This window comes from Kitasatospora sp. NPDC030952 (assembly GCF_055571335.1).
In genome coordinates this window covers 149,761-207,431 of record NZ_JBVIFM010000004.1, presented here as the reverse complement: position 1 = coordinate 207,431, position 57,671 = coordinate 149,761, and the positions used below count along the sequence as shown (strand labels likewise).

General features: G+C 74.9%; 40 protein-coding genes and 3 pseudogenes (1 of these 43 running past the window's edge). 23 read left to right on the top strand and 20 right to left on the bottom strand.

The window, feature by feature from the left end:
- On the bottom strand, positions 1-930 hold the 5' portion of the coding sequence (locus tag ACZ47G_RS10690; protein ID WP_465741065.1) for an alpha/beta hydrolase. 69 nt of this gene lie to the left of the window's left edge; 930 of the gene's 999 nt are visible here — the first part of the coding sequence; the start codon lies at positions 928-930; its stop codon lies off the left edge, out of view.
- A gap of 166 nt (positions 931-1,096) precedes the next feature.
- Between ACZ47G_RS10690 and ACZ47G_RS10685 the strand changes: the two genes are divergently transcribed.
- A complete protein-coding gene (locus tag ACZ47G_RS10685; RefSeq protein ID WP_465741064.1) occupies positions 1,097-1,750 on the top strand; it encodes a TetR/AcrR family transcriptional regulator in 654 nt (217 codons plus the stop codon).
- Between the two features lie 203 nt (positions 1,751-1,953).
- Here the strand turns inward: ACZ47G_RS10685 and ACZ47G_RS10680 are convergent, their stop codons facing one another.
- Together ACZ47G_RS10680 and ACZ47G_RS10675 are read right to left on the bottom strand one after the other, a co-directional pair.
- Entirely contained in the window at positions 1,954-2,712 is a 759-nt protein-coding gene (locus ACZ47G_RS10680; RefSeq protein ID WP_465741063.1) for a hypothetical protein, read from the bottom strand.
- Between the two features lie 185 nt (positions 2,713-2,897).
- The gene (locus ACZ47G_RS10675; protein WP_465741062.1) at positions 2,898-3,863 is read right to left on the bottom strand and encodes an Lrp/AsnC family transcriptional regulator; all 966 of its coding nucleotides are present in this window, start codon (positions 3,861-3,863) and stop codon (positions 2,898-2,900) included.
- Positions 3,864-3,989: 126 nt separating this feature from the next.
- Between ACZ47G_RS10675 and ACZ47G_RS10670 the strand changes: the two genes are divergently transcribed.
- The gene (locus ACZ47G_RS10670) at positions 3,990-5,489 is read left to right on the top strand and encodes an FAD-dependent monooxygenase (protein ID WP_465741061.1); all 1,500 of its coding nucleotides are present in this window, start codon (positions 3,990-3,992) and stop codon (positions 5,487-5,489) included.
- Between the two features lie 87 nt (positions 5,490-5,576).
- On the opposite strand, the gene cynR is transcribed toward ACZ47G_RS10670, so the two are convergent.
- A complete protein-coding gene (gene cynR, locus ACZ47G_RS10665; protein ID WP_465741060.1) occupies positions 5,577-6,488 on the bottom strand; it encodes a transcriptional regulator CynR in 912 nt (303 codons plus the stop codon).
- Positions 6,489-6,614: 126 nt separating this feature from the next.
- Between cynR and ACZ47G_RS10660 the strand changes: the two genes are divergently transcribed.
- From ACZ47G_RS10660 to ACZ47G_RS10645, 4 genes are all read left to right on the top strand, one after another.
- The gene (locus ACZ47G_RS10660) at positions 6,615-7,247 is read left to right on the top strand and encodes a carbonic anhydrase (protein WP_465741059.1); all 633 of its coding nucleotides are present in this window, start codon (positions 6,615-6,617) and stop codon (positions 7,245-7,247) included.
- Positions 7,248-7,363: 116 nt separating this feature from the next.
- On the top strand, positions 7,364-7,834 hold the full coding sequence (cynS, locus tag ACZ47G_RS10655; protein ID WP_465741058.1) for a cyanase: 471 nt from the start codon (positions 7,364-7,366) through the stop codon (positions 7,832-7,834).
- 79 nt (positions 7,835-7,913) lie between these two features.
- Complete coding sequence (locus tag ACZ47G_RS10650) at positions 7,914-8,459, top strand: nucleoside deaminase (protein ID WP_465741057.1); 546 nt, start codon at positions 7,914-7,916, stop codon at positions 8,457-8,459.
- Positions 8,460-8,466: 7 nt separating this feature from the next.
- A complete protein-coding gene (locus tag ACZ47G_RS10645; protein ID WP_465741056.1) occupies positions 8,467-8,874 on the top strand; it encodes an NUDIX hydrolase in 408 nt (135 codons plus the stop codon).
- 28 nt (positions 8,875-8,902) lie between these two features.
- Here the strand turns inward: ACZ47G_RS10645 and ACZ47G_RS10640 are convergent, their stop codons facing one another.
- A complete protein-coding gene (locus tag ACZ47G_RS10640) occupies positions 8,903-9,286 on the bottom strand; it encodes a hypothetical protein (protein ID WP_465741055.1) in 384 nt (127 codons plus the stop codon).
- Between the two features lie 125 nt (positions 9,287-9,411).
- Between ACZ47G_RS10640 and ACZ47G_RS10635 the strand changes: the two are divergent.
- Positions 9,412-9,594: pseudogene (locus tag ACZ47G_RS10635) on the top strand (alpha/beta hydrolase); the annotation flags it as partial.
- Positions 9,595-9,805: 211 nt separating this feature from the next.
- Positions 9,806-10,792 (top strand): alpha/beta hydrolase, encoded by a 987-nt coding sequence (locus tag ACZ47G_RS10630; RefSeq protein ID WP_465741054.1) that lies wholly within the window; start codon positions 9,806-9,808, stop codon positions 10,790-10,792.
- Positions 10,793-10,830: 38 nt separating this feature from the next.
- Here ACZ47G_RS10630 and gndA read toward each other — a convergent pair whose 3' ends face one another.
- Positions 10,831-12,282 (bottom strand): NADP-dependent phosphogluconate dehydrogenase, encoded by a 1,452-nt coding sequence (gene gndA, locus ACZ47G_RS10625; RefSeq protein ID WP_465741053.1) that lies wholly within the window; start codon positions 12,280-12,282, stop codon positions 10,831-10,833.
- A gap of 425 nt (positions 12,283-12,707) precedes the next feature.
- On the opposite strand from gndA, the gene ACZ47G_RS10620 reads away from it, so the two are divergent.
- Positions 12,708-14,345 carry an alkaline phosphatase family protein gene (locus tag ACZ47G_RS10620; RefSeq protein WP_465741052.1) on the top strand — a complete coding sequence of 546 codons (1,638 nt, stop codon included), beginning with the start codon at positions 12,708-12,710 and terminating at the stop codon, positions 14,343-14,345.
- A 17-nt stretch (positions 14,346-14,362) separates the two neighbouring features.
- On the opposite strand, the gene ACZ47G_RS10615 is transcribed toward ACZ47G_RS10620, so the two are convergent.
- The gene (locus tag ACZ47G_RS10615; protein ID WP_465741051.1) at positions 14,363-15,412 is read right to left on the bottom strand and encodes a YihY/virulence factor BrkB family protein; all 1,050 of its coding nucleotides are present in this window, start codon (positions 15,410-15,412) and stop codon (positions 14,363-14,365) included.
- Positions 15,413-15,813: 401 nt separating this feature from the next.
- Between ACZ47G_RS10615 and ACZ47G_RS10610 the strand changes: the two genes are divergently transcribed.
- Positions 15,814-16,608: an NAD-dependent epimerase/dehydratase family protein gene (locus ACZ47G_RS10610; protein WP_465741468.1), complete on the top strand. Its 795-nt coding sequence runs from the start codon at positions 15,814-15,816 to the stop codon at positions 16,606-16,608.
- 24 nt (positions 16,609-16,632) lie between these two features.
- Here ACZ47G_RS10610 and ACZ47G_RS10605 read toward each other — a convergent pair.
- From ACZ47G_RS10605 to ACZ47G_RS10580, 6 genes and pseudogenes are all read right to left on the bottom strand, one after another.
- Positions 16,633-16,743: pseudogene (locus tag ACZ47G_RS10605) on the bottom strand (alpha/beta hydrolase); the annotation flags it as partial.
- Positions 16,744-16,864: 121 nt separating this feature from the next.
- The gene (locus tag ACZ47G_RS10600) at positions 16,865-17,422 is read right to left on the bottom strand and encodes a hypothetical protein (protein ID WP_465741050.1); all 558 of its coding nucleotides are present in this window, start codon (positions 17,420-17,422) and stop codon (positions 16,865-16,867) included.
- Complete coding sequence (locus ACZ47G_RS10595; RefSeq protein WP_465741049.1) at positions 17,419-17,715, bottom strand: Ada metal-binding domain-containing protein; 297 nt, start codon at positions 17,713-17,715, stop codon at positions 17,419-17,421. The genes ACZ47G_RS10600 and ACZ47G_RS10595 overlap by 4 nt, the downstream gene beginning before the upstream one ends.
- 9 nt (positions 17,716-17,724) lie before the next feature.
- Complete coding sequence (locus ACZ47G_RS10590; RefSeq protein ID WP_465741466.1) at positions 17,725-18,468, bottom strand: 2OG-Fe(II) oxygenase; 744 nt, start codon at positions 18,466-18,468, stop codon at positions 17,725-17,727.
- A 160-nt stretch (positions 18,469-18,628) separates the two neighbouring features.
- Positions 18,629-20,353: an Ig domain-containing protein gene (locus ACZ47G_RS10585; protein WP_465741048.1), complete on the bottom strand. Its 1,725-nt coding sequence runs from the start codon at positions 20,351-20,353 to the stop codon at positions 18,629-18,631.
- 222 nt (positions 20,354-20,575) lie between these two features.
- Entirely contained in the window at positions 20,576-21,811 is a 1,236-nt protein-coding gene (locus ACZ47G_RS10580) for a M20 metallopeptidase family protein (protein ID WP_465741464.1), read from the bottom strand.
- A 164-nt stretch (positions 21,812-21,975) separates the two neighbouring features.
- Between ACZ47G_RS10580 and ACZ47G_RS10575 the strand changes: the two genes are divergently transcribed.
- The 3 genes from ACZ47G_RS10575 (at position 21,976) to ACZ47G_RS10565 (ending at position 24,389) form a co-directional block, all read left to right on the top strand.
- Positions 21,976-22,317, top strand: coding sequence for a PadR family transcriptional regulator (locus ACZ47G_RS10575; RefSeq protein ID WP_465741047.1), 342 nt, complete (start codon positions 21,976-21,978; stop codon positions 22,315-22,317).
- Positions 22,314-23,216: a hypothetical protein gene (locus tag ACZ47G_RS10570; protein ID WP_465741046.1), complete on the top strand. Its 903-nt coding sequence runs from the start codon at positions 22,314-22,316 to the stop codon at positions 23,214-23,216. Before ACZ47G_RS10575 ends, ACZ47G_RS10570 begins: the two co-directional genes overlap by 4 nt.
- A 300-nt stretch (positions 23,217-23,516) precedes the next feature.
- A complete protein-coding gene (locus ACZ47G_RS10565) occupies positions 23,517-24,389 on the top strand; it encodes a DUF4184 family protein (protein ID WP_465741045.1) in 873 nt (290 codons plus the stop codon).
- 62 nt (positions 24,390-24,451) lie between these two features.
- Here the strand turns inward: ACZ47G_RS10565 and ACZ47G_RS10560 are convergent, their stop codons facing one another.
- From ACZ47G_RS10560 to ACZ47G_RS10550, 3 genes are all read right to left on the bottom strand, one after another.
- Positions 24,452-25,489, bottom strand: a complete 1,038-nt coding sequence (locus tag ACZ47G_RS10560) for a zinc-dependent alcohol dehydrogenase family protein (RefSeq protein WP_465741044.1) — start codon at positions 25,487-25,489, stop codon at positions 24,452-24,454.
- A 184-nt stretch (positions 25,490-25,673) separates the two neighbouring features.
- Positions 25,674-26,066 carry a hypothetical protein gene (locus ACZ47G_RS10555; RefSeq protein WP_465741043.1) on the bottom strand — a complete coding sequence of 131 codons (393 nt, stop codon included), beginning with the start codon at positions 26,064-26,066 and terminating at the stop codon, positions 25,674-25,676.
- On the bottom strand, positions 26,059-26,952 hold the full coding sequence (locus tag ACZ47G_RS10550; RefSeq protein WP_465741042.1) for a sulfite exporter TauE/SafE family protein: 894 nt from the start codon (positions 26,950-26,952) through the stop codon (positions 26,059-26,061). Before ACZ47G_RS10550 ends, ACZ47G_RS10555 begins: the two co-directional genes overlap by 8 nt.
- Positions 26,953-27,259: 307 nt before the next feature.
- Between ACZ47G_RS10550 and ACZ47G_RS10545 the strand changes: the two genes are divergently transcribed.
- Together ACZ47G_RS10545 and ACZ47G_RS10540 are read left to right on the top strand one after the other, a co-directional pair.
- Complete coding sequence (locus tag ACZ47G_RS10545; protein ID WP_465741041.1) at positions 27,260-28,468, top strand: acyl-CoA dehydrogenase family protein; 1,209 nt, start codon at positions 27,260-27,262, stop codon at positions 28,466-28,468.
- A 163-nt stretch (positions 28,469-28,631) separates the two neighbouring features.
- Positions 28,632-29,531 (top strand): fumarylacetoacetate hydrolase family protein, encoded by a 900-nt coding sequence (locus ACZ47G_RS10540; RefSeq protein WP_465741040.1) that lies wholly within the window; start codon positions 28,632-28,634, stop codon positions 29,529-29,531.
- On the opposite strand, the gene ACZ47G_RS10535 is transcribed toward ACZ47G_RS10540, so the two are convergent.
- Both ACZ47G_RS10535 and ACZ47G_RS10530 read right to left on the bottom strand, forming a co-directional pair.
- Complete coding sequence (locus ACZ47G_RS10535; RefSeq protein ID WP_465741039.1) at positions 29,515-29,979, bottom strand: universal stress protein; 465 nt, start codon at positions 29,977-29,979, stop codon at positions 29,515-29,517. The genes ACZ47G_RS10540 and ACZ47G_RS10535 overlap by 17 nt on opposite strands.
- 14 nt (positions 29,980-29,993) lie before the next feature.
- Positions 29,994-31,250 (bottom strand): SLC13 family permease, encoded by a 1,257-nt coding sequence (locus ACZ47G_RS10530; RefSeq protein ID WP_465741462.1) that lies wholly within the window; start codon positions 31,248-31,250, stop codon positions 29,994-29,996.
- Positions 31,251-31,511: 261 nt separating this feature from the next.
- On the opposite strand from ACZ47G_RS10530, the gene ACZ47G_RS10525 reads away from it, so the two are divergent.
- From ACZ47G_RS10525 to ACZ47G_RS10510, 4 genes are all read left to right on the top strand, one after another.
- Positions 31,512-33,344 (top strand): glycoside hydrolase family 15 protein, encoded by a 1,833-nt coding sequence (locus ACZ47G_RS10525; RefSeq protein WP_465741038.1) that lies wholly within the window; start codon positions 31,512-31,514, stop codon positions 33,342-33,344.
- 260 nt (positions 33,345-33,604) lie between these two features.
- Positions 33,605-33,808, top strand: coding sequence for a hypothetical protein (locus tag ACZ47G_RS10520; RefSeq protein WP_465741037.1), 204 nt, complete (start codon positions 33,605-33,607; stop codon positions 33,806-33,808).
- A 249-nt stretch (positions 33,809-34,057) separates the two neighbouring features.
- Positions 34,058-35,665, top strand: coding sequence for a DUF6351 family protein (locus tag ACZ47G_RS10515; protein WP_465741036.1), 1,608 nt, complete (start codon positions 34,058-34,060; stop codon positions 35,663-35,665).
- A 293-nt stretch (positions 35,666-35,958) separates the two neighbouring features.
- Positions 35,959-37,626, top strand: a complete 1,668-nt coding sequence (locus ACZ47G_RS10510; protein ID WP_465741035.1) for an HAL/PAL/TAL family ammonia-lyase — start codon at positions 35,959-35,961, stop codon at positions 37,624-37,626.
- Between the two features lie 84 nt (positions 37,627-37,710).
- Here ACZ47G_RS10510 and ACZ47G_RS10505 read toward each other — a convergent pair whose 3' ends face one another.
- Positions 37,711-38,592: an NAD(P)-dependent oxidoreductase gene (locus tag ACZ47G_RS10505; RefSeq protein ID WP_465741034.1), complete on the bottom strand. Its 882-nt coding sequence runs from the start codon at positions 38,590-38,592 to the stop codon at positions 37,711-37,713.
- Positions 38,589-39,722, bottom strand: coding sequence for an acyltransferase family protein (locus ACZ47G_RS10500; protein ID WP_465741033.1), 1,134 nt, complete (start codon positions 39,720-39,722; stop codon positions 38,589-38,591). Before ACZ47G_RS10500 ends, ACZ47G_RS10505 begins: the two co-directional genes overlap by 4 nt.
- A gap of 249 nt (positions 39,723-39,971) precedes the next feature.
- Between ACZ47G_RS10500 and ACZ47G_RS10495 the strand changes: the two are divergent.
- The 4 genes and pseudogenes from ACZ47G_RS10495 to ACZ47G_RS10480 all read left to right on the top strand — a co-directional run.
- Positions 39,972-42,695 (top strand): annotated as a pseudogene (locus tag ACZ47G_RS10495) (type I polyketide synthase); the annotation flags it as partial.
- A gap of 299 nt (positions 42,696-42,994) precedes the next feature.
- Positions 42,995-49,513, top strand: a complete 6,519-nt coding sequence (locus ACZ47G_RS10490) for a thioester reductase domain-containing protein (RefSeq protein WP_465741032.1) — start codon at positions 42,995-42,997, stop codon at positions 49,511-49,513.
- A 29-nt stretch (positions 49,514-49,542) separates the two neighbouring features.
- A complete protein-coding gene (locus tag ACZ47G_RS10485; protein WP_465741031.1) occupies positions 49,543-55,998 on the top strand; it encodes an SDR family NAD(P)-dependent oxidoreductase in 6,456 nt (2,151 codons plus the stop codon).
- 24 nt (positions 55,999-56,022) lie between these two features.
- On the top strand, positions 56,023-57,671 hold a 1,649-nt coding region (locus tag ACZ47G_RS10480; protein WP_465741030.1), incomplete at its 3' end, for an aspartate aminotransferase family protein.

Below are 57,671 nucleotides of genomic sequence, written 5' to 3'. Positions count from 1 at the left end.
GCCGGGCAGGGTGAGGAACGCGTGCTTGGCGCCCGGGTATTCGGAGAGCCGCACGGGCGTCCCGGCCGCGCGCAGCCGCTCGGCGTAGCGGCGGCCGTGGTCGGCGACCGGGTCATGGGTGGGCACCACCACCAGCGCCGGGGCGAGGGCGCCCAGGTCGTCCGCGTACAGCGGCGAGAGGGCGCCGGCGTCGGTTCCCGGCGGGACGGCGAGCCGCTGGAAGAGCCGCAGCTGCGGCAGGGCCAAGGTCGAGGTGTGTCCGTGCTCGGCCATGGACGGGTGGTCGAACATCGTCGCGGTGACGTCGGTCACCGGGTTGACCAGGACCTGCGCCTTGAGTTCCAGGCCGGCCGCCCTGGCCCGAAGGGCCGTCAGGGCGCTGATCAGTGCGCCGCAGCTCTCGCCGAACACGGCCGTGCGGGCCGGGTCGACACCCCACCGCTCGGCGTTCCGCACCACGTGGTCGAGTACGTCCCAGCCGTCGTCGGCGGCGTTCGGGAGCGGATCGGCGGGGGCGAGGAGGCGGTGCTCGACCGAGACCACGAGTGCGGGCAGCCGGGCGGCGAGGTGGCTGCTGGTCCAGTCGCACTGCGCCGCCGTGCCCACGAAGCCGCCGCCGTGGACGTGGATGACGAGCGGCAGGGCGGTCCGGGCGCCGGCCTCGCCGGCCTCGCCGTCCTCTCCGTCCTCGCCGTCCTCGCTGTTCTCGACCGGGGCCGGTCGGTACACCCGGACCGGGAGGTCGCGGCCGGGCAGCGCCAGCCGCTGCCACTCGATGGCGGCGCCCGGGTGCGGCTCTCCGAGGACGGCCCGCGCCGGGGCGGAGGCCCGGAAGCGGTTCTCCGCCTCGCGGTAGGCGATCAGTTCCTCGGTCGTGATCGTCTCGAAGTCCGGCTCCGGCGGTCGTGCCGCGGTCGTGTTCTCACTCATGTGCCCTGCTCCCCCTCCCGGCGTGCTGCCGGGTGTCGTCACGGTCGGACAAACGCGATGCCCTCATTATGCACGCACCGCGTGCAACGCCAAGTGCATACGTTAGGCTCAGCTCGGACGAGAGACGGGCAAGAGAACAAGCCGAGAGGCGAGAGGGAGGGACGAGATGACCGGCCGCAGGCGATGGTCGACCGAGGAGATCCTGGACACCGCGGCCACGCTGCTGCGCACGGGCGACGCCGAATCGTTCAGCGTGCGCAAGCTCGCCGCGGCTCTGGGGACCGACTCCTCCAGTCTCTACCGGCACTTCCGCAACAAGACCGAACTGCTGCGCGCGGTCGCCGACCGGGTCCTGCTGGCCACCATGGACGGCCACCGCCCCGAGGGCGACTGGAAGCAGCGCGTCACCGCCCTGGCCCTGCGCGTGCGGGAGGCCTTCGGTGAGCAGCCCCAACTCGCCGCGATCTGGGGGCGCTACGGCTCCGGCGGTACCGGATCCCGGCTGGTCATGGAGGAGTTGCTCCAGGCCCTGCGCGCCTCCGGCCTGCCCGACCGGGAGATCCCGGAGCGCTACCACCGCCTGGTGATCCTGCTCGCCGCGCTGATCTCCTCCGAGGCCGGCATCAGCACCATCACCCCGGAGGAGTACCAACAGGGCATGGAGCAGTTCCGCGTCGCCGTGCTCGGCGCCGATCCCGAACACTTCCCGGCCCTGGCCCACTTCGCCCGCGACATCCGACCCCTCGGCGCGGACCGCCGCACCGCCTTCGAGGAGATCCTCGCCGCCCAACTCGCCCACATCGAGGCCCGGATCCCCTGAGGTACCTGCCCCCTGACGCACCAGATCCCTTGAGGTACCCAACCCCTGGCGTACCGGGTCCCCTGACGTACCGGACCGTCGGGCGCGTCGACGGCGCCCTGGTGCGACCCGGCGGGCCCGGCCTCGACGAGGGCGAGCCCGCCGACGAGGTCGGGGTGGGCGGCGGCGGTTTCGCGGCGCCCGGCTCCAACGGCCGGGAGCGGCTACGGCCGGTACCGGTCGGCGAGGTCGCCGTAGCCGCCCGCCGTCCAGACGGTCCGGCGGAAGTCCGCGAGGCCGAGTGCGCCGGTGCCCTGGCCGGCGGTGGGCGGGAAGTACGCGGTGCCGCAACGGGCGCAGTACCAGGCCTGGTTCCAGAGCCGCTCGGCCTGCGGCCGGCCCGCCAGGTGCCGGCGCCTGGCGAGGAACAGGGCGATCGCGCCCGCCACCAGGGCGATCGTGACGGCCAGGAGCAGGTACGACACCAGGAGCACGGTCGGCGTACCGGTCGCCTCGGCGAGCGGGGCCGCCGGGTGCGTGGCCGGGGAGGCGGGAGCGGGCTTGGGGCCGAAGCCCGGGAGGTCGGTGGGAAAGTCGTTCGGGAACCCCGGGTGCTTGGTCACCCAGTCCGGCGGCGAGAGGTCGGGCTCGTGGTGGACGGACGCGTTGCGGTCCGTCATGCCCGTGGTGAAGGTGGCGACCGTCCCGAACAGCGTCAGGACGCCCAGGATCAGCAGCGTTTGGAACGCCGTGGTGAAGGTCGGCGGCGCGGGCGCCAGGGCGCGGCCGAGGGCGGAGACCTCCTCACGGGTCTCGGTGCGGCCGTCGCGGCCGTCGCGGCCGGAGCTGCGTACGGTGACCTTCCGCCGCTCGGCCAGGTGGACGGCCGGCACGCTGCGGACCTGGTCGGTGAGGGCGCAGCTCGGACAGGGCGTCAGGGCGCCGTGCGGCGCTGGCGCGGGTACGGCGTCGTTGATCGGCATGTGTGAAGTCCCCCCGGTGGTACGGCGGTCGGGCGACCGTTCGTATCCGGGTGGACGCCGCCGCGCAGCCTCCGGTTGCAGCCCGTTTCCCGGGTGTCCGGGTGTCCGGGCACTCGGCATCCGGCTGTCCGGCCGACGGCCTCGGCACGCGGTGACGCCGCAGTGGCCCCGGACGGGGAAGGCGGCTACACCCGGTTCGCGGCCTGCTTGACCGTCCGGATCACCGGCGCCGTCTCGACGTGGGTGACGGCCGGCAGGGCGGCGACCCGGGTGGTGAGGTAGCGGTAGAGGGCCCGCTGGTCGGCGCAGAGCACGCTGGCGTAGAGGTTGGTCGGGCCGGTGGTGGCGCAGGCGAAGGCGACTTCGGGGTGCCCGGCCAGGGTTTCGCCGGCCTCCGCCAGGTGCGGGGGCGCGACCGAGAGCCACAGCAGGGTCCGGCTGCCGATGCCGAGCAGGCGCGGGTCGCAGTCGAGGTCCAGGTAGAGCACGCCGTGTTCGCGCAGCTCGGTCATTCGGCGCCGGACGGTCGTGGGCGACCAGCCGGTCACCGTGGCCAGTTGCTCGAAGCCGGCGCGGCCGTCGGCGGCCAGGGCGGCGAGCAGTCGGCGGTCGCCGTCGTCGAGCCGTACCGGGCCGGGGCGGTGCGGCAGCGGGGGCGGGCGCAGCGCCTCGACGGCCGTCGCGTCCAGCGGGCCGAGTTTGGCGATCAGGTTGTCCGGCCCGCCGTAGAAGGAGTGCAGGACGGAGTGGGCGCTCACGCCCTCGACGCGCGGGGTGCGGGGGAGCCGGGCCAGCAGCAGGGCCTCGCTGTCGGCGTCGGTCTCGGTGCGGACGCTGCAGGTGATCTCGGTGCCGCCGGAGGAGAGGCTCACCCAGGAGGTGTCGGGGCGTCGGGCGAGCGCCTCGGCGACCGCGATCGAGGTGTTGGGCGCGCAGCGCACCCGCAGCAGCCAGAGCACCGCGCCGAGCGCGGTCGGGTCGACGCCGCCGAGCACCCGCAGCGCGCCGGTGGAGCGCAGTGCGGCGTAACGGCGGGCGATGGTGCGGTCCGACACCCCGAGGGCGGCCGCGATCGTGCTGAACGGGGCCCTGCCGTCGATCTGCAGGGCGTGGACGAGACGGCGGTCCAGCTCGTCGTAGTCGGATTCCACCGTGCCGAGGGTAGTCGGTGTCGGATACCGGCACCAGCGGGCTCGTTACTGGCTCAACACCCCTCGGCGGACGGAGCGTTGTCCCCGGTCGGCGGAGCAGCCGACCGACCGAACCAGGGAGGAACCATGGATACCGACACCGAAACCGAGACCGACACGGACGTACTCGTGGTCGGCGCGGGCCCCACCGGGATGACGGCGGCCGGTGAACTGCTGCTGGCGGGGGCGAGGACGGTACTGGCCGACCGGCTGCCGGAGCGCAGCACCCTGTCCCGGGCGGGCGGCGTGCAGACCCGCACGTTGGAGGCGCTCGACCAGCGCGGCCTGCTGGCGCCGCTGCTGGCCACCGGGGAGCACCCGGTCGGCGGCAGCCACTTCGCGGGCATCCCGCTGGCGCCCGCCCCGGCCCCCGGTGCCGACGACGGCCGGACCGCCTTCCGCCCCCGGCAGCCCGGGCGCTCCGTCCCCCAGGTCGAGCTGGAGGCCTTCCTCGAACGGCACCTCGCCGGCCAGGGCCTCCACGTCCGGCGCGACCACGAACTGGTCGGCCTCGCCCAGGACGAGGACGCCGTCACCGCGACCTTCGCCGACGGCCGTGCCGTCCGCGCCCGGTACCTGGTCGCCGCCGACGGCGCTCACAGCACGGTGCGGTCCCTGCTGAAGGCCGAATTCCCGGGCCAGGCAGGCACCTTGACCACCATCGCCGCCGATGTGCGGCTGAGCGGGGCCGACGGCCTGCCGACCCACCACCGCAGCGCCGACGGTGCCTGGGCGGGGGTGTTCCCGCTCGGCACCGACGACCGGGGCCGGCCGCTGCGCCGCCTCGCCATGGGCGGGCCGGGCCGGTCGCTGCCCAGGGACGTGCCGATCACCGAGGACGAGATCCGGGACGGGCTGCGCGCGGTGTTCGGCGAGCGGGTGCAGCTGCTCGAACTCTGCTACGCCCGCCGGATCACCAACGCGGCCCGGCAGGCCGCCGAGTACCGGCACGGGCGGGTGTTCCTGGCCGGCGACGCCGCCCATGTGCACCTCCCGCTCGGGGCCCAGGGCATGAACGGCGGAATACAGGACGCCTTCAACCTCGGCTGGAAGCTCGGCGCCGCGGTCCGAGGCTGGGCGCCGGAGGGGCTGCTCGACAGCTACCACACCGAGCGCCACCTGGCCGGGACGTTGGCGCTGCGCAACGTCCAGGCGCAGAGCCTGCTGATGGACTGGGTGGGCACCCGCGACCCGGAGGTGCTGGCCACCCGGGAGGTGTTCGTCGAGCTGCTCGAACTGCCGGACGTACGACGGCACTTGGACACCGTGATGTCCGGGACGGCGATCCGCTACCCGATGCCGGACGCCGGCGCCCACCCGCTCCTCGGGCGGGCCGTACCGGACGCCGACCTCGGTGCGGTCCGGGTGCACGAGCTGCTGCGGTCCGGGCGCGGCGTGCTGCTCGACCCCGAGGACGCCCTCGCCGGGGCAGCCGCCCCTTGGTCGGACCGGGTGGACCGGGCCGGGCGGGGCGCGCCCGTCGAGCCGATGCTGATCCGCCCGGACGGCCACGTCTGCTGGGTGGGCACCCCGGCGACCCTGCGGCCGTCCCTGGCCCGCTGGTTCGGCGCGCCGACGGGCGGCTGAGCGCGGGTTGGGCCCGTCGGCCGGTTGAGCGTGAGTCGGGCCCGTCGGCCGGTTGAGCGTGAGTCGGGCCCGTCGGCCGTCCGCTGTTCAGGCGGCCGGCGGGTATCCGCGGGTGCGGACCAGGTCGTGGACGAGGTCGGTGAAGGCGCGGGTGGCGGCGCTGCGGTAGGCGTCGGTGCGGTGCAGCAGGGTGACGGTGCGGGTGGGGAGCGGTGGGTCGAGCGGAATCCGGGCGAGCCGGGGGTGGTCATGGGTGACGGCGTCCGGCAGCACGGTGGCGAGTGGAGTGCGCTGGACGACCTCTGTGAGGGCTTGGACGGAGTTGGCCTCGACGGCGATGCGCGGGCTGACGCGGTGCTGGGCGAAGTAGGCGTCGATGTGCCCGCGGGTGGCGAAGTCGCCGCTGAGCAGGGCGAGTCGGCGGTCGCCGAGGTCCCGCAGGGGGAGCGGATCGGGAAGCGGGTCCACCGGAAGCGTGTCGACGCCGGTGACCAGGGTGAGGGTCTCGGTGAACAGGTCGGTGCCGGTGACACCGGGCAGGTGCGGCCCCCGGAAGGCGATGCCGAGGTCGAACTCGTCGGTGAGCAGGCCGGTTTCGATGCCGTCCTGGCTGCTCTCCCGCACGGTCAGGGCGATGCCGGGGTGCCGGGCGTGGAGTTCGGCGGCGAGCGGGCCGACGAGGTAGGCGGTGAAGGTGGGGGTGACGCCCAGGCGCAGCTGTCCGCGCGAGAGGTCCTGGACGTCGTGGACGGCGCGTTCGGCGGCGGCGAGGTCCCGCAGCGCGCCACGGGCGTGGTGGGCGTACGCCTGGCCGGCGTCGGTGAGGCGCACGGTGCGTCCGGTGCGGTCCAGCAGTTGGGTGCCCAGGGTCCGTTCGAGCTGCTTGATCTGCTGGGACAGCGTGGGCTGGGAGATGTGCAGCTCCTCGGCGGCACGGGTGAAGTTGCCGTGGTCGGCCACGGCGAGCAGGTAGCGCAGGTGGCGCAGTTCCAGGGCCATGGGCCGAACTATAGACCGCATCGATGGATGCCATCGGTAGCAGCTCTTGGACTCTATAGCGGCAGGTCATGCACAGTGGATCTCGCCAGGCCCCACCGGCCCGGCGCCACGAGAGGGAGTGATTCCATGCGTGACTTCGCCGAGGGCATCGCGCACTTCCAGCGGGACGTCTTCCCCGCCAAGGAAGAGCTCTTCGCCCACCTGGCCGCCCACCACAGCCCGCACACCCTGTTCATCGGCTGCTCCGACGCCCGCGTCGTACCGGAGCTGATCACCGGGTCGGAGCCGGGCGAGCTGTTCGTCATCCGCACCGCCGGCAACCTGGTGCCCGCGTACACCCCCGGTGCCGACGGGGTCACCGCCAGCATCGAGTACGCCGTCGCCGCCCTGGGCGTCCGGGACATCGTCGTCTGCGGGCACTCCGCCTGCGGGGCGATGACCGCCCTCGCCCACGGCCACGACCTCAGCGGCGCCCCGGCCGTCGCCGACTGGCTGCGGCTCGCCGACGCCTCGGTGGCCCGGACCGCCACCGCCGGGGACGTCCCCGCCCTGGTGCGGCACAACGTGCTCGCCCAGCTGGCGAACCTGGCCACCCACCCCGCCGTCGCCCGTGCCCTGGCCGCGCGGACGGTCACCCTGCGCGGCTGGGTCTTCGACATCGCCACCGGGCGTGTCGAGGACCTCACCGCCCGCGTCGAGGACCTGACCGCCCGCGTCGAGGACCTCACCGCCGCCGACCGGGCCACGCTCGCGGCCTGACCTCCCAGGCCCCCAGGCCCCCAGCCCCCCGGGCCGCCCCGTCCGCGCGGCCCGGAACCCCTCGACCCGCGCGCTCCGCACCACCGCGAAGCGCCCACCACCCGAAGGAGCCCCTCATGGTGCACGCCCAGTTCGACCCCACCGCCCGCCAAGCGCTCGCCGTCGCCGCCGTCGATGCCAAGACCCGCAAGGACCTCACCTGGCAGCAGATCGCCGACGTCTCCGGCCTGTCGGTGGCCTTCACCACCGCCGCCCTCCTCGGCCAGCACGCCCTGCCGAAGACCTCCGCCGAGGCCGTCGCCGAGCTGCTCGGCCTGGACGGGGACGCGGTGCTGCTGCTGCAGACCATCCCCACCCGCGGCTCGATCCCCGGCGGCATCCCCACCGACCCGACCATCTACCGCTTCTACGAGATGCTCCAGGTCTACGGGACCACCCTCAAGGCCCTCGTCCACGAGGAGTTCGGCGACGGCATCATCTCCGCGATCAACTTCAAGCTGGACGTGAAGAAGGTCGCCGACCCGGAGGGCGGCGAGCGCGCCGTCATCACCCTGGACGGCAAGTACCTGCCGACCAAGCCGTTCTGACCCACCCCTGCTCATCGGTGGGGCGGGCCGCCGCCCGCCCCACCTCCCCGCCCCCTCACCCGACCCGGAAGAGGCCACCGTGGACTTCGCCCAGCGCACCATCGACATCGCCCGCCAGAACGTCGCCGAGGGCGGCCGCCCGTTCGCGACCGTCATCGTCAAGGACGGCCGGATCCTCGCCGAGAGCGCCAACAAGGTCGCCCAGACCAACGACCCCACCGCGCACGCGGAGATCCTCGCCATCCGCGCGGCCTGCACCTCGCTCGGCACCGAGCACCTGACCGGCACCACCATCTACGTGCTGGCCCACCCCTGCCCGATGTGCCTGGGCTCGCTCTACTACTGCTCGCCGGACGAGGTGGTCTTCCTCACCACCCGCGACGCCTACGAGCCGCACTACGTCGACGACCGCAAGTACTTCGAACTGGCCACCTTCTACGACGAGTTCGCCAAGAACTGGGACGAGCGCCGACTGCCGATGCGGTACGCGCCGAGCGAGGACGCGGTCGACGTCTACCGCCTCTGGCAGCAGCGCAACGGCGGCGAACGCCGCGTCGCGGGCGCCCCGACCGGCCCGACTGGCACCACCGGCCCGACCGGCCCGACCGGCCCGAGCGCGGGCTGAGGCCCCGATGCCCGACGTGATCGAGAAGGTGGCCTGGATCCGGCTCGACGACGGCCGGCTCCTCGCCAGCCGCACCCACGGCCGCGAGCTGTACTACCTGCCCGGCGGCAAGCCCGAGCCCGGCGAGACCCACCCCCAGGCCCTCGTCCGCGAGATCCGGGAGGAGCTCGGCGTCACCCTGGACCCGGCCACCGTCCGGCCGCTGCTGACCATCGAGGCCCCGGCCGACAACAAGCCCGCCGGCACCCTGGTCCGCACCACCTGCTACACCGCCGGACACACCGGCACCCCCACCCCGTGCGGCGAGATCGCCGAACTCGCCCACCTCACCCACGGTGACCACCCCCGCGCCAGCCCCACCACCCGCACCGCCCTCGACCACCTCGCCACCACCGGCCACCTCCTGCGTTGGTAGGCCGCCGGCGCCAACCGCCCGCCGGGGCTCAGCGTGCGGAGAGCCCGGGTGAGCGGCCGTACTCGACGCAGAACTCGCAGTCACAGCTGGTCAGGGAGTTGGCCTGACAGTGGGCGGTGGGGAAGTACCGACCGGCGCAGGGCCCGGGGGCGACGGGGGCACCGTCCTCGGGCAGGGTGCGTCGGCACGCGCCGCAGTCGACGGCGACCGGTACACCCACCCGGCGCAGCTCCCGCGCGGCCGGGCCGGCCAGCTCGAACGGGACGTCCGACAGGAGGACGGCCGTCCCGGAGTCCAGCGCCAGGCCACTGCGCCACAGGCTGAGCCCGGTCACCACACGGACCGCTCTGAGGCGTGCCGCACCGCGCGGTGAGGCACCGGCGAGCCGCACGGTGAACTGCGGGTCCTCCATGGTCCCTCCCTCGTCGACAGGCGTCACACCTGACGGTCAGTCAAGTTGTCGCGCGGCCGCTTGGCAACCGGTTTTCGCGCCGGCGGGCCTGCGTACCGACCCGCCGGTCGGCCGCCCACTGACCGCTCCGGGTCAACTTCCGCACCGCCGACCCGACGGCACTCGCCGCCTTCCGGCAGGCCTTCGCCGCCGACCTCACCGACGACGAGTTCCGGACCTTCCTGAACACCTTCCGGCCCGACGAGAACCTCGACGTCGGCACCTCCGCCGACCGGGCCCAGACCGCGACTGGCCGAGGTCGCCGCACTCCTGCCCAGCGCCTCCTGACCTCCGCCTCCTGACCACCCCGGTGCACAGGAAGTCGACGGGGCCGACTCCCACGCATCCGGTCCGACCAGCCCTCCAGCCCAGTCCCCCTGCACACACGGCAGTCTGGCCTCATCCCGGATCGGATGCGGCCAGAACCTGAGAGGCTTTCAGTGACGCAACTGACGGCAGCTTGAGCGAGGGGGAGTGGCGATGACGGACGGTTCGGCAGTCCGGCGGGTGCCACCGCTGGATCCGCAGGTGCGGGCGGCGGTGGAGGCCGCCGGTGGGCGGGCGCGGGAGGCGCTCACCCCGGAGGGCCTGGCGGCCTGGCAGCGGCGGGACGCGGCCGCCCGGCCCCGGCCGACGCCGGAGCGGCTGCGGGACGGCGGCCGGTTCGAGGTGACGGAGCTGCGGGTGCCGGGGCCGGACGGTGACGTCACCCTGGTCAGTGCCCGCCCCACGGGCGTTAGCGAGCCGCTGCCGGTGCTGTACTACCTGCACGGCGGCGGGATGGTGACGGGCAACGCGTGGTCCGTCCTGCCGCGGCTGCTGCGCTCCTGGGCGCTGCCGCTGGGGCTGGCGGTGGTGTCCGTCGAGTACCGGCTGGCGCCGGGCACCCGCTTCCCGGGGGCTATCGAGGACTGCTACGCCGGGCTCGGCTGGGTGGCCGAGCACGCGGACGGGCTGGGCGTGGACGCCCGGCGCCTGGTCATCGGCGGCAAGAGCGCCGGCGGCGGGCTCGCCGCGGCGCTGGCCCTGCTCGCCCGGGACCGCGGCGGTCCGGCGGCGATCGGCCAGCTGCTGCTGAGTCCGATGCTGGACGACCGGGGCGAGACCTTCTCCAGTCACCAGATGGCCGGCCACGACACCTGGGACCGCGCCTCCAACGCCACCGCCTGGCAGGCCGTGCTCGGTGACCGGTACGGCGCCGCCGACCTCCCGCCGTACGCGGCCCCGGCCCGTGCCACCGACCTGTCCGGGCTGCCCGCCACGTACCTCGACGTGGGCTCCGCCGAGACCTTCCGGGACGAGGGCGTCGGCTACGCCAACGCGATCTGGCAGGCCGGCGGCCGGGCCGAACTGCATGTGTGGCCCGGCGCCTGCCACGGGTTCGACACCCTCGCCCCGGAGTCGGCCGTCGCCCGGGACGCCGAGGAGGCCCGCACCCGCTGGCTGCGGCGCGTCCTCCGGGGCTGAAACGCCCGGCCGGAATGGGCTTGGGCCCCGCTGTCCGGCTACGCCCCGGTGTCCGTCCGCTCCTCGGGGCGGTCGGGCTCGGCCCAGCGGGTGTGGTAGCTGCCCGGCCGGTCGGTGCGGTGGTAGGTGTGGGCGCCGAAGAAGTCGCGCTGCCCCTGGACCAGGGCGGCGGGCAGGTGCTCGCTGCGCAGGGTGTCGTAGTAGGCGAGCGCGGCGGAGAAGGCCGGAACCGGGATGCCGTGCTGGGCGGCCCCGGCGACGACCGTGCGCCAGGCCGCCTGGGCATCGGCGATCTCGGTGGCGAACTGCTTCTCGGCGAGCAGGCTGACGAGGTCGGGGTTGTCGGCGTGGGCGGCCCGGATCCGGTCGAGGAAGGCGGCCCGGATGATGCAGCCGCCGCGCCAGATCTTCGCCACCGCGCCGAGGTCGATGTCCCAGCCGTACTCGGCCGCCGCGTCGCGGATCATGGTCCAGCCCTGGTCGTAGGCGATGACCTTCGACGCGTACAGGGCCTGCTCGACGTCCCGGGTGAAGCGGTCGGCCTCGTGCGGGCGCATCTCGTGCACGGTGCCGCCGGGCAGCGGGCGGTAGGCGGCGCGCAGCTCGGCCCGGGAGGAGGCGACCCGGGCGAAGGTGGCCTGGGCGATGGCGGTGACCGGGGAGCCGAGGTCCAGGGCGGTCTGCACGGTCCAGCGTCCGGTGCCCTTCTGCTCCGCGGCGTCCTGGACGACGTCGACGAAGGGCTTGCCGGTGTCGGCGTCGGTGTGGGCGAGGACCTCGGCGGTGATCTCGATCAGGTACGAGTCCAGGCGCCCCTGGTTCCAGTGCTTGAAGATCTCGGAGATCTCGGCCGGGGTGTAGCCGCCGACCTCCCGCAGCAGGTGGTAGGCCTCGGCGATGAGCTGCATGTCGGCGTACTCGATGCCGTTGTGCACCATCTTCACGAAGTGCCCGGCGCCGTCGGTGCCGATGTGGGTGCAGCACGGCTCGCCGTCCACGTGGGCGCTGATCTTCTCCAGCATCGGGCCGAGCACGGTGTAGGACTCGGCGGAGCCGCCGGGCATGACCGAGGGGCCGAGCAGGGCGCCCTCCTCGCCGCCGGAGACGCCGCTGCCGACGAAGTGGATGCCGCGCTCGCGCAGCGACCTCTCGCGGCGCCGGGTGTCGGCGAAGTGGGCGTTGCCGCCGTCGATGATCATGTCGCCCGGTTCCAGCAGCGGGGCGAACTCCTCGATCACCTCGTCGGTGGGCCCGCCGGCCTTCACCATGATCAGCAGCCGGCGCGGTCGCTCCAGCGCGGCCACGAAGTCCTCCGGCGACTCCGTCGGGACGAACCGGCCCTCGTGGCCGAACTCCTCGACCAGGGCCCGGGTCCGGGCCGGGGTGCGGTTGTGCACCGCGACCGTGTAGCCGTTGCGGGCGAAGTTCCGCGCCAGGTTGCGGCCCATGACCGCCAGCCCCGTCACGCCGATCTGTGCGGATGCGTCCATGACCTGATTGCTTCCTTCCTCGGAGCTTCCGGAGAGCCCGCGGGCTCATGACCGCGTCTCACGGGCCTCGAGTCTCGTGCCTCGCACCGCGCAGGGAAAGACCGCCCCGGGCGGTCGGACTACAGGATCGCCGCCGGACGGTGCGCGGCGCCCGGGGAGTTAGCCCGTTCGGGGTGCGCGCGGTCCCGTACGGGTGGTACGCACGGCCGCACGCACGTCCCGAACACCGGGCCGCACTGACCGTTCCCGTCGGCCAAGCACCATGGCGGCGCCACGAGTTGGTGAGGTCACGGTAAAATCGCGCCGCTCTCCGGGCCGGAGTCCGGCGTTGTTCATGTGCCGGCCGCCGCCGGTACACCGGGGCCTCCCACCCTGGGGGCGCACCGCCGCCGCCACTTCCCCTCCCCCCTCCACAGGAGACCTCTGTGACCCGTCGTTATGTCCGGCTGGCCGCCACCATCGGCGCCGCCGGAGTGCTGGCCGGATCCACCGTCGCCCAGGCCGCCGCCGCCGAGGAGGGCCGCGGCGCCCGCGCCGCGCACGTCCTGCTGGTGTCGGTCGACGGCTTGCACCAGGCGGACCTCGCCCGGTTCGTGGCCGAGCACCCGCAGTCGGCGCTCGCCCGGCTGGTCCGCGGCGGTGTGGAGTACACCCACGCCAGCACCACCGACCCCTCGGACTCCTTCCCCGGCATGGTCGCCCAGCTGACCGGCGGCGGCCCCGGCACCACCGGCGTCTACTACGACGGCACCTACGACGCCGCGCTGCTCCCGGCCGGCACCACCGACTGTCAGAGCGCCAAGCCCGGCGCCGAGGTGGACCTCACCGAGGACCTGGACAAGAACAAGGACGCCCTCGACGCCGGCCAGGGCCTGCCCGGACTGCCCGGCTCCATCCTGCGGATGACCGGCCGCCCGCAGACCCTGATCGACCCGGCCAAGCTGCCCGTCGACCCCGACACCTGCCGGCCGGTCTACCCACACTCCTACCTCCAGGTGAACACCGTCTTCGAGGTGGCCCGCCAGGCCGGGCTGCGCACCGCGTGGTCGGACAAGCACGCCGCCTACGACATCCTCAACGGCCCCTCGGGCGACGGCATCCAGGACCTCTTCACCCCCGAAATCAACAGCAGGGCGACCGGCTACAAGGGCGACTGGACCAAGGACAACCAGGCCACCGAGCAGTACGACTCCTACAAGGTGCAGGCCGTCCTCAACCAGATCGACGGCTACGACCACAGCCGCGCGCAGCGGGTCGGCACCCCGGCGGTGTTCGGCCTGAACTTCCAGTCCGTCTCAACCGCGCAGAAGCTCGACAGCTCCCAGGGCCTGCGGGGCGGCTACGTCGCCAAGGGCGTGCCCGGCCCGCTGGTGGAGAAGAACCTGGCGTACGTCGACCAGCAGATCGGCGCGCTGACCGCCGAACTGCGCAAGCAGCACCTGGACGGCTCCACCACCGTCATCCTCTCCGCCAAGCACGGCCAGTCCCCGACCGACCCGGCCGCGCTCGACCGGATCGACGACGGCCCGCTGCTGGACGGCCTCAACGCCGCCTGGAAGGCCGCCCACCCGGGCGCCGGCGACCTGGTCGCCCACGCCGTGGACGACGACGGCGTGCTGCTCTGGCTGAACGACCGCTCCGCGACCGCCACCGGGTTCGCCAAGGACTACCTGCTGGCGCAGCACGGCAACGGCGTCGACATCGACGGCAAGCCCCGCCCCTTCACCCAGAGCGGCGTGCAGAAGATCTACGCCGGCGATGAGGCCGCCGACCACTTCGGCGTCGACCCGGGCGACCCCCGGGTGCCGGACGTCTTCGGCGTCGCCCAGTACGGCGTCGTCTACACCGGCGGCAGCAAGATCGCCGAGCACGGCGGCGCCCACCCCGACGACCTCGACGTCCCGCTGGTGGTCTCCGGTGCCGCGACCCCGGACGGCGTCCGCCGGGACGAGAAGGTCGAGACCAAGCAGATCGCGCCGACCATCCTCCAGCTGCTCGGCCTCCGGCCGAACGCCCTGGAGGCCGTCCGCGAGGAGCACACCCGGGTCCTGCCGGTCCGCTGACGGCCGGAGCGCCGGTGTCAGGCCGCCGATGACGGCGGGGGAGCGGTGCCCCTGTCGTCATCGTCCCGCGCCTCCGGGGCGTCGCCGTCGGTGAAGGAACCGTCGGTGAGGGCGTCGTCGGTGAAGGCGACGTCGACCTGCTGCTCCGGGCGGCGCTCCTCCTGCTGGGCGATGGCGCTCAGCACCTGTTCGTCAGCGTCGGTCAGCGGCGGCTGGAGCAGACTGCGCGGCCACAGCCGGCGCGCCAGCACGACGTTCGCCTCGGCGGCGTACACCGTGATCTGCGCGGCCAGGTAGAGCCAGGCGAGCAGGCCGATCACGGTCGCGAAGAACCCGTAGACCTGGCCCGCGTGGCGCAGCTCGTGCGCGACCAGCAGCGATCCGAACGCCTGGAGGAGGGTGAACAGCGGACCGGCGAGCAGGCAGCCCGGCCGCAGGGCGCGGGTCGGCACCCCGCGGGGCGTGAGCACCCGGAAGCAGGCCAGGCACAGGGCGGCGTTCAGCAGCGCGGAGACCACCAGACCGCCGATCCGGGCCGCCGTGCCGCCGAGCGAGAGGGTGACCAGCGAGGCCGCCCCGGTGCCCAGCGCCACGCCGAGGCCGAGCACCGCCAGCAGCAGCAGACTGCGGGCCAGCCGCGGCCAGTAGCCCGGCCGGCGCACGCCCGGGACGTTCCAGATCTCGGCCATCGCGTGCTGGAGCACCTGGGCGATGCCGAGCGCGCCGTACAGCAGGAACAGCACGCCGACGGCCAGCGCGAACCCGCTGCCCTGGAGCGAGTGGACGTTCTGGCGGAGCTGGTCGCCGATGATCGGGAAGTCGGCGAGCGCCGAGTCGACGACGGACCGCTGCGCGCCGGGGTTCCCGTGCAGGACGAAGCCGAGCACGGTGCTGAGCAGGAGCAGCAAGGGGATCAGCGCGAGGAAGCCGTAGTAGCTGACGAGCGCGGCGAGCAGCCCGCCCCGGTCGTCGCCGTATTTCTTGACCACCCCGAACACCACGGCGGTGGGCCGGTGGCGCTGCTGGAAGCGGTCCACCGATCGCAGAGCGCGTTCGACCGGGTTCATGCCGTCCTCCTCCGCGTCGTGCCATGTGCGGACCCGGTCACGGAACGGCCCGCGTGGATGCGTCTGCCCGGCCCGCCGTCCGGTACGCACCCGGAGCGCCACGCGACCGTTCCGCCCCCACGACGGTGCTCCGCACGTCGGGTGGCCCGTCGTTCGTGCGCCAGGCCGTGATCGGCGGACGCGCGGGCCGGGTTCGCGGTTCTGTGCCACGGGGATCCCGGGCGGGGCGCCGGTCGCCCCTGCGGTCGGGCGGGCGGGCGGCCGTGGGACGGGGCGGCCGGGGGACGGCCCGAATATTGCCGCGAGCCCTGGCCTCGCGTCAGGTATCGTCGCTCGTCGCCGAGTTCGCCCGCGTGTACCCGGCGACGAGCCGTCGATGAACATGGGAGAACCACGGAATGGTGAACCAGCCCCGCCTGGTCCTGCTCACCGGCGCCGCCGGCCGCATCGGCAGCTGCCTGCGCGAGCTGCTGCCCGCCCACGGCTACCGGCTGCGCTGCTTCGACCGCCTCCCGGTGCCCGGCGAACCCGACGCGATCACCGCCGAGCTGGGGGACGCCGAGGCGCTCGCGGCCGCGACGGAGGGCGTCGACGCCGTGGTCCACCTGGCCGGGATCCCGGGAGAGGCGCCGTTCGCCGACATCCTGGCCGCCAACATCGACGGCACCTACCGGCTGTACGAGGCCGCCCGGGCCGCGGGTGTGCGCCGGATCGTCTTCGCCAGCAGCAACCACGCGACCGGCTTCACCGAGCGGCCCGCCGACGGCAGCGCCGTGTCGGTGGACGCCCCGCAGCGGCCCGACACCTACTACGGGCTCTCCAAGTGCTTCGGCGAGGACCTCGCCTCGCTGTACGCCGACCGGCACGGGATGGAGACCGTCTCGCTGCGCATCGGCTCCTTCACCTCCGCGCCCCGCAGCATCCGGATGCTCTCCACCTGGCTCAGCCCCGGCGACTGCGCCCGCCTGGTGCACGCCGCCCTCACCGGCCCGGTGACCGGCCACACCGTCGCGTACGGCATCTCCGCCAACACCCGCGCCTGGTGGGACCTCTCCACCGCCCGGGCCCTCGGCTACCGGCCGCAGGACGACGCCGAGGCCTACGCCGCGGAGCTGATCGCCGAACTGGGCGAACTCGCCCCCGACGACCCGGAGTACCGCTACCTCGGCGGTGCCTTCACCCGGGCCGGGCGCTGACCGGCGTCCGCTGCCCGGGCGCGGCTACGAGGCGCCGACCCCGGCGGCGTCGAGGAGGATCCGCGCCAGTTCGCGCGGTGTGGAGAACATCGGCCAGTGACCAGTGACCAGTGACCAGTGACCAGTAGCCAGTAGCCAGTGACCAGTGGCCGGTGTCCAGTCGGTGGTCGGCGGCCTCAGCACCGGCGTAGATCTTCGGCACGCCGCTCGTCGGTGCGGGCTGCGGTCGGCAGCGGGAAGAGCGGCGGGGTGGCGTTCACGGGGTGCTCCCGTTCGGCGGGAGCGGGGTGGTCAGCCAGCCGTGCCGGACCTCCCAGGTACGGCCGTCCGGGGTGGCCCCGCGCAGGCCGTGCAGGGTGTCGGGCCCGGCGAGGGCGATGGCGCGCGGTTCGGCGAGGGAGGCGAAGCCGAACGTCCGTTCGGGGGTCCAGCCGGTGCTGTGCCGCAGCCGCCGGGCCAGTTGGATCCAGCCGAGGGGTGCGGCGGCGACCACCCAGGCGTCCGGGGCCTGGGCGGTGAACCGTTGGGCCGGGCGCAGCCAGGAGGCGGCCTGCTCGGGCCAGTCGGTGACGGTGAGCACGGAGCCGCCGCGGGCCTGCCAGGCGTCGGCGAAGGCCCGGGCGGCCGCCCGGGAGGCGTCGTCCCGGCCGTGGCCCACGGTGACGGTGTGCACCCGGGGGCGGGTGGCGGTCAACAGGCCGATCAGGGCGGCGAGTTCGGCCTCGGTGTGCTCACCGGGGGAGGGCAGCGGCCGGGAGCCGGCGAGCTCGCCGGGGTGGATGAGCGGGGACGGGCCGGGGGCGGCGGGGTTCATGGCTGCTGCTCCTGTTGCTGGGCCTTCCACCGCAGGTACGTGGTGGGCAGGCAGACGGCGCACGGTCGGTAGCCGGCGGCGAGGGCCGTGGGCTCGTCGGCGAAGAAGACCCGGTGGCGTACGTAGTGGCCGGCGGCGAGGGCGCGTCGGGCGGACGGGCAGTCGAGGCGCCCGTAGATGCGGGCGCGCCGGTGGCCGCCGAGGGTGCCGGGCCGGCTGCTGGGATGGGCGAGGCCGTCCGGGCCGACCAGGCGGTAGGTCCGTGCCGCGGGCGGCGATTCGGGGTCGGTCATGGTGCGGCCTCAGGCGTCGTGGAAGACGAGCCCGAGGGCGTGCCGGAGGCCCGAGCGCACCGTGCTCACGCCGTGGCGCACCGGGCCGGCCGAGAAGCCCCGGGCGGAGCGGACGGGCCGGTCCCGGGTGGTGAAGACCAGGCCGTGGCCCTGCCGGAGGACGGTGGCGGTGCCGCGGGACTGCGCCCGGGGGCGCTGCTCGACGAGGAGGAACTCGCCGCCGGTGTAGTCGGTCCCGGGTTCGTCGAGGCCGATGACGACCTGGAGCGGGAAGACGAGGTCGCCGAAGAGGTCGCGGTGCAGCGCGTTCCAGTCGCCGGCCCGGTAACGCAGCAGGATCTGCGAGGACTTGGCCTGTCCGGCCGCGTGGCACCGCTCGACCCACTCGTCGAGGGTGTCGGGCCAGGGCGCGGGCCGGCCGAGCTGCTCGGCCCAGCCGCGGGCGATGGTGAGCAACTGCGGGTAGAGGGCCTGGCGCAGGGCGTGGACGGGCTCGGGCAGCTCGTGGGTGAAGTACCGGTACTGGCCGGAGCCGAAGCGGTGGCGGGCCATGTCCACGGTGCTGCGGAACAGCTCGTCACGCTCGTACAGGGCGGCCAGGTCGCGGCACTCCGGGCCGCTGAGGAGCTGCGGGGTGAGCGCGCAGCCGTGGGCGTCGAGCTCCTCGGTGAGGGCCGGCCAGTCGGCCGCCTCGACGCGCTGCCGGGCCTGCGCGAGGGCGGCGGTGCCGGGTCGGGTGCTCACGGGCGTCATGCGGATGGTCATCGCTCTCGGTTCCTCACCGCGGTCCGTCGGGGTGGCCCGCGTCGGATCCAGTCTGCGGCGCCGCGGCGGTGCCGGCTGGCGGCTTTCGGACCGGGAGGTTCCGGCTGGGGTTGCCCTCCCCTCTACGGGGAGGGCAACCGGTGTCGGGTCAGCCGACGTTGACGGCGGTGTCGTCGAGGACGAAGGAGGTCTGCTTGGTGTAGTCCTCGGCGCCGGTGAACTTGAGGGTGACGGTCTGGCCGGCGTAGGCCGCGAGGTCGAGGGTGTGCTGCTGGTAGCCGGCGGCGGCGTTGACGTTGGAGTAGGTCGCCAGGGTGGTGCCGTTGGCGGTCACGGTGAGCTTGTCGTACGCGCTGGTGGTGGGCTCGGCGGTGTCGACGTGCAGCCAGAAGCTGAGGGTGTAGGTGCTGCAGCCGGTCGGCAGGGTGACCGTCTGGGCGAGGGTGTCGGTGTTGGCGCTGCCGTAGCCGTCCAGCCAGACGTCGTAGCCGCCGGAGTGCGGGGGCTCGCTGGAGCTGCTGTTGATGGTGCTGCTGCCGCCGGTGTTGGTCTCCGTCCAGCCGGCCGTGGTGCCGGCCTCGAAGCCCGGGTTGGTGAGCAGTTGGGCGGCGGTGCAGCCGGTGCCGCCGCCGGTGGGCTGGACGGTCCAGGTGAAGGTGACGGAGGAGGACGGGCCGGTGGAGTCGGTGGCGGTGGCCGTCACGGAGTACGTCCCGGCGGTGGTCGGGGTGCCGCTGATCCGGCCGGTGGTGCTGTTGAGGCCGAGGCCGGCGGGCAGGCCGGTGGCGCCGTAGCTCAGGGTGCCGCCGGCGGTGTCGGTGGCGGAGAGCTGGAGGCTGGTGGCGGTTCCGGCGGTGGCGGTCCGGGCACCGGGGTTGCTGAGGGTGACGCTGCCGGTGGTGCCGCCGCCGCTGCCGGCGGCGAGCCAGGCGGTGGCGTTGAGGGCGAGCGCGGCGTCGGTGCCGGCCGGGTCGTTCCAGCCGTCGTAGACGGTCTTGCCGGGCTCGCCGGTGCCGTCGTCGATGGCGGAGCTGTCGCCCCAGATCGCGACCCGGCCCTTGCCGAAGCCGCTGGTGGCGAAGAAGGCGCCGGTGGTGCCGGAGTAGCCGGTGCGGTAGACGATGCCCTTGACGGTGGGGTTGTCGGCGGGCTTGAGGGTGAAGGTGGTGCCGTTGCGGATGATGCTGCCGGTGACGGTGCCGAAGGGGCCGTGCAGGACGGGGTCGGTGGCGTCGTTGACGGCGGTCGGGTTGTCGGTCTGGATGTTGAGCAGATCGACCGACAGGCCGAACGGGTCGTTGCTGTTGACCGAGTTGGTGGTCATCAGGTCGTTGATGATGGCGGGGGAGTCCCAGCCGTCGTTGTTGCGGTCGCTCTTGGTGTGGTCGGAGACCAGGAAGAGTCCGCCGCCGTTCTGGACGAACGTCATGACCGCGGTCTTCTCGGCGTCGCTGAGCCGGATGTTCGGCTCGGGCAGGACGAACTCGTCGAAGTTGGCGAGGTCCAGCGCGCCGCCGGTGCCGTAGGTGATGGTGGAGCCGCTCGGCAGGGTCTTGAGGCTGTACTGGCCGGTCTTCTGGAGGGCGACGCCCCAGCTGGAGATGGCGCCGGTCCAGTCGGTCTCGGACTGGGGGTTGGCGTTCTGGCCGAGCGGGTCGGGCTGGCTGGTGCTGATGATCCAGTCCGCGTTGCCGGCGGTCTCCGCCTTGCTGTTGTCGAACAGCACGCGGTGCTGGGTGGTCGTGGCGGCGGTGGTCGCGCTCTTCGCCGGGGCCGCGGCGGCCGGGTGGGGTGCGGCGCCCGCGCCGGCGAGCACCGTCAGGGCGGCGGCGCCGAGGGCGAGCGGACGTACCGCGTCGATGCGTCTGAACATGGGTCAAGTCCTCTGTGGTGTGGGGAAGTACAGGGGAGAGCTACGCGCGTAGGCGCGCAGACACCGTTCCATGATGGGGTAAGCGGCGTTTGAACGGAACGCGACGAATGAGATCTCCGCCCGGCGGCCTGTCACCGGCCGCGGTGCCCTGAGCAGCTGCGACACCGTCAGAGCACCGCGGGCACACCGAATCTCCCCGGCTGCCGACCGGCCCTGGGGCGGTCATCCCCGGGCCAGCCGCCCCAGGGCCAGGCCGGCCAGCAGTGCGGCGCCGTCGGCGAGGACGCCGTCGTCGAACTCGGCGTCGGGGGAGTGGTTGTAGGGCGCGGTGAACGGGTCGCGGCCGTCGGTCGGCGACGCGCCGAGCATCAGGTACGCCGTCGGGACGAGTGCGCTCACCACGCCGAAGTCCTCGGAGCCGGCGATCGGTTGGGGCATCTCGACGAAACGTTCCGGCCCGAGCAGCCGGGCCGCCAGAGCGGCCGCGAACCCCGCCTCCACCGGGTCGTTGACGGTCACCGGGTAGCCGGGCTCCACCTCGGCGACCGCCTCCAGTCCGTGGGCCGCCGCGATCCCGTGGACCACCCGCAGCGCCTCGCGGTGCACCAGCTCGCGCGCGTGCGGCGAGAAGGAGCGGACGGTCGCCGAGAACCGCGCCTCGTCCGGGATCACATTGGCGGCCGTACCGGCGCTCAGCGTGCCGACGGTGAGCACCACCGGGTCGAAGGCGTCGATCCGCCGGGTCACCATCGTCTGGAGGGCCAGCACCGCCTCGCACAGCGCCGGCACCGGGTCCAGTGCCGAGTGCGGGCTGGAGCCGTGCCCGCCGCGCCCGCGCAGCGTGACCCGCAGGGTGTCGGAGGCGGCCAGCACCGGTCCCGGGCGGGTGGCGACCAGCCCGTTGGGCAGCATGGCGGCGGCCACGTGCAGCGCGTACCCGGCCACCACCCGCTCCCCGGCCGCCTCCAGCACGCCCGCGTCCACCATCAGCTGGGCGCCACCCGCCCCCTCCTCGCCGGGCTGGAACATCAGCACCACGTCCCCGGCCAGCTCGGCGCGCCGCTCGGCCAGCAGTCTGGCGGCACCGACCAGTGCGGCCATGTGCAGATCGTGCCCGCAGGCGTGCATCACGCCGGGGACGGCGGACGCGTACGGCAGCGCCGCGCTCTCCTGGACGGGCAGGGCGTCCATGTCGGCGCGCAGCAGCACGGCCGGGCCGGGGCGACCGCCGCGCAGGACGGCGGTGATCGAGCTCAGCCCGGTGCCGAGGGTGAGTTCCAGCGGCAGCCCGTCGAGCGCGGTGAGCAGTCGGTCGCGGGTCCGCGGCAGGTCCAGTGCGAGCTCCGGGTGCTGGTGCAACTCCCGCCGGAGTGCCACCAGTTCGGGCTGGAGGCGGGCGGCCTCGCGGACGAGGTCAGGTAGTCCCAGCCGGTCGAGCAGGGCGGCGGAGGTGGGCAGGTCGGACACGGGGCCTCCAGGGGGCGGGTGGACTGTCTGGCTCGATGATCGGGGGTCGCCCCCGGCGTTCCGGGCAGGTTCACGGATCCGCCACCAACCGGGCCGGAGCGCGGTCCCGCCCGGGGTTCGTTGAGATGGTCCGGCGGAGTGACTATCTTCATGGGGTGAGTGAGCGTGTGATGCAAGAACCCACCGTGATGGTCCTGACCGCCCTCGCGGACGCCCCCCGGCACGGATACGCCATCGCCCAGGAGATCAAGGCGATGACCGACGGCCGGGTCGCCCTGCGCACCGGCGCCCTGTACGGGGCGCTGGACCGGCTGCTGGCCGACGGGCTGATCGAGGTCGACCGGGAGGAGGTCGTCGACGGCCGGGCCCGGCGGATCTTCACCCTCTCCCCGACCGGGCGGGAACGACTGGCGGCCGAGGCCGAACGCCTGGCCGCGACGGCCAGGGAGGCCACCCGCCGCCTCTCCGCCACCCGCCCGGCGGCCACCGGCACATGATCGAACACGTCCTCCGGCTCTACCCCGCCGCCCACCGCCGGGCCCACGGCGAGGAGATCGCCGCGACCTTCCGCGAGATGACGGCCGGCGAGCCGCTGCGCTCGCGCCTGCGGGACGCGGCGGAACTGGCGGCCCAGGCCCTGCGGATGCGCGCCGGGCTCGGACCGGCCGGCCCCGCCGCACGGGCACTCGGCCTGGCCCACCCCCTCCTCCTGGCCGCCTCGGCCACCGCCTGCGGGCTGCACCTGCTGCGCTGGTACACCGCCCTGGTCACCTCGCCCGCGCCCGTGCTCTCCCAGCTCCGGGTCGACCTGTCCGGGGCCTGGGGCGCGCTGCTCGGCTCCGCACTGCTCGTCTTCGCGGGCGCGGCCGCCGCCCTGGCCGGCCGCCGACGGGTGGGTCTGCCCTGCACGGTGCTCGGACTGCTCGCCTTCGCGGCGGCCGCCGTGGCCGGCGGGCCCGCCTTCGGCGACCCGGTCGCCGCCCCCGCCGCGGCCACCCTGGCGGCGGCCCTGCTGCTCGCCTGCCCACCGGACCGGCGCGCGGACGGCGCGGGCGCGCTCCCGGCGGGGGCGGCCGGGGCCGTGATCGCGCTCGTCCTGGTGCCCCGGGCCGCCGTCGGTGCCCACGCCCTGCCCTGGGTCAGCACCGACTACGGCTGCTGGCCCCTGCTCGTCCTCGCGGCGGCGGGCGCCGCCTCGGCCTGGCACCGCCGATCCCACGGCGGCCGCGAACTGGCCGCACTCGCCCTGGCCTCCCCGCCGCTGCTCGCCGAGGCCGGCACCACCGCCTGGGGCGACCCGACCGCCGTCACGTGCCTGGCGACCGTCCTGGCGGCGGCCCTGGCGGTCGTCCCGCTCGCCGGCCGCCTGGGGCGGGCCTTCCGCCGGGCGTCCTGAGCGGCGACCCGGCGGCGGGAGGGCTGGGATCGCGCCGGAGTGGACGCCGCGTACGGGCGGCGGGCCGCTACTGCCGGCACTTCTGACCGCCCGGTGCGCCCCCATGCTCAGCGGCCCAGCCGGTCAGCCGTCGGCCGGTGAGCGCCATGCTCCGCGTGCCCGCCCGATCGCCTCGACGCCGACGCCTCGACGCCGATGCGGCCCGCGCCGACCGGGGGGGCGGGGATCGGCGCGCGGGTATTAGTCCGTTTGACGTAGCATTCCGTTCGACGGACTATAAGTCCGCGCGAGAGGATGCCCATGCCGTTCACCCTGTCCCACCCCGCCGCCGTGCTGCCGCTGCTGCGTGGGCCCTTCAGCCGGGCCGCACTGATCGCCGGAGCCGTGGCGCCGGACATGCCCTACTTCGTCTCCACCATCGGGCTGCCCGTCAGCGCGCAGTCCTGGTACGAGCCGTTCACCAACGCCACGACCACCCACACCCTGCCGGGCGCCCTGACCGTCGGGTTGCCGTACACCCTGGCGCTGTGGGCGATGTTCCTGGCCGGGCACCGGCCGTTGGCGTCGTTGTCATCGCTGGCGTCACGGTCGTCGTTGTCGTCGTTGTCGTCGTTGCCGCTCGGCCCGGCGGGGGCCCGGACGGTGGGGGCGGCGGTCCGGCGGGCGGGCTGGGTCCTGCTGTCGGCGCTGATCGGCATCGCCACCCACCTGGTCTGGGACTCCTTCACCCACGTCGACGGCTTCGTGGTCACCCGCACGCCCTGGCTGGAGTCCACCCTGGCGGGCAGCCTCACCTGGGCCCGGGCGCTGCAGCACGTGAGCACGGTCGGCGGCCTGGCGGCCATCGCGGTGTACGGGTGGCGCGGGCGGGCCCGGCTGCGGGTCGGTACGGGCGCGGGGCAGCGCCGGGTCCTGCTCGCGCTGGCCCTGTGTGCGGCCGCCGGGGCCGTCGCCCACGCCTGGCGGTGGCACGCCGGGCCGGACGCGGCGACGGCCGGGCAGCCGCCGGGCGCCGTCCTCGAGGGGGTGCTGTCCGACGCGGCGAAGGGCGCGGGCGCCGGACTGATCGCCGCCCTCGTCCTGTACACCGCTGGCTGGTGGATCCGGCGCGCCCTCACGGCGGGCCGAGGGCCCGGCCACCAGGACGGGGCGCGGGCGGACAGCGCCGCCTGACCGCGCTGCCGCCTGATCGCGCCGCCGCCTGATCGCGCCGCCCGGGCCCGGCCCGCGAGTGGCTACGGCAGTAGGACGGCGACGCCGGTCACCCGGTCGGCGGCGAGGTCCCTGAGCGCGGTGTCCGCCTGCCGCAGCGGGTAGCGGTTGACGTGCACCGTCGGGCGGGCCCGGGCGGCCTCGGCGAGGAAGGCGCGGCCGTCGGCCCGGGTGTTGGCGGTGACGCTGCGCAGCGTGCGTTCCTGGAAGAGGTGGCGCTGGTAGTCGAGGGTGGGGATGTCGCTGAGGTGGATGCCGGCGACCGCGAGGGTGGCGCCGCGGCCGAGGGCGGCCAGGGCGACCGGTACCAGTTCGCCGACCGGGGCGAAGAGGACGGCCGCGTCGAGCGGCTCCGGTGCGGGGTCGTACGAGTCGCCGGCGAAGGCCGCGCCGAGTTCCAGGGCCAGCCGTCGGGCCGCCGGGGCGCGGGTGAACACGGCCACCCGGGCGCCCCGGGCGAGGGCGATCTGGGCGGTGAGGTGGGCGGACGCGCCGAAGCCGTAGATGCCGAGCAGTCCGCCGGGCGGCAGCTCGGCCCGTTCCAGGGCGCGGTACCCGATGATCCCGGCGCACAGCAGCGGGGCGAGTTCCTCGGCGGGCGGGCCCTGGGCCATCCGGTAGGCGAAGCGGGCGTCGGCGGTCAGGTGGTGGGCGTAGCCGCCGTGCCGGTCCCAGCCGGTGTAGCGCGAGTGCGGGCAGAGGTTCTCCCGTCCGCTCCGGCAGTGGGCGCAGCTGCCGCAGGTGCGGGCCAGCCAGGCGACTCCGGCCCGGTCGCCGGTCGCGAAGCCCTCGACGGCGGAGCCGACCGCCCGTACGCGCCCGACCACCTCGTGTCCGGGCGTGCACCTGGGCACCCTGGGGGCGAGGTCGCCCTCCGCCAGGTGCAGGTCCGTGCGGCACACCCCGCAGGCCTCGACGTCGAGGAGGATCTCCTCGGGGCGAGGCTCGGGGACCGGCCGCCGGTCCCACTCCAGCGGCCCTGGCCCCGCCGCAGCCACCGGCCCGGGGTGGGCCACCACCCAGGCCCCGCTGTCGCCCGGTGCCGGTCGCGTCGTGTCCATCGCCGACTCCTGCCGTCTGCCGTCTGCCGTCTGCCGTCCGTCGCTTGCCGCCTGTCGGCCGCTGCCTGCCGCGTGCCGCCTGCCGTCCGCCTGATTGGCGGCCCGCTCCATCCAGCCTGCCTCCGGGGCGGGCGTGCGGCGAGGCCGGGTGTACGGGGGAGGCCAACGCCCGGGCGGCCCGGCGTCAGCCGAGCAGGGCGCCGCCCAGCAGCAGGGCCACCACGAGCGCGGCGAGCAGGGCGTGTCGCCAGTCACCGGCCCGGAGCCAGCGGGCCACGGTGACCAGGATGCCGAGGCCCGGGGCGAGGGCGAGGGTGAGGAGGCCGAGGCCGAGCAGCAGCGGACCGGCGCTGTGCTGGGAGGTGAGGTCGGCGAGGGCGAGCGGACGGGCGGTGCGGTCGCCGGCGGCCAGCGAGGTGATCAGGCCGGCCAGGATCAGCACCAGGGCGACGGCGGTGGTGGCCAGCAGTGCGGTGGCGGTGAGCCGGTTGGTGCGGACCTCCCCGGTCAGCGGGTCCGGGGTCGGAGCGCCGGTGGTGGGGCCGGGGCCGGTGGTCGTGGTGGGGAGGTCAGACATTGATCACTCCGAAGGCGCCGAGGAGGAAGGAGAGGCCGGAGGCGAGCACGACCGTGGAGTAGACGGCCTCGATGGTGCCCACCGAGATCCGGCCGGAGAGCCGGGAGCCGAGCAGTGACCCGGTGGTGATGCCGAGCACGATCGGGGCGACCAGCAGCGGTTGCACCACGCCGGCCGCGTAGTAGACGACGAAGCTGGCCACCGCGGTGATGCCGATCATGAACTGGCTGGTGGCGGTGGCCACTCGGACCGGCACGCCCATGCCCACCGTCATCGCCGGCACCTTGAGGAAGCCGCCGCCGATGCCGAGCATGCCGGAGAGCATCCCGGCCACCATGGAGGCGCCGGCGCCGAGGAACGGGCGCCGGGCCCGGTAGGCGCGGGCGGTGCCGTCGCTCTCGTCCGCGACCAGGCCGGTCAGCGCGTCCGGGCCCTCGCAGGCGCGCAGGCCGTGCCGGGTGAGGGCGTCCGGCGGGGTCTCGGCGGTCGCCAACGCCCCTGCGGGGGAGGGGAGTCGTTTGCGGCGGCGGGTGAGTTCGGCGGACAGGAACTGGCTCAGGCCGAAGACGCCCTCCAGGGCCGGGCGCGGGATGAAGGCGGTGACCAGGCTGCCGGCGATGCCGCCGATGGTGGTGGTCACCTCCAGGCTGAACGCCAGGCGCTTGTGGGTGAGGCCCTGGCGGAGGTAAGTGGCGGAGCCGGTGGCCGAGTTGGCGATGACGGCGGCGAGCGAGACGGCCACCGCCGAGCGGAACGACACGCCGTAGCCGAGCACCAGGACCGGGACCACGACCGCGCCGCCGCCGATCCCGGTCAGCGCGCCGACGCCGCCGGCCGCGGCGCCCATCAGTATCAGGACGAGGAGGGTGGAGAACGTCAGCGTCATCGGCAGACCCTTTCCGGGGACGGGGACGGGGCGGAGGCAGAGGCAGAGGCAGAGGCAGAGGCAGAGGCGGGATGGGGCGCGGGTGGGCCGCGTGTGCCAGCCGAATGGTCACCTTCCGGCGCTCGAACGTTAGTTGACGCAGGATCAGCGGAATACCGGACTGTGACGCACACCACCGGTCCCGACTGGACAGTTTACTTGTCGGTAACATGACGGGGTTCCGGGAGTGGCATTGTCGATTCCGCTCGCACCGGGATGTGCGATCGGCGCGAGCCTGCAACCTCTCCTCCGAGGAAAGGGCAAATCCGTGACTTCCTTAGCCGTTCAGCAGCGTCCCTCCGCCGCTGACCACCTCGACCGGACCGCCGGAACCGACGCCGCGGCCTTTCTGGACGACGTCCGGAGCTTCACCCGGGAAAGAGTCGCCCCGGTCGCCGGACTGATCGACCGCAGCGACGAGATCGGCACCGAACTCTTCGCCGAAATGGCCCGTCGCGGCCTGTTCGCCAACTCCCTCGGCTACCGAGCCGACCAGCCCCACGGCGGGCCCGAGCGGGTGCGCTTCCTGCTCCAGGTGCTGGAGGAGCTGGCCCGGGTCTCGCCGTCCGTCGCCAAGGCGGTGATGGACCAGAACATGGGCCAGATCGGCATGTTGCGCGAGTACGCGGGCCGCGAGCTGCGCGAGCGCTACCTCGACGCGATCGCCACCGGTGAGCAGCAGGCCGCTTTCGCGATGAGCGAGCCGCAGACCGGTTCGAACGTCGCCCGCTTCACCACCGTGGCCACCCCGGTGGAGGGCGGCTACCGGATCAGCGGCGAGAAGGACTGGATCACCGGGGCGGCCCGCCGGACGGTGCATTTCGTGGTCGCCAAGCCCTCCGCCGAATCACGCGAGGTCGGCCTCTTCCTGGTGGACCGCACCCGGCTCGGCGCCGGGGACGGAACGGTCGAGATCGACGACCGCAAGGAGAAGCTGGGGCTGCGCGGACTGGGCGAATTCCACGTCCGCTACCACGATGTGTTCGTACCCGTCGAGCAGGTCGTCCTCGGTTTCGACCGGACTTCGCTGCGCCGGATAATGCGGCACTACAACGGAAAGCGGCTGGGCCAGTCGGCGATTTGCCTCGGCCTTTCGAAGAGCGCGCTGCGGACGGCCTTCGACTACGCCAGCGCCCGCCTTCCGGCCGGTTCCCCGGGCCACCTCGCCATGCAGACCGCGCTGGCTCCCCTGGTCAGCGAGTTGCGCGCGGCGCAGTCGCTCATCGACTGGGCCGTGGGCGAGTGGGCCGCCGGGGACGACACCGGTGCGCCCAGCGCGATGGCCAAGTACGTGACGGGCGACCTCGCCCAGCGGATCACCAATGCCGCCGCCCAGGTGTGCGGTGCCAACGGGCTGTCGGACAAGATGCCGTTGGCCCGGCTGATGCGGGACGCCCGGATGCTCACCATGGCCGGCGGAGCGTCCGAGGTGCTGCGCGGCACGGTCGCCCAGCAGCTGGACCGCCTGCTCGACTGAGCCCGGCAGCACCCGCGACCCGGTCGACGCCCCGGCCAGGCCGGGGCCGTACGCCGGCCGGCCGGGGCCGTCGACCGATCCGTCCCGAGGGACGGGCGGGCACCGTGACCGCTACCGGTGCCCGCCCGTCCCGTCTCGCGCGACAACGCGACAAGGAGAAACGATGCGCCTTGCGACCATCCGGACCGGCGGAGCGGAGAGACTCGCGCTGGTCGACCCGGCGGGCGGCGCCCTGACCCTGCCCGTCGCCGACCGACCGGGGCGGGCCGGCCGGTCAGAGCTGCCCGGCCTGCCCGAGCTGCTCCGCCGTGGGCCGGAGGCCTGGGCGGAGCTGGCCGGGCGGAGCTCGTCCGGGCCCCGGCTGCCCCTGACCGACGTCGAGCTGCTGGCACCGCTGACCCGCCCGGTGAACAACCTGTTCGCCCTGGGGCTCAACTACACCGACCACGGCGAGGAGGCCTACCGCGCGGCGGGCCGGGAGTACCGCAGGCCCCGGCACCCGGTGGTGTTCACCAAGGACCGCCGCTGCGTGGCCGCCCCGGTCGGCCCGCTGGGGATCGACTTCTCGCTCTCGCGGGAGATCGACTGGGAGGTCGAGCTCGCGGTGGTGATCGGCCGCCGCGCCTGGCGGGTCCAGGAGGCCGCGGCGCTGGACCACGTCTTCGGCTACTGCGTGGCCAACGACATCACCGCGCGGGACCTCCAGACCCGGCACAAGCAGTACTACCTGTCGAAGAGCCTGCCCGGCAGCTGCCCGCTCGGCCCGTGGATCACCACCGCCGACGAAGTCCCGGACCCGCACGACCTGGCGATCACCCTCAGCGTCAACGGCGTGCCCCGGCAGGTCTCCCGCACCGACCAGCTGGTGTTCTCGATCCCGGAGACCATCGCCGCGATCTCCCGGATCGTCCCGCTGGAGCCCGGCGACGTCATCCTGACCGGCACCCCGGCCGGGACGGGCTTCGCCGCCGACCCGCCGAGCTACCTGGCCCCTGGTGACGTGGTGGAGTGCTCGATCGAGGGGCTCGGGACGCTCAGCAACCGGATCACGGCGCTGGACTGACGGCATGCTCCGGCCAGACCAGCAGCACCGCGCAGGGGGCGTGGTCGACGACGAAGCGGGTGGCGGGGCCGAGGCTGTGCGGGCCGGGGTGGGCGGGGTCGCCGTCGCGGGCGAGGACGAGCAGGTCGGCTCCGTCCGCCGCGGCGACCACCTCGTGCTCGGTGCGGCCGGTGCGCTCCAGGCGGGTGCAGGGGCGGGCGAGGCGCTCGGCGCCGGCGTCCAGGAGGCGGCGGGCGGAGGTCGCCGCGAGGGTCTCCACCCGGTTGCCGGGGTCCTGCTCGCGGTGGCCGCGGCCGAGCAGGCCGGCGAACGCGCCGTGCGCGAGGCCGGGGACGTCCTGGCCGCTGACGTGCAGCAGGACGATGTTCGCGTCCTGTGACGCGTGGGCGCGCGCGGCGTCGACGCAGACGGGCCAGGTGCCCTCGGTGATCCAGACGACGACCGTCACGGTGGTCGGCCCCCTCACGTTCCGATGAGTTGCAGGGACCCCCACAGTGCCACCACGGCCAGGGTCAGGGCGGCGGGCACGACCAGCAGTCCGAGCCGGGTGAACTCGCCCAGTCCGATCTCGGTGTCGTGTTCGCGGACGATGCGCCGCCACAGCAGGGTGGCCAGGGAGCCGGCGTAGGTCAGGTTGGGGCCGATGTTCACCCCCAGCAGCACGGCCAGGACGGCACCGGGGCCGGAGGGGAGGGCCAGCGGGAGCAGGACGAGGGTGGCGGGCAGGTTGTTGATGACGTTCGCCAGCACGGCGGCCAGTGCCGCGGTGCCGAGCAGGGCGGGCAGTGAGGTGCCGTGCGGGAGCAGGTGCCCGAGCCCGGAGGCCAGTCCGTTGTCGACCACCGCCCGGACCACCACGCCGAGAGCTAGGACGAAGGCCAGGAACGGTACGGCGGCCGAGTGGACGATCGCGGCCGGGGTGGTGCGCCGCTGGGCCAGGGCGCGGCCCGCCAGTACGAGGGCGCCGGCCAGCGCGGCCCAGGCCGGGTCGACGCCGAGTGCGGAGGTGAGGACGAAGCCGGCCAGGGTGCCGGCCACGGTGAGGAGTGCGAACAGCGGCATCTCCGGGGCCTGGGTCCGGGCCGGGGTGGGGGCGGCGGTGTCCAGGTCGGTGGCGAAGAAGCGGCGCAGCACCGCGTACTCGACGGCGATGGCCGCCAGCCAGGGCAGTGCCATCAGGGCGGCGAAGCGGGTGAAACTCAGCCCGCTCGCGGCGAAGGCCAACAGGTTGGTGAGGTTGGAGACCGGCAGCAGCAACGAGGCGGTGTTCGACAGATGGGTGCAGGCGTACAGGTGCGGTTTGGGGCGGGCGCCGAGCCGGGCGGCGGTGGCGAACACCACCGGCGTCAGCAGCACGACGGTGGCGTCCAGGCTGAGGACGGCGGTGATCACCGAGGCGACGACGAAGACCTGTGCCAGCAGCCGCCGGGGGCTTCCGGCGGAGGTGCGGGCCATCCAGGCCCCGCAGGCGTGGAACAGTCCTTCGTCGTCGCACAGTTTGGCCAGGACCAGCACGGCCGCGAGGAAGCCGATCACCGGACCCAGCCGTTCGGCCTCGGCCAGCGCGTGGTCGAGCGGGATCGCGCCGGCGGCGATCGCCAGTCCCGCGGCCGGGACGGCGACCACGGCCTCCGGCCAGCCCCAGGGCCGTACCACCGCGCACACCAGGACCAACACCAGCAGGCCGATGGACAGGGCCTCGGCGAACGACGTACTCAGGGTCTTGCTCCTTGAAGGCGGCGGTGACGGTGCCCCATCGAACCAGAGGTTCGGACACCGCGGCACACCGGAGCGGCGGGTGCGCGGCGCCCGGTAGCGGAAGGCGGCGACCGCCAGGACCTTGGCGACCGGCACCGGGCACCGGGCACCGGGCGCAGGGTGCGTCCGTCCGGGGCGGCCTACCATGAGAGGTGGTCCTCTTGATCCCCGCGGCTTCCCCGGTTTCCCGGGCTGCCGCGGCGAGACGGTAGGGAGGCCGCCATGGACTTCGGGAACGGGCCCGGGCGGATGGACGGTTCGCGCTATCCGCCGATCTCCGAGCACGGGCTGATCGGTGATCTCCGGACCGCCGCGCTCGTCACGACGGACGGCACGATCGACTGGTACTGCTGCCCGCGCTTCGACGCGCCGAGCGTGTTCGGGTCCATCCTGGACGCCGAGCGCGGCGGCTCGTTCGAGCTGGCGGCCGACGTACCGGCGCGGACCCGGCAGTTCTACTTCCCCGACACCAATGTGCTGATCACCCGGTTCTACGCGGCGGACGGCGTCGCGGAGATCCAGGACTTCATGCCGGTCGTCGACGGGTCGCGCGAGGCCTCCCGGCACCGGCTGATCCGGCGGGTCGTCTGCGTCCGGGGGACCCTGCCGTTCGCGGCGCGGGTGGCGCCCCGGTTCGGTTACGGGGCGGAGCGGCACACCGCGCAGGTGCTGGCCCACGAGGCCGTCTTCGAGGCGCCGTCGATGTCGCTGGCGCTGACCTCCACCGCACCGCTGGAGTGCGACGGCACGGACGTGTGGTCGCACTTCAAGCTCCTGGAGGGCGAGTCCGTGGTGTTCGCCCTCGACCGGATCGGCGGCGACGTCCGGCCGCGGGCCTGTCCGCACGCCGAGGCGGAGGCGCAGTTCGAGGCGACCGTCCGGTTCTGGCGCGACTGGATGGGCCGCTCGCGCTACCGCGGCCGCTGGCGGGAGATGGTGCACCGCTCCGCGCTGCTGCTGAAGCTGCTCACCTACGCGCCGACCGGTGCGATCGTGGCCGCGCCGACCACCAGCCTGCCCGAGCGGGTCGGCGGCGAGCGCAACTGGGACTACCGGTACGTGTGGGTCCGCGACGCCGCCTTCTGCGTCTACGCCATGCTCCGGCTGGGCTTCACCGCGGAGGCCGAGGCGTTCATGGGCTTCCTGTCCGAGCGCGGCATCATGCGGGGCGTCGGCCAGACCGGCCCGCTGCAGATCATGTACGGCATCGACGGGCGCAGCGACCTGCCCGAGAGCGAACTGCGCCACCTCGAAGGCCACTTGGGCTCCGCCCCGGTGCGGGTGGGCAACGCCGCCACCGGCCAGCTCCAGCTCGACATCTACGGGGCGCTGATCGACTCCGTCTACCTCTACGACAAGTGGGGGCAGCCGATCAGCAGCGACCACTGGGACGAGGTCGGCGCCGTCGTCGACTGGCTCTGCGACCACTGGGACCAGCCCGACGAGGGCATCTGGGAGACCAGGGGCGGCCGCAAGGACTTCGTCTACTCGCGGCTGATGTGCTGGGTGGCGATCGAACGGGCCATCCGGATGGCCAACCGGCGCGGCCTGCCGGCCGATCTGCCCCGCTGGCAGCGGAACCGGGACGCGATCTACCGGCAGATCATGCGGGAGGGCTGGTCCGCCGAGCGCGGGGCGTTCGTCCAGTCGCTGGGCGCAGACGTGCTCGACGCCTCGGTGCTGATGATGCCGATGGCCAAGTTCATCTCGCCCACCGACCCCAAGTGGCTGGCGACCCTGGACGCCCTCACCAAGGACCTGGTCTCCGACTCCCTGGTCTACCGCTACGACCCCGGGGCCAGCCCGGACGGGCTGCACGGCTCCGAGGGGACCTTCTCGATCTGCTCCTTCTGGTACGTCGAGGCGCTCACCCGCGCCGGACGGCTGGAGGAGGCCCGGCTGGCCTTCGAGAAGATGCTCACCTACGCCAACCACCTCGGCCTCTACGCCGAGGAGATCGGCCGGACCGGGGAGCAACTCGGCAACTTCCCGCAGGCGTTCACCCACCTCTCGCTGATCAGCGCCGCGTTCAACCTGGACCGCGCCCTGGGCTGACCGCCCTCGATTCATAACCCTCTAGACAGGTGATGGGCTCGCCAGGCTTGCCTGGCGGGTGGGTGTTGTCGAGTTGAGCCATCCGGGCTTCTTTTGCGGCAACAGCAAGCCAGTTGGCGCGTTCTGCGATGCGCCGTCACCGGCGGTGCGGTAACCGGGTTGACGGGTGACTGGTGCGGATGCCAATCTAATAACCGTTCAGAACAGTTACTCGTGCGCCGGTGATCCTCCGGCGCACCTGTCACACCTGGGGCGGGACCATGGCAGAGCAGCAGGACCGGCGCGCCCAGGGGGCGCCCGTGGGGCGGCGGACGGTGCTGGGGACCTTCGCCGCGGGGATCGCCGGGCTGGCGGCCGCGCCGTACCTTCAGCGCGGGTGGGAGGGCTTCCTCGCGGCGGCCTCGCAGCACGATCCCCTGCTCGGCCTGCTCTCCGCGCGTTCCGCGCCGACCTGCGCCGACTGAACCGCTTCGCGCCGTACGACCGGCAGTGGCTGCGGGCCGCGCGCCGGCGGCTGACCGGGCCGTACGACCGGCCGGCGGGCAGGTTCAACGCGGGGCAGAAGCGCACCGGCTACGTCAGCCGGTCCTGGGCGCGCCGCCACCACCCGCACTGGCTGCCGGAGGAACACCACGGCCCGGCAACTCACCCGACCTCTGACTCGTCAACGCCCCCGCACCCGGGGCAACTTCACCTTCTCGAACGGAATCCCGATGAAACGACTCCTGACCGTTCTCGCGGCCGGCCTGCCGCTGGCCGCCGTGCTCTACGCCCCCGGCGCGGTGGCGGACACCGGCACGCCCGCCGGCTACAGCTGCGCCGCCCCCGCGGTGGCGGCCCCGGAGGGCACGCAGGTGGAGGCCGTCACCGCGGTCGCCCACCCGGCGGGCACCGTCGACGTGCCCGCCGTGTTCCCGCTGAAGGCCGACCACATTCCCGACGTCCCCGCGTTCTGCGACGTCACGGTGACCCTCACCCACCCCGGCCAGGGCGACCACGCCAAGGTGCGGGTCTGGCTGCCGCAGCAGAACTGGAACGGCCGGCTGCAGACCGTCGGCGGCAGCGCCTACGCCGCAGGCGACTACGGCAGCAACCTGGCCGCCGCCGTCAAGGGCGGTTACGCGGCCGCCACCACCGACGCCGGGGTGAGCACCTACATCGACGCGGGGTGGGGGCTGAAGAGCGACGGCACCGTCGACTCGGCGCTGCTGGAGAACTTCGCCTCCCGCTCCGAGCACGAGGCCGCCGTCGTCGCCAAGGACGTCATCGCCGCCCACTACCAGCGGGCCGCCTCGTACGCGTACTTCAACGGCTGCTCCACCGGCGGCCGCCAGGGCTACATGGAGGCCCAGGAGTACCCGGAGGACTACAACGGCATCCTCGCCAACGCGCCCGCCGTCAACTGGACGCAGTTCGAAGTCGCCACGCTGTGGCCGCAGGTGGTGATGAACGAGGCGCACACCTACCCGACGAAGTGCGAGTTCGAGGCCTTCACCGCCGCCGCCGTGCAGGCCTGCGACGGGCTGGACGGCGCCCGGGACGGCCTGGTGTCCCGGCCCGACGAGTGCGGCTTCAACCCGCGCCGGCTGATCGGCACCACCATCGAGTGCGACGGCAAGCAGGTGACGATCAGCGCGGCCGACGCCGAGGTGGTGCGCCGGATCTGGGACGGGCCGCGCACCTCCTCGGGTCGCAAGCTGTGGGCCGGCACGCCGATCGGGGCCGACCTGAGCGCCCTCGCCGGCCACACCACGGACGACGCCGGCAAGCCGGTGGGCGCGCCGTTCCCGGTGCCCGCCGAGTGGGTGTCCACCTGGGTCGCCAAGCAGCCCACGCTGGACGTCACGACCCTGACCACCGACCGGTTCGCCCAGCTGTTCCAGCAGTCCGTGGCCGAGTACGACAAGGTGATCGGCACCGCCGACCCGGACCTGTCCGCGTTCCGCGACGCCGGCGGCAAGCTGCTCAGCTGGCACGGCACGGCCGACGAGTTCATCCCGGCCGACGGCACGGTGCGCTACCGCAAGCAGGTCGAGCGGCGGATGGGCGGCGCCTCGAACGTCGACGACTTCTACCGGCTCTTCCTCGCCCCGGGCACCGCCCACTGCGGCCTCTCCGGCAAGACCGCCGACCTCGCCGCGCTGACCGCCTGGGTCGAGCAGGGCGAGGCGCCGCAGACGCTCCCCGCCACCCTGAACACCGCCGACGGCCGGACGGTCAGCCGCAACCTCTGCGCCTACCCGCTGGTCTCCCGCTACACCGGCCACGGCGACACCGCGGACGCCGCCAGCTTCGGCTGCGCCCCGGCCAACCGGCACTGACCCAAGCGGCACTGACCAACCGGCATGATCCAAGCTGCATCGACCCGGGCGGCACTGACCCGCGCACGAAGCTCCGCGGCCCGCACCCCGACCCCCGGGGGTGCGGGCCGCGGGCGTTCGACGACTTTTGGTGACGTAGGGTGATAGGAGATCAACAGGGGGGAGTCGAAGTCGTTCCCCCCGTCGGCCTCGGGTGTCCGTCGTCGCGTCACCACGGCCCGCCCGAAGGCCCGCCCAAGGCCCGTCCGAGGCCGGTTCAAGGCCTCGGGCGGCCGATAGACAGGAGAGTCGAGTTGTCGTCTGACCGCACCCGGAGCCCGCAGAGGACCCAGCACCGCCCGGCCGCCACCGGTGCGCCCAGAGCGGAACTGCTGCTCGACGGCCGCTCGCTGACCGTCAAGGAGACCGCGGCGGCCGCGCGCCGGCCGGAGGCGTGGCGGGTGGGGCTGGCGGACGGCGCGGTGCACCGGATGAAGCGGTCGGTGGACCTCAAGAACGCGATCGTCGACTCCGGGCAGCGGGTGTACGGCGTCACCTCCGGCTTCGGCGACAGCAACACCCGGCAGATCTCGCCGCGCAAGGTGGAGGCGCTGCAGGCCAACCTGATCCGCGGCTTCAACTGCGGCCTCGGCCCGGCGGCTTCACCCGACGTGGTGCGGGCCACGGTGATCACCCGGGCGAACTGCCTGGCGCGCGGCAACTCCGGGATCCGCCCGGAGGTGGTCCAACTGCTGCTGGACTGCCTGGAAGCCGACATCCTGCCGGTGGTGCCGGAGCGCGGCTCGGTGGGCGCGAGCGGCGACCTCGTCCCGCTCAGCTACCTCGGCGCGATGCTCACCGGGCACGGCACGGTGCTCCACCGCGGCGAGGCCCGGCCCGTCGCCGAGGCGCTCGCGGAGGCCGGACTCGAACCGGTGGTGCTCGCCTCCAAGGAGGGGCTGGCCCTGGTCAACGGCACCTCCTTCATGGCCGGTTTCGCCGTACTGGCACTGCGCGACGCGACCGAACTCGCCTTCGCCGCCGACCTGTGCACGGCGCTGGCCTCGCAGGTCCTGAACGGCAACCCGCGCCACTTCGACCCGTTCGTGTTCGATCACAAGCCGCACCCCGGCACCGCCGAATCCGCCCGGACGGTGCGCCGCCTGCTCGGGCGGGACGGCACCGGCCCCTTCGCGGGGGACGAGGAGGCCGGCCCGGCCGACGTCATGCCCGACGGGACGGGCTACCGCCGGCTCGCCGAGGCCGTCCAGGACCGGTACTCGATCCGCTGCGCCCCGCACGTCAACGGCGTGCTGCGGGACACCCTCGGCTTCGCCACCGACTGGACCCATGTGGAGATCAACTCCTCCAACGACAACCCGCTGTTCGACACCGAGGCGGGCGTGGTCGTCAACGGCGGCAACTTCTACGGCGGGCACATCGGCCAGGCGATGGACTCGCTGAAGACCGCCGCCGCCAGCGTGGGCGACCTGCTGGAACGGCAGTTGCAGCTGGTGGTGGACGAGAAGTACAACAACGGCCTCACCGCCAACCTCATCCCGCGCTTCCCGGACGACAGTTGGGAGGCCGGGCTGCACCACGGCTTCAAGTCCCTTCAGCTGGCGGCTTCCTCGCTGGTCGCCGAGGCGCTCAAACTGACCATGCCCGCGACCTCGTTCTCCCGCTCCACCGAGGCCCACAACCAGGACAAGGTCAGCATGGGCACCATCGCCGCCCGGGACGCCCGGACGGTCGTCGAACTGGTGCGCCAGACGGCGGCGATCCATCTGCTCGCCCTCTGCCAGGCCGCCGACCTGCGCGGCACCGAACGGCTGAGCGGCCCGACGGCGGCCGTGCACGCGGCGGTGCGCGCGGTGTCGCCGAGGATGGACGGGGACCGCGGGATGGAGCGGGACATCGCGCTGGTGGCGGAACTGCTCGCGGCCGGACGGCTGCGGGAGGCGGCGGCGACCGGGGCGTAGCCCCCGACCGCGCGGCCCGTACAGCCCGGCCCGGGCGGTCGGACCCGGCTCGCGCCGTCGGCCCCGCCGTACGGTCGGACCCGGCTACGCCGTCGGCTCGGCGAAGTGGCCGACCACGGCGGCGTAGCTGTCGGCCGCGTGGCCGCCGGCGGCCACCGCCGCCATGACGGCCGCCAGCTGCCGGGGCAGGACGGGGTTGAGGCCGCGCCGCTCGCTCTCCGCCAGGAGGTGGGCGGCGGCGGCCAGGTGGGTGCGCAACGCCGAGTCCTCGGCCGGGTAGTCGCCCTCGTCGACCTGCCGGGCGTAGCGGGCCAGGAAGGCGCCCATGCTGCCGAACAGCAGCTCGGCGCTCGGCGCGAACTCCGTCGCGCCGATCCCGGCGGTGCGCAGCAGCGCGGCCGCGTGCAGGAAGCCGTTCAGGCCGGACCACAGGACGGCCAGCAGCGCGAGGTCGTGCAGCGAGGCGAGCCCGCTGCCCTCGCCGAGGTAGGCGGGGCAGCCGCCGAGCGCGGTCAGGGTCTGCTCGTGGGCGCGGAAGGCCGCCTCGGGCCCGCTGTAGAGCACGGTGGTCCCGGCGAGGCCGATGGTGTCGGGCGTGGCCAGCAGCGCGCCGTCGAGGCTCTGCGCGCCGTGGCGGGCGGCGGTCTCGGCGACGGTGGCGGCGTCGTCGGAGGTGCCGGAGGTGACGTCGACCAGGACCCGGCCGGCCAGGGACCCTCCGACGGCGTCCAGGACTTCGCGGACGGCGCCGTGGTCGGCGAGGCAGAGCACGACCAGCGGCGCGGCCGCCGCCGCCTCGGCGGGCGTGGCGGCGCGCCGGGCGCCCCGGGCGGCCGGGCCGTCGGCGCGGGCGGCCGTACGGTTCCAGACCGTGGTGGGGTGCCCGGCGGCCAGGAAGGCGTCGGCGAGCGCCGTGCCCATCAGGCCGAGGCCGAGCACGGCGACGGGGGTGCGGGCGGTGGTCATGGGGTTTCCCTCCGGTCGGCGGTGGCGAGGAGTTCGGCGGGCCGGGCGCGACGCGGTGCGTTCAGGAGGCGCACCATCGGCTCCTCGACGAAGGTGTGCAGCAGCCAGGCGGCCGCCAGCGAGGTGAGGGCCAGGACGGCCGTGTACAGCAGCGGGCGGAGCCCGCCGGCGGTGCCGTGCGGGTCGAGCACTGCGTCGCCGTGTTCGAGCACCAGGTAGTGCGTCAGGTAGAGCGCGAACGAGAGCGCCCCGAGCCGCTCGGCCAGCGGGTGGGCGAGCCGGGACGGCCGACCCAGGCGGTCGGCGTTGGCGGCCCCGACGATCAGCGCGGCCAGCGGGAGGACGGTGATCGCGGCGACGCCGAACTGCAGGGGGGAGAGCTGGTCGAGCGGGTAGAGCAGCGCGAAGGCGGCGGCGCCGTGCCAGATCCGGACCCGGTCGAGCAGGCCCTCCCGGACCAGCCGGGCCAGCACCACGCCGAGCAGGAACTCCGGCATCCGCGCGGGCGGGAAGGTGTAGCAGAACCAGATCTGACGGACCGTCAGGCCGAGCCCGAAGGGCGGCCCGTCGAGCAACGGGCGCGCCGCCGTGACCAGTGGCGGGATCAGCAGGATCACGGCGACGATCGCGGCGGCCCAGTGCCAGAGCCGTTCGGGGCGGATCGCGGCCGTGCGGCGGGCGGCGGCGGGGAACAGCAGGTAGAAGGCCAGGTCGCAGCAGAGCGACCAGGACACCCCGTTCACCCCGGGGTCGAGCAGGTCGAAGTCGGGGGGCCAGGTCTGCACGAGCAGCGCGTTGGGCAGCCAGGCCCGCAGGGGTACGGCCTGCCCGGCGGCCGCGAGCAGCAGCACCCCGGCGAGCAGGGTCGCCAGGTGGGAGGGCATGATCCGGGCCAGCCGGCGGCGCCAGAACACCCGGACCGGCTGGTCCGGCCGCCACGCCCAGGTCAGCAGGAAGCCGCTGAGCAGGAAGAAGAACGTCACCGCGGCGAAGCCCAGCCGGAGCAGGGTCGCGCTCTCGCCGTGCCCGTGGGTCCAGATCAGGCTGGAGTGCTGGGCGACCACCACTGCCGCCGCGATGAAGCGCAGACCGGTGAGCGAGGGCAGCCGGGTCGACCTGCCGAGTGCCAAGAGCGTTCCCGAGGTGTCGGAATGGGCGGGGAGGCCCGGTGATCGTATCCGAACTGGCCGATGGAACAGGCATTTTGACGTTACCTCGGAAAGGCCGGGCCGATTGCATGCTCTGCATACTTTCCTGCTCGAAATGTTGACGGCGGGTCAGATCTGATAGAGATCAGCTACCCGGCTAGGGTGCGTGCGCGATCGTCCGACCCACGCCGCCCCTGCCCGCCCGCCCCAGGACCGGAGACCCACGTGGCCGACAATGACACCCTGCGCCAGTACCTCAAGCGCGTGGTCGCCGACGCCGTCGACACCCGGGAGCGGCTGCGGGCCCTGGAGGAGCGGCAGTGCGAACCGATCGCGATCATCGGCACCGCCTGCCGCTACCCCGGCGGCGCCGACTCGCCCGAACTGCTCTGGAAACTGGTCGCCGAGGGCGTCGACGCCGTTTCCGGATTCCCGACGAACAGGGGCTGGCCCCTCGATTCCCTGTTCCACCCCGACCCCGACACCGTCGGCACGAGCTACGTCGAACAAGGCGGATTCCTGTACGACGCCGATCGATTCGACGCCGAATTCTTCGGGATGTCCCCGAGGGAGGCCCTCGGCACCGACCCCCAGCAGCGCATCCTGCTGGAAATCGCCTGGGAGGCCTGCGAACGCGCCGGGATCGCGCCCGAAACCCTGCGCGGCAGCCGAACCGGGGTGTTCGCCGGAGTGATGTACAACGACTACGGCAGCCGGCCCCACCTGCCCCGGGAAGACTTCGAGGGCTACCTGTTCAGCGGCAGCGCCCCCGGCGTCCTCTCCGGCCGACTCGCCTACGCCTTCGGCCTGGAGGGCCCCGCCGTCAGCGTCGACACCGCCTGCTCCTCCTCACTCGTCGCCCTCCACCTCGCCTGCGCGGCGCTGCGCCGCGGCGAGTGCGACCTCGCCCTGGCCGGCGGCGTCACGGTGATGGCCACCACCGCCGCCTTCCTCGGCTTCTCCCGCCAGCGCGCCCTGGCCCCGGACGGCCGCTGCAAGGCCTTCTCGGCGAGCGCCGACGGCGTCGGCTGGGGTGAGGGCGCCGGGCTGCTGATGCTCGCCCGGCTGTCCGACGCCCGCCGGGACGGCCGGCGGGTGCTCGCCGTCGTCCGGGGCTCGGCCGTCAACCAGGACGGCGCCTCCAACGGCCTCACCGCGCCCAACGGCCCCGCCCAGGAACGGGTGATCCGCGCCGCCCTCGCGGACGCCCGGCTGACCACCGAGGACATCGACGCCGTCGAGGCCCACGGCACCGGGACGGCGCTCGGCGACCCGATCGAGGCCCGGGCACTGCTGCGCACCTACGGGCAGCGCCCGGCGCAGCGGCCGGTCTGGCTGGCCTCGCTGAAGTCCAACCTCGGGCACGCCCAGGCCGCCGCCGGGGTGGGCGGGGTGATCAAGACGGTGGAGGCGCTGCGGCGCGGCCGGCTGCCCGCGACGCTGCACGCCGAACAGCCCTCCCCGCACGTGGACTGGGAGTCGGGGGCGCTCGCCCTGCTCACCGAGGCCCGCGACTGGCCGACGGTCGACCGTCCGCGCCGGGCGGCGGTGTCCTCCTTCGGGCTCGGGGGCACGAACGCGCACGTGATCCTGGAGGAGGCCCCGCCGGAGGAGCCGGTCGACTCCTCGGCAGTGCCGGCCTCGCCGCCGGTGGTGCCGTGGGTGCTCTCGGCGCGCTCCGCCCGGGCGCTGGCGGAGCGGGCGCGCGATCTGCTGGCGCTGGTCGGCGGGCCGGGCCCGGCTCCGGATCACCGGGACGTCGCCCGGACGCTGGCCGTCGGCCGGGCGGCGCTGCCGTACCGGGCGGCGGTGGTCGGCCGGACGGCTGCCGAACTCGTCGAAGCACTGGGCGAGTTGGCCGGAGACCTCGCTGCGGGCGAGGCCCGTCGTACGGAGCGGCAGGCGCGGACGGTCTTCCTGTGCCCGGACGGGGACGGGCCAGCTCCGGGTGCGGTGGCCGAACTCCGGTCTGCCTTCCCGGCGTTCGCGACGGCGTACCAGGAGGCGTACCAGGAGGCGTGCGAGGAGGCGGGCGGGGAGGCCACCGTGCTGCCGGGGGCCGCCTCGGCCAGGTTCGCGGCGCAGGTGGCGCTCCACCGGCTGTACCTCGCTTGGGGGTTGAGCCCGGCGGCACTGGTAGGCCGGGGCAGCGGCGAAGTGGTAGCCGCCCACCTCGCCGGGGTGCTCTCGGCGCCGGACGCGGTGGCCCTGCTCGCGGCCCGCGAGCGCCTGCTGCGGCAGGGCGACGAGCCGGCGGCCCGGGCGGAGTTCCGGCGCGAGCTCGCGGCGCTGACCTTCGCCGCGCCGACATCGCCCCTGATCTCGGGCGCGAGCGGTCGCGAGGAGCCCGTCGAGCGGTGGGCCGACGCGGAGGGCTGGGCCGAGCGCGCACTGGCGGGCGAGGGGCCGATCGCGGAGGGGCTGGAGGACGTACTGGTCCTGGGAGCCGAGGCCGCGCCCGGCGAGGACGCGCCGTACGCCGTCGTCCGGGCGTTGGTCGGGCGGTACGTGGCCGGGGCGGCCGTCGACTGGTCCGCCTTCTTCGCGGAGAGCGGCACCCGGCACATCGACCTGCCGACGTACCCGTTCCAGCGCGAGCGGTACTGGCTGGAGCCGACCACGGCCGCTGCCCCGGAGACCTCGTCGGCCTCCTCAGCTTCGTCTGCTTCGTCTGCTTCGTCTGCTTCGGCGGCGGGGGACGCGGGGGCGCTCGCCCGGCGCGTCGCCGACCTGCCCGCCGGGGAGCGGCGCGCCCACCTGCTGGACGCGGTACGCACCGAGGCGGCGGCCGTCCTGCGGATCGCCGACCCGATGACGATCGAAGTCGGCCGCCCCTTCCGGGAGTTCGGCTTCGATTCGCTCACCGCCGTCCAGCTGCGCAACCGACTGGCGACGCTCGCCGGGCTGGAGCTTCCGGTCACCGTGCTGTTCAACCACCCCACCCCGGACGCCGTGGCCGACCTACTGCTGGACCTGATGACCGCAGCGGACCCGCCGACCGGTACCGACCGGCCGACCGCGCTCGCCGAAGTCGACCGGCTGGAGGAGGCCTTGGCGGGCCTGCCGGCCGGCGGCGCGGAAGTCCTCGCCGTCACCGAACGCCTGCGGGACCTCCTCGACCGCTTCGGGCGGCTGGAGACCGCCACCAAGGACGAGCTGTTCGACCTCATCGACAACGAGCTCGGCCGGGCCCGGACCTGACGGCGCCGGTCGCTCCGGAGCTGACAGCACGCCCGCCGAGAGAGGAAGCCACCATGTCGGACGAGGAGAAGCTCGTCGACTACCTGCGCTGGGTCACCGCCGACCTGCGCGACGCACGACGCAGGATCGCCGAACTGGAGTCCGCTCAGCCGCAGTTGCCCTCGCCCTCGACCCCGCCCTCGGGCGAGCCGATCGCGATCGTCGGCATGGCCTGCCGCCTCCCCGGCGGCGTCGCCTCGCCCGACGACCTGTGGCGGCTGGTGCTGGACGGCCGGGACGCCGTCACACCGTTCCCCACCGATCGCGGCTGGGACCTCGACGCCCTCTACGACCCCGACCCGGAGGTGCCCGGCACGTCCTACGCCCGGGAGGGCGGTTTCGTGGACACCGCCACCCGCTTCGACGCCGGGTTCTTCGGCATCTCCCCGCGCGAGGCCACCGCCATGGACCCGCAGCAGCGGCTCCTGCTGGAGACCGCCTGGGAGGTGTTCGAGCACGCGGGCATCGACCCGACCGTCCTGCGCGGCACCGACGTCGGGGTGTTCGCCGGCGCCACCGAGCAGTCCTACCTCGGCCCGGACACCCCGGCCGAGTACGAGGGCTACCTGCTGACCGGGCGCCTGGGCAGCGTCGTCTCCGGCCGGATCGCGTACACCTTCGGCTTCCACGGCCCGGCCGTCACCGTGGACACCGCCTGCTCCTCCTCGTTGGTGGCCCTGCACCTGGCCGTGCGCTCGCTGCGCGGTGGCGAGTCGACGCTCGCCCTGGCGGGCGGGGTGACGGTCCTGGCCTCGCCGCTCGGCTTCGTGGACTTCGCCCGGCAGCGCGGCCTGGCCCCGGACGGCCGCTGCAAGTCCTTCGCCGCGGCGGCGGACGGCACCGGCTGGGCCGAGGGCGCCGGGCTCGTCCTGCTGGAGCGGCTCGCCGACGCCCGCCGCCACGGCCACCGGGTGCTCGCGGTGGTGCGCGGCACGGCCGTCAACCAGGACGGCGCCTCCAACGGGCTGACCGCGCCGAGCGGCACCGCGCAGCAGCGGGTGATCCGCAGCGCCCTGGCCGACGCCGGACTCACCCCCGGCGAGGTCGACGCCGTCGAGGGCCACGGCACCGGCACCAGGCTCGGCGACCCGATCGAGGCACAGGCCCTGCAGGCCGTCTACGGAGCGGACCGCCCGGCCGGACGACCGCTACTGCTGGGCTCGGTCAAGTCCAACCTCGGGCACGCGACGGCCGCCGCCGGGATCGGCGGGGTGATCAAGACGGTGCAGGCCCTGCGGCACGGCGTGCTGCCCCCGACGCTCCACGTGGACGGGCCGACGCCGCTGGTCGACTGGTCGGCGGGCGGGGTCGAGCTGCTCACCGAGCGGCGGCCCTGGCCATCGGCGGACCGGCCGCGCCGTGCCGGGGTGTCGGGATTCGGTGTGAGCGGGACCAACGCCCATGTGCTGCTGGAACAGGCGCCCGAAGCCGAGCGGGCACCCGAAGCCGAACCGGCGCCCGAGGCCGAACCGGCGCCCGAGGCGGCCCCGCTTCCCGCCGTACCGTGGCTGCTGTCCGCCGCGACGGCGAGCGGCCTGCGCGCCCAGGCCGCCCGGCTGCTGGACCACCTGGAACGGAGCCCCGAGGCCTCGCCCCGGGACGTGGCCGAGACCCTCGCCACCGGCCGCGCCGCGCTCAAGCACCGGGCCGCCCTGGTCGGCGCCGACCGGGACACCCTCCTGCGTGCTCTGCGCGCGCTCACCGAGGAGCCGGACGGGAAGCCGGACGGGGAACCCGTACGGCCGGGGCGCCTCGCCTTCGTGTTCCCCGGGCACGGTTCGCAGCGCCCGGAGCAGGGCCGCGGCCTCCACCGGGCGTACCCGGCGTTCGCGGCGGCCTTCGACGAGGTCTGCGCCGCGCTGGACCCGCACCTGCCGGCGCCGCTCGGCGAGGTGCTGGCCGGCGGGGGAGCGCTGGAGCGCTTCGGGTACGCACAGGCGGCGGTGTTCGCCTTCGAGGTCGCGCTGTTCCGGCTGCTGGAGTCCTTCGGAGTGCGGCCCGACGTGGTGGCCGGGCACTCGGTCGGCGAACTGGCCGCCGCCCACGTCGCCGGAGTGCTGGCGCTGCCGGACGCCGCGACCCTGCTCGCCGTCCGCGGCCGGCTGGTCGAGGCACTGCCCGCCGACGCGGCGGTGGTGGCGCTGGAGGCCTCCGAGGCGGAGGCGGTCGAGCTGCTGGCCCGGCACGGCGGGCGGGTGTCGCTCGCGGCGGTGAACGGCCCGGCCTCGGTGGTGGTGTCCGGCGACGCCGCGGCGGTGGGCGAGGTCGCCGCGGAGGTCGAGCGCCGCGGCCGCCGGGCCCGCCGGCTGACGATCAGCCGGGCGGTGCACTCGGCCGGGCTGGACCCGATGCTCCCGGAGTTCCGGCGGGCAGTGGCGGGTGTCCGGCTGGCCGCGCCGACGCTGCCACTGGTGTCCACGGTGACCGGGCACCTCGCCACCGCCGGGGAGCTGTGCTCTCCGGACCACTGGACCGCCCAACTGCGCCGCCCGGTCCGCTTCCTGGACGCCGTCCGCACCCTGGCGGCCCAGGGGGTCGGGGTGGCCCTGGAGGTGGGCCCGGACGCGGTGCTGTCGCCGCTGATCGGGGCCTGCCTGGACGGCGGCGAGCGGCCGGTCACGGCACTCCCGAGCGTACGGGCGGGCACGGCCGAGGCGCCCGGCCTGATCGGGGCGCTGGGCGCGCTCTGGGCGGCCGGGGTGCCGGTCGACTGGCGGGCCGTGCTCGGCCCGGCCCGGCGGGCGGCGGCCGAGCTGCCGACGTACCCGTTCGAACGGCAGCGGTACTGGCTGACGCCCTCCCGAACCGCACGCCAGGAGGCCGGTCCCGGTGGGCGGGCGCTCGGGCACCCGCTGCTGACCGGTGTGACGGAGCTGGCCGGGCGCGGCGAGCTGGTGTTCGGCGGACGCCTGCCCGGCGGCTCGCCGGCCGAACTGGTGGAACTGGCCCTGCGGGCGGGGGAGGAGGCCGGGTACGGCGTGCTCGACGAACTGATCGTCCATGACCGACACGGCGCGGTGGAGGCGCAGTTGGTGCTCGCCCCGGCGGACGGCGACGGGCGGCGGGCCTTCGCGGTCCACACCCGGGCGGGGGAGAGCGGGGCCTGGGCGTCGACCGCCGCGGGCGCGCTCAGCCGCGGTTCCGCCGAGCCGGCCCCCGACGGTGAGGCGTGGCCGCCGCCGGGCGCGGAAGCGGTGCCCACGGAGATCGACGGAGTGACGGCGCTCTGGCGTTCGGACGGGGAGCTGTTCGCCGAGGTGGCCCTGACCGAGGATCCGGCGGAGGACTGGGGCCTGCCCCCGGAGCTGCTGGACACGGTGCTGCGCTGCGCCGGTCCCGGGCGCGCCGCCGAGTGGCGCGGGGTCCGGCTGTACGCCACCGGCGCCACTCGGGTACGGGCCCGGATCACCCCCGGGCCGGACGGTACGGCGCTGCGGCTGACCGACCCCGGCGGCCGTCCGGTCGCCTCGGTGGCCGCCGTGGCCCTGCGGCCGCCGACCGAGCAGGACCAGGCGTCAGCGGAGGAACGGTCCCGGGCCCGGGACGGGCTGTTCCAGCTGGACTGGACCCCGGTGACCCCGCCGCCGTCCGTGCCACCGGTGACCTGGGCGGTGCTCACCGACGGCAGCGCGCCCGTAGCGCCCTCGGCGCGCAGGGTCGCGCACCTCGCGGAGGTACTGGACACGATCGGTGAGTACGACGCCGTGCTCGCACCGCTGGTGCCCGCGCCCGGCGGCGATGTCCCGGCCCAGGCCCATCAACTGGCCCTGAAAGCACTCCAGTTGGCCCAGTCCTGGCTGGCGGACGAACGCACCGCCACCGTACCGCTGGTCGTCGCGACCAGCGGCGCCGTGGCCGGGGTCACCGACCCGGCCGCCGCCACCGTATGGGGCCTGCTGCGCTCGGCCCAGTCCGAGGCCCCCGACCGGATCGTCCTGGTCGACCTCGACGACGACCCGGCCTCCGCCGCCGCCCTCCCCGCGCTGCTCGCCTCCGGCGAACCCCAGGCGGCGATCCGGGCCGGCCGGCTACTGGTCCCGCGCCTGGCCCGGGCCGTGCCGGGGGCCTCGTCCGGAACCGGTGCCGGAACCGGAACCGGTGTCGGTGTCGGTGTCGGTGTCGAGACCGGAACCGGAGCCGAAACCGGGACCACGCCCAGGGCCGGGGCCGGGGCCGTGCCCACCGGCGGCACCGTCCTGATCACCGGCGGCACCGGCGCCCTCGGCGCGGTGTTCGCCCGTCACCTGGTGCGCCGCCACGGCGTGACGCGGCTGCTGCTCACCGGCCGGCGCGGGCTCGCGACTCCCGGGGCGCCCGCCCTGGTGGCCGAACTCGCCGCGCTCGGCGCCCGGGCCACCGTGGCGGCCTGCGACGTCGCCGACCGGGCCGCGCTCGCCGCACTGCTGGCGACCGTCCCGGCCGACCGGCCGCTGACGGCCGTCCTGCACGCGGCCGGGGTGCTGGACGACGGCCTGCTCGGCGCGCTGAGCCCCGAGCGGCTGGCCGCGGTGCTGCGCCCCAAGGTGGACGCCGCCTGGCACCTGCACGAGCTGACGCTCCCGCACCGGCCGTCCGCCTTCGTGCTGTTCTCCTCGGTCGCCGGGATCGTCGGCGGGCCGGGCCAGGCCAACTACGCCGCCGCCAACACCTTCCTGGACGCCCTCGCCGAACACCGGGCCGGACTCGGCCTGCCCGCGACCGCGATCGCCTGGGGCCTCTGGCAGGGCGAGGGCGGCATGGCCGGACACCTGGGCGAGGCGGACCTGCGGCGGATCGCCCGCAGCGGGCTGCGCCCGGTCACCGCGGCCGACGGCCCGGCGCTGCTGGACGCGGCGCTGGACGGCCGGCGGGCCGCCGTGCTGGGCGCCCCGCTGGACCTCGCCGTGCTGCGGCGCCGGCCCGCCGACCTCCCGACCGTGTTCACCGGCCTCGCGCCGCTGCCGCCGCGGCCCCGCGCCGGGACGGGCGAGGCGGCGGCGGAGTCCCTCGCCCGGACGATCGCCGCGCTGCCGCCGGAGCGGCGCCGGGCGGAGGCCGTCGAGCTGGTCCGCCGGGAGGCCGGCCGGGTGCTCGGCCACCCCGACGCCGCGGCCGTCGGCGCCGAGGACGCCTTTCCCGCGCTGGGCTTCGACTCCCTCGCCGCCGTCCAACTGCGCAACCGGCTGGACGCGTTGACCGGCCTGCGGCTGGCGCCCGGGGCGGTGTTCGCGCACCCGACCCCGGCCGCGCTGGCGGACCACCTGGTGTCGGAGCTCGCCCTGCCGGAGAAACCCGCCGGGGCCGAGGCGGCCACCGGTGCCGGGGACTTCGCCGCCGACGTCCGCCTGGACGAGGACGTCCGCCCGGCCGCGGAGGTGGTCGAGGAGGCCGCCGAGCCCCGGGAGGTGCTGCTGACCGGCGCGACCGGCTTCCTCGGTGCCTTCCTGCTGCGCGACCTGATGCGCTCCACCAAGGCGACCGTGCACTGCCTGGTGCGCGCCGCCGACCACACCGCGGCCACCGAGCGACTGCGCGAGCGGCTGCGCTGGTACCGGGTGTGGGACGAGATCGACCAGGACCGGCTCGCGATCGTGGTCGGCGACCTCGCGCAGCCCCGACTCGGCCTGACCGAGCTGGAGTTCGACCGGCTGGCCCGGACCGTCGACGTGGTCCACCACGCCGGGGCCGCCGTCAACTGGCTGCGCCCGTACGCCGAACTGCGGGCCGCCAACGTGGACGGCACCCGGGAGGTGCTCCGGCTGGCCGCCCGGCACCGCACCGTGCCGGTGCACCACGTCTCCTCCACCGCCGTCTTCACGCCCCAGGCCCCGGCGCCCGGCCCGCGCGCCGTCTCGGCCCCCACCGGCCCGCCGCAGGCGCTGGCCAACGGCTACGCCCAGAGCAAGTGGGTGGCCGAGCAGGTGGTGGCGATCGCCCGGGAGCGCGGACTGCCGGTGACGGTCTACCGGGCCGACGTGATCTGCGGCGACCAGGTCCACGGTGCGTGCCAGACCAGGGACTTCTTCTGGCTGAGCCTCAAGGGGCTGGTCCAGGCCGGGGCCGTCCCGGCCGGGCTGGCGGCCGCGGGCGCCGTCCACCTGGCCCCCGTCGACTACATCAGCGCGGCCATCACCACCCTCGCCGGGCAGCGCGGGAACGCCGGCCGGACCTTCCACCTGCAGAACACCAGCACCGAGGGGTACGGCGAACTGACCGGATACCTCAGGGAGTTGGGCTACTCGCTGGCCGAGGTGGAGCTCTCGGCCTGGCAGCGCGCGGTGCGCGCCGACCCGGGCAACGCGCTCACCCCGCTGCTCGACCCGTTCGAGCGGATCGCCGGCCACGAGGCCGTCCACCCGCTGATGGACGTCTCCGCCGCCGAACGGGCCCTGGCCGGCACCGGCATCGCCTGCCCGCCGATCGACCTGCCGCTGTTCCGGCGCTACGTGGACTTCTTCGTCCGGACCGGCTGGCTCCCGCCGCCCCCGGCCGGCGCGGTACCCGGCCCCACTGGAGCGCCCGCACCCATCGGCCCGCCCGCACCCACCGCCTGACCGCGCCCCGCCCGACCAGGAGGACGACCATGCATCTGGAGATCACCCCGATCGACGCACTGCGCCGCGCGGCCCGCCGGCCCGGAGCGGGCCCGGCCCTGCACTACGAGGAAGCCGCCATCGGCTACCCCGAGCTGCTGGACCGGGCCGGGCGGCTCGCCGAGGTGCTCGCCGAGGGCGGGGTGACGGCCCGCCGCCAGGTCGCCTACCTGGGGCTGAACAGCCCGACGCTGCTGGTCACCTACCTCGCCTGCAGCTGGCTGAGCGCGGTCTTCGTCCCGGTCAACCACCGGCTCGGCGCGGCCGAGGTGGCCGAACTGCTGCGGGACTGCGAAGCCCACACGGTGGTGGCCGAGCCGGGCCACGCGCCGCTGGTCGACCGGCAGTACGGCGCGCGGCTGCTGCTGGTGGACGACGACCCGGCCGCCCCGGTCACCGAACCGCCCGGCCCGCACTGGACGCCGCTCGCCCCCGCCCTGGCCGCCGCCGCCCAGCCGCCGCGCCAACCCGCGCCGCTGGACGCCGAGGACCTCGCCGTCCTGCTGTACACCTCCGGCACCACCGGCCGCCCCAAGGGCGTGCGGCTCACTCACGGCAACATCTGGTGGAACGCCGCCAACATCGACGCGGCGATGGCCACCCGCGAGGACGACGTCAACCTGGTGGTCACCCCGCTGTCGCACATCGGCGGGCTCAACTGCTTCACCCTGCGCAACCTCGGCCACGGCGGCACCACCGTGCTGCGCCGGCGCTTCGACCCCGAGCGCACCCTGCGCGACCTGGTCGAGCTGAAGGTCGACACCTTCTTCGCCGTCCCCTCGATGTACGCCTTCCTCGCCCGCCAGCCCGGCTTCGCCGCCGCCGACCTCTCCGCGCTGCGCGGCGCCGTGGTGGCCGGCGCGCCGGTGCCGCCGGGGCTGGTCCTCGACTACGCCGCGCGCGGGGTGATGCTCCAGCAGGCCTGGGGGCTGACCGAGACCGCCTGCTTCGCCAGCTACCTGCCCGCCGAACTCACCGTCGCCAAGGCCGGCTCGGCGGGCCGGGCGATGCCCTTCACCCAGCTGCGGATCGTCGACCCGGAAACCGGCGCGGACGTCGCCGGGCCGGACCGGCCGGGCGAGGTGTGGGTGCGCGGCAAGCACGTCTCGCCCGGCTACTGGCGCAGCGAGGAGACCCTGCGGGACGCCGAGGGCTGGTTCCGCAGCGGCGACCTCGGACGGCTGGACGCCGACGGCTGCCTGTACCTGGTCGACCGGCTGAAGAACGTCATCATCCGGAACGGCGAGAAGGTCTACCCGGCCGAGGTCGAACGCGCCCTGGCCGGCTGCCCCGGCCTGCGGGAGGTCGCCGTCCTCGGGGCGCCGCACCCGGAGTGGGGCGAGACCGTGGTGGCGGTGGCGGTGGCCGAGCCCGGCGACGCCCCGACCCTGGACGCGGTACGGGAGTTCGCCGCCGACCGGCTGGCGCCGCACAAGCTTCCGGTCCGGCTGCACCTGGTCGGGGAGATCCCGCGCAACGGCGCCGGGAAGGCGGACCAGGCGGCCCTGCGGGACTTGCTGCCCACGGTCGAGGACGTGCCGGCGGCGCCGCACCCGACCGGTCCTCGCTCGACCGGTCCTCGCTCGATCGGTCCTCGCTCGATCGGTCCTCGCCCGACCGGCCGGGACGGCCTGCCCGCCCTGGTCGCCGCCGCCACCGAGACGGCGCTCGGCTTCCCGCCCGGCCGCCGCCACGGCGCCACCACGAGCTTCGCCGAACTCGGCATGGACTCGCTCAAGGCCGTCCTGCTGCGCGACCAGCTGTCCGCCGCCACCGGCCTGACGCTGCCCGTGACGCTGGTCTTCGACCACCCGACCCCGGCCGCCGTGGTCGAGCTGCTGCGTGCCCGCCTCGGTGACACCGCCCCGGCGGAGGAGGACCCGGCGCCCCCCGAGGCCCCCGGGGACGACCCGGTCGTGATCACCGGCATGGCCGTCCGGCTGCCGGGCGGGATCGCCACCCCCGAGGCGCTGTGGCAGCTGCTCACCGAGGAACGGGACGCCGTCACCCGCTTCCCCGAGGACCGCGGCTGGGACCTCGCCACGCTCGGCGACCCCGACCCCGAGGCCCCCGGCCGCTCCGACACCCGGCACGGCGGCTTCCTCGCCGACGCCGCGCTCTTCGACGCCGACTTCTTCGGCATCTCCCCGCGCGAGGCCGCCGCGATGGACCCCCAGCAGCGCCTGCTGCTGGAGACCAGCTGGGAGGCGCTGGAGCACGCGGGCATCGCCCCGACCGCCCTGCGCGGCCAGGACGTCGGGGTGTTCACCGGGGTGTTCGCCAACGGCTACACCGAGCGCGTCCCGGTCTCCCGCGCGGCCGACGGCTACCGGGTCACCGGCGGCGCCACCAGCATCGCGGCCGGCCGGGTCGCGTACGTCCTGGGCACCCACGGCCCGGCCGTCGCGGTGGACACCGCCTGCTCCTCCTCGCTGGTGGCCCTGCACCTGGCGGTGCGCTCACTGCGGGCCGGCGAGTGCAGCACGGCGCTGGTCGGCGGTGCGACGGTGATGGCGACGGCGGACGCCTTCGTCGAGTTCTCCCGCCAGCGCGCCATCGCCCCCGACGGCCGGTGCAAGCCCTTCGCCGAAGCCGCGGACGGCACCGGCTGGGCCGAGGGCGCGGCCGTCCTCGTCCTGGAACGGCTCTCCGCCGCCCGCCGGGCCGGCCGCCACCCGCTGGCGGTGGTGCGCGGCTCGGCCGTCAACCAGGACGGCGCCTCCAACGGCCTCACCGCGCCCAACGGCCCCGCCCAGCAGCGGGTGATCCGCCGGGCCCTGGCCGACGCCGGACTCGGCCCGGAGGAGGTCGACGCGGTGGAGGCGCACGGCACCGGCACCGTGCTGGGCGACCCGATCGAGGCCCAGGCGCTCATCGCCGCCTACGGGCCGGAGCGCACCGAGCCGCTGCTGGTCGGCTCGGTGAAGTCCAACCTGGGCCACACCCAGGCGGCGGCCGGCGCCGTCGGCGTGGCCGCCACGGTGCTGGCGCTGCAGCACGGGGTGCTGCCGCGCACCCTGCACGTCGACCGGCCGACCAGCCGGGTCGACTGGTCCGGCGGCGCGGTGCGGCTGCGGACCGGGACCAGCCGCTGGCCGGAGCGCGGGAGGCCGCGCCGGGCCGCGGTCTCCTCCTTCGGGATCAGCGGGACCAACGCCCATGTGGTGCTGGAACAGGCCCCTCCGCAGCAGGCGGGCACCCTTCACGCCGAGTCGCCGCCGTCGTCGGCGCCGGTGCCGCCGCTCGTGCCGCTGCTGGTGTCCGGGCGGACGCCGGAGGCGCTGGCGGCCCAGGCCGGGCGACTGGCCGAACTGCTGGACGGCGGGGCCCGCCCGCAGGACGTTGCGCTCTCCCTGGCCGCCGGGCGGTCCCTGTTCGAACGGCGGGCCGTCGTGGCGGCTGCGGACCCGGCGGCCGTGCGCGCGGCGCTGCGGGCCCTGGCGGCGGGCGGGGAGGCACCCGGACTGGTCACCGGGGCCGTACCGGCCGACCGGGCGGACCAGGACGTGGTCTTCGTCTTCCCTGGCCAGGGCACCCAATGGGCCGGAATGGGGCGGGAGTTGTGGGAGGCCGAGCCGGTCTTCGCCGAGCGGATGGCGGCCTGCGAGCAGGCCCTCGCCCGGTACGTCGACTGGTCGCTCGCCGGCGTCGTCCACGGCGCGCCCGACGCCCCGCCGCTGGACCGGGTGGACGTCGCCCAGCCGGTGTCCTTCGCCGTGATGGTCTCGCTCGCCGCCCTCTGGGAGTCCTACGGCGTCCGCCCGGCGGCCGTGCTCGGCCACTCCCAGGGCGAGATCGCCGCCGCCTGCGTGGCGGGCGCCCTGACCCTGGCGGACGCCGCCCGGACGGTCGCCCTGCGCAGCCGGGCCATCGGCGAGCGGCTCGCGGGCAGCGGCGGGATGCTCTCCGTACCGCTGCCCGAACGCCGGGTCCGGGACTGGATCCGCGCCTGCGGCCGGGGAGTCGAGATCGCCGCCGTGAACGGGCCGGAGCGCACCGTGGTCGGCGGGCAGAGCGCGGCGCTCAGCGCCTTCCACGGCGAACTGGCGGGCCGCGGCATCGACGTCCGGATGATCCCGGTCGACTACGCCTCCCACACCGCACAGGTGGCGGAGCTGGAGCCGGAGCTGCTCCGCCTGCTGGCCGGGGTACCGGCCTCGGCCCCGGGAGTGCCCTGGTACTCGACGGTCGACGGCGGGTGGATCACCGGCCCGGTCGGCCCGGACTACTGGTACCGCAACCTGCGCCACCCGGTGCGCTTCGAACCGGCGGTACGGGCCCTCGCCGGCGAGGGCTGTACGGCCTTCGTCGAGATCGCCGCCCACCCCGTGCTGAGCACGGCCATCGAGGCCACCCTCGCCGACACCGGGGCGGGCCCGGCGGCCGTGGTCTGCGGGACGCTCAGCCGCGGCGACGGCGGGCGGGACCGGTTCGCCCGCGCGCTCGCGAAGGCGTTCGTCCGGGGCGTGCCCGTCGACTGGACGCCGCTGCTCCCGCCCGACGCGCGCCGGGTCGACCTGCCGACCTACCCGTTCCAGCGGCGGCGGTACTGGCCGGAGACGCCGCAGGCCCAGGCCCAGGCCCAGGTTCAGACGGTCGGCGGTGGCGCACTGTTCCGGGTCGCCTGGCGGGACCTGCCCGTGCGGGGCGCGGAGCCCGTCCCCGTCACGCCGGTCGCGGACCTGGCGGCGGCGCCGGAGTCCTCGGGCCGGCTACTGCTCCTGCCGGTGCCCGAGGCCACCGCCGACGCAGCCGTCGAAGCCGCCGACGACGCCGAGCGCGCCCGGCGCTCGACCGCCCGGGTGCTGACGGCCGTCCAGGCCTTCCTGGCCGAGCCCCGCCACGAGGACCACCGCCTGGTCGTGGCCACCCGGCACGGCGTGGCGACCCAGCAGGGTGAGCCGGTGGACCCGGCCCAGGCGGCGGTGGCCGGACTGGTGCGCTCGGCGCAGACCGAGTACCCCGGCCGGCTCCTCCTCGTCGACCTCGACCTGCCCGCCGACGCGACCCCCGAGGCCTGCGCCCGAGCCGTCGGCGCGGCCCTGGGCGAGGTGCTGGCGGCGGACGAGCCGCAGTTCGCCCTCCGTGGCCCGGCCGTCCGGGTGCCCCGCTTGGCCCGGCTGGCCCCGGCCGCGCCCGGCTCGGACGGCCCGGCGCTGGACCCGGCCGGTACCGCGCTGATCACCGGCGGCACCGGACTGCTGGGCCGGCAGATCGCCCGCCACCTGGTGACCGGGCACGGCATCCGTCGGCTCCTGCTCGCCTCCCGGCGCGGCCCCGAGGCGCCCGGAGCCGCCGAACTGTGCGCCGAACTGGCCGAGTTGGGCGCCCATGCGGAGGCCGTCCGCTGCGACGCCGCCGACCGCGAGCAGGTGCGCGCGCTGGTCGCGGGCGTCCCGGCCGAGGCGCCGCTGACCGTGGTCGTGCACACCGCCGGAGTCCTGGACGACGCCCTGGTCGGCGCACAGACCCCCGAGCGGCTCGCCACCGTGCTGCGCCCGAAGGCGGACGCCGCCCTCTGGCTGGACCAGGCCACCCGCGACCTCCCCGTGACCCTGGTGCTCTGCTCGTCCGCCGCCGGAATCGTCGGGACGGCCGGCCAGTCCGGCTACGCGGCGGCCAACGCCTTCCTGGACGCCCTGGCGGCCCGCCGCCGGACCGCCGGCCGGCCCGCCGTATCGCTGGCCTGGGGCTCCTGGGACGCCCCCGACGGCATGACGGCCGCCCTGGGCCGGGCGGACCGCGCCCGGCTGGCCCGCACCGGCGTACGGCCGCTCCAACCCGTCGAGGCGCTGCGGCTGTTCGACGCGGGCCTCGCCGACGGCCGTCCGGTGCTGGTGCCCCTGGCCCTGGACACCGCCGCGATCCACCAACCCGCTCCCGCGCTGCTGCGGGAGCTCGCCGCGCCGCACCCGGCGGCCCCGGCGCCCGGCGGCGCCGAACCGCAGCCGGTACGGCTGGTCGCCACCGACCCCGGCGCCCTACTGGAGCTGGTCCGCGCCGAAGCCGCCGAGGTGCTCGGGGCGGACGAGCGGATCCCCGCCGAGGAACCCTTCGAGTACGCCGGCTTCGACTCCCTGATGGCGCTCGAACTGCGCGACCGGCTGGCCCGGTTGACCGGCGCCAAGCTCCCCGCGACGCTGGTCTACGACCACCCGAACCCGGCCGCCGTCGCCGAGCAGCTGCGCCACCTGCTGGGCTCCGTCCAGGAGCAGCGGGCGGCCACCGCCGCGCTGGACACCCTGGAGCACGCCCTCGCCGCCCTGGACGCGGCTGCCCGCGAGGAACACGCCGCCCGGCTGCGCGCCCTGCTCCAGCGGCTCGAACCGGCCGCTGCCGCTCCGGGAGCCGCCTCGGGGGCCGCAGCCGCGGCCACCGTCACGGCCGACGAACTGGCCGACGCCGACGACGACGAACTGCTCCGCTTCATCGACACCCGGCTCTGACCGGCACCCCAGAGAGGCACCGCGATGAACACCACCGGTCTGGCCGAACCCTTCCTCCGCGCCCAGCTGGAAACCCTGGGCCTGGCCGTCGAGTACGTCCGCGCCGAGGGCGACACCCTCTACCGGCGCGGCGACGACGGCGGCGAGATCCCCGTGCTCGACCTCGTCGGCGGCTTCGGCGCGACGATCCTCGGCCACAACCACCCCGAAGTGACGGCTCTCGCCCAGGAGTTGCTGGCCGCCCAGGTGCCGGTGCACGCGCAGTTCTCGCTGCACCCGTACGCCGAGACCGTCGCCCGTCGGCTCAACGACATCCTCCGCCGGGAGACCGGCGACCCGGGCCGCTACCTGGCCGTCTTCGCCAACAGCGGGGCCGAGGCGGTGGAGGCCGCGGTCAAGCACGCCGAGCTGGACCGCGGCCTGAAGGCGGCCTCGCTGCTCGAACGGATCGGCGAGGGCATCGAGCGGGCCCGCCGGGCCGCCCGCGACGGCGCGCCCCTCAGCGCGGCCGCCCAACGGCTCGCGGGCGGCGGGGACTTCGACGCGCTGGCCACCGCCGTCAGCGCCGCCAACCGGGCCTGCGGCGAGGAGCCGCCGGTGCTGCTCGCGCTGGCCGGGGGCTTCCACGGCAAGCTGGTCGGCAGCGTCCAGCTGACCCACAACCCGGCCGTCCGGGAGCCGTTCCGGGCCCTGGCCGCCCCGTGCCGCTTCGTCCCCGCCGAGGACCCGGAGGCGCTGGCCGAGGCGATCGCCGAGGAGCGCCGGGCGCTGCTCGGCCTCGCCGTCTCCGATGGCGCCGTGGACGTCGTCGAGTACCAACTGCCCAGGCTGTGCGCGCTGTTGCTGGAGCCGGTCCAGGGCGAGGGCGGGATCCGGCCGCTCACCGCCGGGTACGCGCGCGAGGTGCAGCGGATCTGCGCCGAGGCGGACTGCCCGATCGTGGTGGACGAGGTGCAGAGCGGCATGGGCCGTACCGGCACCTTCCTGGCGAGTTCGGCCATCGGGCTGCGCGGCGACTACTACGTGCTCGCCAAGAGCCTCGGCGGCGGCCTCGCCAAGGCCGCGGTGACGCTGGTCCACCAGCGGCGTCACCGGCCCGAGTTCGAGCTGCTGCACAGCTCCACCTTCGCCAAGGACGCCTTCTCCACCCTGATCGCCGCCCGCACTCTCGACCTGCTGGAGGCGGACGGCGGCGCCCTGTACCGGCGGGCCGCCGAGCGGGGAGAACGCATCCTGGAGCAACTGTCCGGTGTGCGCGACGACTTCAAGGACGTCGTGGTGGACGTGCGCGGCCGCGGACTGATGCTCGGCCTGGAACTGCGCGACCAGAGCGACTCCCCGTCACCGGTGCTGAGCGAACTCTCCCGGGCCGGGGTGCTCGGCTTCGCCGCCGCCGGCCACCTCCTCAACGCCCATGCGCTACGGGTCTTCCCGACCGTCAGCGCGGCGACCACCCTGCGGATCGAGCCGTCCGTCCGGATCACCGACGCGCAGATCGACCAGGCGGAGGCCGCCCTGCGCGCGCTCTGTGAGGTCCTGCGCGCCCAGGACGGCGAGCGGCTCCTGGGGCGTGGTTTGCCACTCCCACCGCGGGGGGAGGGTTGTGGAAGAAGCCACGGAGGAGGGGGAAGAGGGAGGGGGCAAAGGGGGGGGGGGGGGGGGGGGGGGTGGGG

Coding starts and splice junctions, on each gene's coding strand:
- ACZ47G_RS10670 (WP_465741061.1), top strand. CDS start 3,990: ATGGATACCGACACCGAAACCGAGACCGACACGGACGTACTCGTGGTC.
- ACZ47G_RS10540 (WP_465741040.1), top strand. CDS start 28,632: ATGCGCCTTGCGACCATCCGGACCGGCGGAGCGGAGAGACTCGCGCTG.
- ACZ47G_RS10585 (WP_465741048.1), bottom strand. CDS start 20,353: ATGTTCAGACGCATCGACGCGGTACGTCCGCTCGCCCTCGGCGCCGCC.
- ACZ47G_RS10595 (WP_465741049.1), bottom strand. CDS start 17,715: ATGACCGACCCCGAATCGCCGCCCGCGGCACGGACCTACCGCCTGGTC.
- ACZ47G_RS10570 (WP_465741046.1), top strand. CDS start 22,314: ATGATCGAACACGTCCTCCGGCTCTACCCCGCCGCCCACCGCCGGGCC.
- ACZ47G_RS10505 (WP_465741034.1), bottom strand. CDS start 38,592: ATGACCACCGCCCGCACCCCCGTCGCCGTGCTCGGCCTCGGCCTGATG.
- gndA (WP_465741053.1), bottom strand. CDS start 12,282: ATGGACGCATCCGCACAGATCGGCGTGACGGGGCTGGCGGTCATGGGC.
- ACZ47G_RS10515 (WP_465741036.1), top strand. CDS start 34,058: ATGAAACGACTCCTGACCGTTCTCGCGGCCGGCCTGCCGCTGGCCGCC.
- ACZ47G_RS10645 (WP_465741056.1), top strand. CDS start 8,467: ATGCCCGACGTGATCGAGAAGGTGGCCTGGATCCGGCTCGACGACGGC.
- ACZ47G_RS10550 (WP_465741042.1), bottom strand. CDS start 26,952: ATGACGCTGACGTTCTCCACCCTCCTCGTCCTGATACTGATGGGCGCC.
- ACZ47G_RS10600 (WP_465741050.1), bottom strand. CDS start 17,422: ATGAACCCCGCCGCCCCCGGCCCGTCCCCGCTCATCCACCCCGGCGAG.
- ACZ47G_RS10685 (WP_465741064.1), top strand. CDS start 1,097: ATGACCGGCCGCAGGCGATGGTCGACCGAGGAGATCCTGGACACCGCG.
- ACZ47G_RS10640 (WP_465741055.1), bottom strand. CDS start 9,286: ATGGAGGACCCGCAGTTCACCGTGCGGCTCGCCGGTGCCTCACCGCGC.
- ACZ47G_RS10525 (WP_465741038.1), top strand. CDS start 31,512: ATGGACTTCGGGAACGGGCCCGGGCGGATGGACGGTTCGCGCTATCCG.
- ACZ47G_RS10630 (WP_465741054.1), top strand. CDS start 9,806: ATGACGGACGGTTCGGCAGTCCGGCGGGTGCCACCGCTGGATCCGCAG.
- ACZ47G_RS10660 (WP_465741059.1), top strand. CDS start 6,615: ATGCGTGACTTCGCCGAGGGCATCGCGCACTTCCAGCGGGACGTCTTC.
- ACZ47G_RS10680 (WP_465741063.1), bottom strand. CDS start 2,712: ATGCCGATCAACGACGCCGTACCCGCGCCAGCGCCGCACGGCGCCCTG.
- ACZ47G_RS10560 (WP_465741044.1), bottom strand. CDS start 25,489: ATGGACACGACGCGACCGGCACCGGGCGACAGCGGGGCCTGGGTGGTG.
- cynR (WP_465741060.1), bottom strand. CDS start 6,488: ATGGCCCTGGAACTGCGCCACCTGCGCTACCTGCTCGCCGTGGCCGAC.
- ACZ47G_RS10485 (WP_465741031.1), top strand. CDS start 49,543: ATGCATCTGGAGATCACCCCGATCGACGCACTGCGCCGCGCGGCCCGC.
- ACZ47G_RS10555 (WP_465741043.1), bottom strand. CDS start 26,066: ATGTCTGACCTCCCCACCACGACCACCGGCCCCGGCCCCACCACCGGC.
- ACZ47G_RS10590 (WP_465741466.1), bottom strand. CDS start 18,468: ATGACGCCCGTGAGCACCCGACCCGGCACCGCCGCCCTCGCGCAGGCC.
- ACZ47G_RS10520 (WP_465741037.1), top strand. CDS start 33,605: ATGGCAGAGCAGCAGGACCGGCGCGCCCAGGGGGCGCCCGTGGGGCGG.
- ACZ47G_RS10490 (WP_465741032.1), top strand. CDS start 42,995: ATGTCGGACGAGGAGAAGCTCGTCGACTACCTGCGCTGGGTCACCGCC.
- ACZ47G_RS10615 (WP_465741051.1), bottom strand. CDS start 15,412: ATGAACCCGGTCGAACGCGCTCTGCGATCGGTGGACCGCTTCCAGCAG.
- ACZ47G_RS10565 (WP_465741045.1), top strand. CDS start 23,517: ATGCCGTTCACCCTGTCCCACCCCGCCGCCGTGCTGCCGCTGCTGCGT.
- cynS (WP_465741058.1), top strand. CDS start 7,364: ATGGTGCACGCCCAGTTCGACCCCACCGCCCGCCAAGCGCTCGCCGTC.